48 protein-coding genes (2 of these 48 cut by a window edge) are annotated in these 57,671 nt (G+C 55.7%); 30 read left to right on the forward strand and 18 right to left on the reverse strand.

Annotation, left to right across the window (positions count from 1 at the left end):
* The 14 genes from ACR0BU_RS12725 to ACR0BU_RS12790 form a co-directional block, all read left to right on the forward strand.
* Window positions 1–570, forward strand: partial view of an ABC transporter substrate-binding protein gene (locus ACR0BU_RS12725; RefSeq protein WP_298935087.1) — the final stretch only. It extends 789 nt beyond the left edge of the window; the window shows 570 of its 1,359 coding nt (coding positions 790–1,359); the start codon falls outside the window, past its left edge; its stop codon occupies window positions 568–570.
* A 57-nt stretch (window positions 571–627) separates the two neighbouring features.
* On the forward strand, window positions 628–1,635 hold the full coding sequence (locus ACR0BU_RS12730; protein ID WP_300070040.1) for a carbohydrate ABC transporter permease: 1,008 nt from the start codon (window positions 628–630) through the stop codon (window positions 1,633–1,635).
* Window positions 1,636–1,639: 4 nt separating this feature from the next.
* The gene (locus tag ACR0BU_RS12735; RefSeq protein WP_480737678.1) at window positions 1,640–2,788 is read left to right on the forward strand and encodes a carbohydrate ABC transporter permease; all 1,149 of its coding nucleotides are present in this window, start codon (window positions 1,640–1,642) and stop codon (window positions 2,786–2,788) included.
* A gap of 9 nt (window positions 2,789–2,797) precedes the next feature.
* Complete coding sequence (locus tag ACR0BU_RS12740; RefSeq protein ID WP_480737679.1) at window positions 2,798–4,453, forward strand: alpha-glucosidase; 1,656 nt, start codon at window positions 2,798–2,800, stop codon at window positions 4,451–4,453.
* A gap of 3 nt (window positions 4,454–4,456) precedes the next feature.
* Window positions 4,457–5,539, forward strand: a complete 1,083-nt coding sequence (locus ACR0BU_RS12745; protein WP_299080290.1) for an ABC transporter ATP-binding protein — start codon at window positions 4,457–4,459, stop codon at window positions 5,537–5,539.
* 142 nt (window positions 5,540–5,681) lie between these two features.
* Window positions 5,682–6,365: a sugar phosphate isomerase/epimerase family protein gene (locus ACR0BU_RS12750; RefSeq protein WP_480737681.1), complete on the forward strand. Its 684-nt coding sequence runs from the start codon at window positions 5,682–5,684 to the stop codon at window positions 6,363–6,365.
* Window positions 6,365–7,411, forward strand: a complete 1,047-nt coding sequence (locus ACR0BU_RS12755; RefSeq protein ID WP_480737683.1) for a LacI family transcriptional regulator — start codon at window positions 6,365–6,367, stop codon at window positions 7,409–7,411. Before ACR0BU_RS12750 ends, ACR0BU_RS12755 begins: the two co-directional genes overlap by 1 nt.
* Window positions 7,412–7,433: 22 nt before the next feature.
* Entirely contained in the window at window positions 7,434–8,183 is a 750-nt protein-coding gene (locus tag ACR0BU_RS12760) for a basic amino acid ABC transporter substrate-binding protein (RefSeq protein WP_299080282.1), read from the forward strand.
* Window positions 8,184–8,249: 66 nt separating this feature from the next.
* The gene (locus ACR0BU_RS12765) at window positions 8,250–9,896 is read left to right on the forward strand and encodes an amino acid ABC transporter permease (RefSeq protein WP_480737684.1); all 1,647 of its coding nucleotides are present in this window, start codon (window positions 8,250–8,252) and stop codon (window positions 9,894–9,896) included.
* A complete protein-coding gene (locus ACR0BU_RS12770) occupies window positions 9,893–11,884 on the forward strand; it encodes a beta-galactosidase (RefSeq protein WP_480737685.1) in 1,992 nt (663 codons plus the stop codon). The genes ACR0BU_RS12765 and ACR0BU_RS12770 overlap by 4 nt, the downstream gene beginning before the upstream one ends.
* A 124-nt stretch (window positions 11,885–12,008) precedes the next feature.
* Window positions 12,009–13,133: an extracellular solute-binding protein gene (locus tag ACR0BU_RS12775; protein ID WP_298935077.1), complete on the forward strand. Its 1,125-nt coding sequence runs from the start codon at window positions 12,009–12,011 to the stop codon at window positions 13,131–13,133.
* A 117-nt stretch (window positions 13,134–13,250) separates the two neighbouring features.
* Window positions 13,251–14,363 carry an ABC transporter ATP-binding protein gene (locus ACR0BU_RS12780; protein WP_298935076.1) on the forward strand — a complete coding sequence of 371 codons (1,113 nt, stop codon included), beginning with the start codon at window positions 13,251–13,253 and terminating at the stop codon, window positions 14,361–14,363.
* Window positions 14,364–14,376: 13 nt separating this feature from the next.
* Entirely contained in the window at window positions 14,377–15,297 is a 921-nt protein-coding gene (locus tag ACR0BU_RS12785; protein WP_298935075.1) for an ABC transporter permease, read from the forward strand.
* On the forward strand, window positions 15,294–16,556 hold the full coding sequence (locus tag ACR0BU_RS12790) for an ABC transporter permease (RefSeq protein ID WP_480737687.1): 1,263 nt from the start codon (window positions 15,294–15,296) through the stop codon (window positions 16,554–16,556). Before ACR0BU_RS12785 ends, ACR0BU_RS12790 begins: the two co-directional genes overlap by 4 nt.
* A gap of 40 nt (window positions 16,557–16,596) precedes the next feature.
* On the opposite strand, the gene ACR0BU_RS12795 is transcribed toward ACR0BU_RS12790, so the two are convergent.
* The 10 genes from ACR0BU_RS12795 to ACR0BU_RS12840 all read right to left on the reverse strand — a co-directional run bounded on the left by ACR0BU_RS12795 (window position 16,597) and on the right by ACR0BU_RS12840 (window position 27,861).
* Complete coding sequence (locus tag ACR0BU_RS12795) at window positions 16,597–18,516, reverse strand: beta-galactosidase (protein WP_480737689.1); 1,920 nt, start codon at window positions 18,514–18,516, stop codon at window positions 16,597–16,599.
* Window positions 18,513–19,373 carry an SMP-30/gluconolactonase/LRE family protein gene (locus ACR0BU_RS12800; protein ID WP_480737691.1) on the reverse strand — a complete coding sequence of 287 codons (861 nt, stop codon included), beginning with the start codon at window positions 19,371–19,373 and terminating at the stop codon, window positions 18,513–18,515. Before ACR0BU_RS12800 ends, ACR0BU_RS12795 begins: the two co-directional genes overlap by 4 nt.
* Window positions 19,370–19,975, reverse strand: coding sequence for a 2-dehydro-3-deoxy-6-phosphogalactonate aldolase (locus ACR0BU_RS12805; RefSeq protein WP_480737692.1), 606 nt, complete (start codon window positions 19,973–19,975; stop codon window positions 19,370–19,372). The genes ACR0BU_RS12800 and ACR0BU_RS12805 overlap by 4 nt, the downstream gene beginning before the upstream one ends.
* Entirely contained in the window at window positions 19,972–20,865 is an 894-nt protein-coding gene (locus ACR0BU_RS12810) for a 2-dehydro-3-deoxygalactonokinase (protein ID WP_480737693.1), read from the reverse strand. The genes ACR0BU_RS12805 and ACR0BU_RS12810 overlap by 4 nt, the downstream gene beginning before the upstream one ends.
* A gap of 4 nt (window positions 20,866–20,869) precedes the next feature.
* The gene (locus ACR0BU_RS12815) at window positions 20,870–21,637 is read right to left on the reverse strand and encodes an SDR family NAD(P)-dependent oxidoreductase (protein WP_480737694.1); all 768 of its coding nucleotides are present in this window, start codon (window positions 21,635–21,637) and stop codon (window positions 20,870–20,872) included.
* On the reverse strand, window positions 21,637–23,346 hold the full coding sequence (locus ACR0BU_RS12820) for an IlvD/Edd family dehydratase (RefSeq protein ID WP_480737696.1): 1,710 nt from the start codon (window positions 23,344–23,346) through the stop codon (window positions 21,637–21,639). Before ACR0BU_RS12820 ends, ACR0BU_RS12815 begins: the two co-directional genes overlap by 1 nt.
* A 26-nt stretch (window positions 23,347–23,372) precedes the next feature.
* Complete coding sequence (gene melA / locus ACR0BU_RS12825) at window positions 23,373–24,713, reverse strand: alpha-galactosidase (protein WP_480737697.1); 1,341 nt, start codon at window positions 24,711–24,713, stop codon at window positions 23,373–23,375.
* Window positions 24,714–24,734: 21 nt separating this feature from the next.
* Window positions 24,735–25,583 (reverse strand): carbohydrate ABC transporter permease, encoded by an 849-nt coding sequence (locus ACR0BU_RS12830; RefSeq protein ID WP_298935060.1) that lies wholly within the window; start codon window positions 25,581–25,583, stop codon window positions 24,735–24,737.
* Window position 25,584: 1 nt separating this feature from the next.
* Complete coding sequence (locus ACR0BU_RS12835; protein WP_298935058.1) at window positions 25,585–26,511, reverse strand: carbohydrate ABC transporter permease; 927 nt, start codon at window positions 26,509–26,511, stop codon at window positions 25,585–25,587.
* Window positions 26,512–26,601: 90 nt separating this feature from the next.
* Window positions 26,602–27,861: an ABC transporter substrate-binding protein gene (locus ACR0BU_RS12840; protein ID WP_300070087.1), complete on the reverse strand. Its 1,260-nt coding sequence runs from the start codon at window positions 27,859–27,861 to the stop codon at window positions 26,602–26,604.
* A gap of 139 nt (window positions 27,862–28,000) precedes the next feature.
* Between ACR0BU_RS12840 and ACR0BU_RS12845 the strand changes: the two genes are divergently transcribed.
* The 4 genes from ACR0BU_RS12845 (at window position 28,001) to ACR0BU_RS12860 (ending at window position 33,218) form a co-directional block, all read left to right on the forward strand.
* Complete coding sequence (locus tag ACR0BU_RS12845) at window positions 28,001–28,807, forward strand: IclR family transcriptional regulator (RefSeq protein ID WP_298935054.1); 807 nt, start codon at window positions 28,001–28,003, stop codon at window positions 28,805–28,807.
* Window positions 28,804–29,862 carry an ABC transporter ATP-binding protein gene (locus tag ACR0BU_RS12850; protein WP_480737699.1) on the forward strand — a complete coding sequence of 353 codons (1,059 nt, stop codon included), beginning with the start codon at window positions 28,804–28,806 and terminating at the stop codon, window positions 29,860–29,862. Before ACR0BU_RS12845 ends, ACR0BU_RS12850 begins: the two co-directional genes overlap by 4 nt.
* Before the next feature lie 274 nt (window positions 29,863–30,136).
* On the forward strand, window positions 30,137–32,350 hold the full coding sequence (locus ACR0BU_RS12855) for an NADP-dependent isocitrate dehydrogenase (RefSeq protein WP_480737700.1): 2,214 nt from the start codon (window positions 30,137–30,139) through the stop codon (window positions 32,348–32,350).
* Between the two features lie 139 nt (window positions 32,351–32,489).
* Window positions 32,490–33,218, forward strand: coding sequence for a formyltransferase family protein (locus ACR0BU_RS12860; protein ID WP_480737702.1), 729 nt, complete (start codon window positions 32,490–32,492; stop codon window positions 33,216–33,218).
* A gap of 9 nt (window positions 33,219–33,227) precedes the next feature.
* Here the strand turns inward: ACR0BU_RS12860 and ACR0BU_RS12865 are convergent, their stop codons facing one another.
* Both ACR0BU_RS12865 and ACR0BU_RS12870 read right to left on the reverse strand, forming a co-directional pair.
* Window positions 33,228–34,361: a hypothetical protein gene (locus tag ACR0BU_RS12865; RefSeq protein WP_480737703.1), complete on the reverse strand. Its 1,134-nt coding sequence runs from the start codon at window positions 34,359–34,361 to the stop codon at window positions 33,228–33,230.
* Window positions 34,362–34,469: 108 nt separating this feature from the next.
* On the reverse strand, window positions 34,470–34,862 hold the full coding sequence (locus tag ACR0BU_RS12870; RefSeq protein WP_480737704.1) for a GtrA family protein: 393 nt from the start codon (window positions 34,860–34,862) through the stop codon (window positions 34,470–34,472).
* Between the two features lie 274 nt (window positions 34,863–35,136).
* Here ACR0BU_RS12870 and ACR0BU_RS12875 point away from each other — a divergent pair, with 274 nt between their 5' ends.
* Complete coding sequence (locus ACR0BU_RS12875; RefSeq protein ID WP_480737706.1) at window positions 35,137–36,564, forward strand: pectate lyase family protein; 1,428 nt, start codon at window positions 35,137–35,139, stop codon at window positions 36,562–36,564.
* 23 nt (window positions 36,565–36,587) lie between these two features.
* Here the strand turns inward: ACR0BU_RS12875 and asnB are convergent, their stop codons facing one another.
* From asnB to ACR0BU_RS12905, 6 genes are read right to left on the reverse strand one after another with little or no spacing between them, the layout of a single operon-like run.
* The gene (asnB, locus tag ACR0BU_RS12880) at window positions 36,588–38,522 is read right to left on the reverse strand and encodes an asparagine synthase (glutamine-hydrolyzing) (RefSeq protein ID WP_480737707.1); all 1,935 of its coding nucleotides are present in this window, start codon (window positions 38,520–38,522) and stop codon (window positions 36,588–36,590) included.
* Window positions 38,523–38,534: 12 nt separating this feature from the next.
* Window positions 38,535–39,656, reverse strand: coding sequence for a glycosyltransferase (locus tag ACR0BU_RS12885; RefSeq protein ID WP_480737708.1), 1,122 nt, complete (start codon window positions 39,654–39,656; stop codon window positions 38,535–38,537).
* Window positions 39,657–40,835, reverse strand: coding sequence for a DegT/DnrJ/EryC1/StrS family aminotransferase (locus ACR0BU_RS12890; protein WP_480737709.1), 1,179 nt, complete (start codon window positions 40,833–40,835; stop codon window positions 39,657–39,659).
* Window positions 40,836–40,849: 14 nt separating this feature from the next.
* Entirely contained in the window at window positions 40,850–41,545 is a 696-nt protein-coding gene (locus ACR0BU_RS12895) for a PIG-L deacetylase family protein (RefSeq protein ID WP_480737710.1), read from the reverse strand.
* On the reverse strand, window positions 41,542–42,456 hold the full coding sequence (locus ACR0BU_RS12900) for a methionyl-tRNA formyltransferase (protein ID WP_480737712.1): 915 nt from the start codon (window positions 42,454–42,456) through the stop codon (window positions 41,542–41,544). Before ACR0BU_RS12900 ends, ACR0BU_RS12895 begins: the two co-directional genes overlap by 4 nt.
* Window positions 42,453–43,070 carry a sugar transferase gene (locus ACR0BU_RS12905; protein WP_480737714.1) on the reverse strand — a complete coding sequence of 206 codons (618 nt, stop codon included), beginning with the start codon at window positions 43,068–43,070 and terminating at the stop codon, window positions 42,453–42,455. The genes ACR0BU_RS12900 and ACR0BU_RS12905 overlap by 4 nt, the downstream gene beginning before the upstream one ends.
* 540 nt (window positions 43,071–43,610) lie before the next feature.
* Between ACR0BU_RS12905 and ACR0BU_RS12910 the strand changes: the two genes are divergently transcribed.
* The 11 genes from ACR0BU_RS12910 to ACR0BU_RS12960 form a co-directional block, all read left to right on the forward strand.
* Window positions 43,611–45,476, forward strand: a complete 1,866-nt coding sequence (locus ACR0BU_RS12910; protein WP_480737715.1) for a GumC family protein — start codon at window positions 43,611–43,613, stop codon at window positions 45,474–45,476.
* Window positions 45,477–45,713: 237 nt separating this feature from the next.
* On the forward strand, window positions 45,714–46,880 hold the full coding sequence (locus ACR0BU_RS12915) for a polysaccharide biosynthesis/export family protein (RefSeq protein ID WP_480737716.1): 1,167 nt from the start codon (window positions 45,714–45,716) through the stop codon (window positions 46,878–46,880).
* Between the two features lie 55 nt (window positions 46,881–46,935).
* A complete protein-coding gene (locus ACR0BU_RS12920; protein ID WP_480737718.1) occupies window positions 46,936–47,793 on the forward strand; it encodes a sulfotransferase family protein in 858 nt (285 codons plus the stop codon).
* Window positions 47,794–48,273: 480 nt separating this feature from the next.
* Window positions 48,274–50,385, forward strand: a complete 2,112-nt coding sequence (locus tag ACR0BU_RS12925) for a polysaccharide biosynthesis protein (RefSeq protein ID WP_480737720.1) — start codon at window positions 48,274–48,276, stop codon at window positions 50,383–50,385.
* A gap of 91 nt (window positions 50,386–50,476) precedes the next feature.
* On the forward strand, window positions 50,477–50,899 hold the full coding sequence (locus tag ACR0BU_RS12930) for a GtrA family protein (protein WP_298935032.1): 423 nt from the start codon (window positions 50,477–50,479) through the stop codon (window positions 50,897–50,899).
* The gene (locus ACR0BU_RS12935) at window positions 50,896–52,539 is read left to right on the forward strand and encodes a hypothetical protein (protein ID WP_480737721.1); all 1,644 of its coding nucleotides are present in this window, start codon (window positions 50,896–50,898) and stop codon (window positions 52,537–52,539) included. Before ACR0BU_RS12930 ends, ACR0BU_RS12935 begins: the two co-directional genes overlap by 4 nt.
* 106 nt (window positions 52,540–52,645) lie before the next feature.
* The gene (rfbF, locus tag ACR0BU_RS12940) at window positions 52,646–53,452 is read left to right on the forward strand and encodes a glucose-1-phosphate cytidylyltransferase (protein WP_298935030.1); all 807 of its coding nucleotides are present in this window, start codon (window positions 52,646–52,648) and stop codon (window positions 53,450–53,452) included.
* 7 nt (window positions 53,453–53,459) lie between these two features.
* Complete coding sequence (rfbG, locus tag ACR0BU_RS12945; RefSeq protein ID WP_480737723.1) at window positions 53,460–54,587, forward strand: CDP-glucose 4,6-dehydratase; 1,128 nt, start codon at window positions 53,460–53,462, stop codon at window positions 54,585–54,587.
* Window positions 54,588–54,611: 24 nt separating this feature from the next.
* Window positions 54,612–55,826, forward strand: coding sequence for a DegT/DnrJ/EryC1/StrS family aminotransferase (locus ACR0BU_RS12950; protein WP_480737724.1), 1,215 nt, complete (start codon window positions 54,612–54,614; stop codon window positions 55,824–55,826).
* Window positions 55,826–56,722 (forward strand): class I SAM-dependent methyltransferase, encoded by an 897-nt coding sequence (locus tag ACR0BU_RS12955; RefSeq protein WP_480737726.1) that lies wholly within the window; start codon window positions 55,826–55,828, stop codon window positions 56,720–56,722. Before ACR0BU_RS12950 ends, ACR0BU_RS12955 begins: the two co-directional genes overlap by 1 nt.
* Window positions 56,723–56,797: 75 nt before the next feature.
* Window positions 56,798–57,671 carry the 5' portion of an NAD-dependent epimerase/dehydratase family protein gene (locus ACR0BU_RS12960; protein ID WP_480737728.1) on the forward strand. Its footprint extends 89 nt past the window's final position, so the window shows 874 of its 963 coding nt (coding positions 1–874); the start codon lies at window positions 56,798–56,800; its stop codon lies beyond the right edge, outside the window.

The following is a 57,671-nucleotide window of genomic DNA, read 5'->3' on the forward strand; positions in this document are numbered from 1 at the left end:
ACCTTCACACGCAACGATGACTACGTTGTTGGCGATGCGGATGATACTGCGGCCATCGACTTCCGTGACAGCCCCAAAGGTCTGTTCGACAGCCCGCCGGCATGTATGATGCACCGTCAGGCATCGTTCATTCCGGCATACTTCCCAGAAGGGACGGAATTGGGTGCGGATGCCGATTTCTTCTATTTCCCGGCATTTGCCGAAAAGGATCTGGGCACACCGGTGCTGGGGGCGGGGACGTTGTTTACGGTCACAAACCCCAATCCAGCGGCCGAGGCGTTCATGGAATTCCTGAAAACCCCCTTCGCGCATGAAATCATGATGGCGCAGGATGGTTTCCTGACACCACATCTCGGCGCAAATCCAGATAACTATTCGAACGACACGCAGCGCGGGCAGGGGGAAATCCTGACCAACGCGACGACGTTCCGGTTTGACGGCTCTGACCTGATGCCGGGCGCCGTGGGTGCAGGTACGTTCTGGACAGGAATGGTCGACTACTCCTCGGGTGCCAAAGATGCGGCAACCGTAGCCGGCGAAATCCAGTCTTCCTGGGACGCGGCGAAGTAAGCGCAGTTTGGGGGCAGCCGTTGGGCTGCCCTTCACCTCAAAACGGATGAGAGCGTCATGACACCGGCACTTCAGGGCCTGCTGACCATCGCCATTGGCGTGTCGGGTTGCGTGGGCTACTTCTACCTATCCAATCAGTTCATAGATAAAGTCTTGTTTCCGCCACGCGGTCCTAACGCAGGTCGCAATATCAATCGCGCGAACATTATCCGCCCCTGGCTGTTCCTGTTCCCCGCGATGGCGGCCCTTGGCCTCTATCTGGCCTACCCGGTGGTCGAGACATTGCGCTTGTCCCTGACCGAGCGTGTTCCGGGTGGCAGCTATCGCTGGGTCGGCCTGGACAACTATGTTCAAATGGCAGCTGAGCCGAAGTTTTGGGAAGCGATGCGCAACAATATGTTGTGGCTGATCGTGGTGCCCGCGATGTCGACAGCATTCGGATTGCTGGTGGCGCAGCTGACCGACCGGATCAGGTGGGGCAATTTTGCAAAATCGCTGATCTTTATGCCGATGGCGATCTCTTTTGTCGGAGCATCAGTAATATGGAAACTGGTTTATGACTCGCGACCTGCTGAGCAGGACCAGATTGGGATTTTGAATGCGCTCTACATCTTTTTCGGTGGAACCGACCCGCAGACGTGGTTGACCGTACCGTTCTGGAACAGCTTGTTTCTGATGGTTGTTTTGATCTGGATTCAAACTGGGTTTGCCATGGTTATCCTGTCGGCGGCATTGCGCGGTATCCCTGAGGAAACGATTGAAGCCGCGATCCTGGATGGCGCCAACCCGTTTCAGATCTTTTTCAAGATCAAGGTGCCGCAGATCAAGACGACCATTCTGGTGGTCTGGACGACGATCACAATCACCGTTCTCAAGGTTTTCGACATCGTTTTTGCCATGACCAATGGTCAGTGGGAGACGCAGGTGCTGGCCAACTACATGTATGACAAATTGTTCCGGGCCAACGATTGGGGTGTGGGTTCGGCCTCGGCCATGGTGATCATGTTGCTGGTGGCCCCAATCCTTGTCTGGAACGTGCGCAATGCGCGCAAGGAAATGGAGTAGGGGCATGAGCGATATTGCAGGAACCAAACCGGCGCTCAGGTGGGTTGTCCACGCCTCGGTCATCTTTTTGGTGGTGCTGTGGGTCGTGCCAACACTGGGGCTATTGATCTCATCCTTCCGAACAGCGGATCAGATCGCAACCAGTGGTTGGTGGCGCTCGCTATTTCCGTCCGAGCAAAACCTGACCCTACGCAGTGCCGCGCCGGAAACGCAGGTGCTGGAAAACGGGGTTTATGTGATTGAAGGCCAGTTGTTTGGAGACGACCAGCAGGCCACAATCTCGAAATGGGGTATCAGCTCGCGCGATGTTGACGCTTTTGAGCCAGGCCAAACGGCCGAGTTGCGCCGGGGTGGGACCATCACCGTGTCTGCCGACGGTGAATACCGCATGGAAAACACTGAGGAGTTCACGGGCAATCGCGGTCCGCGGATTTTTGTTACCGCTGAACTGCCACCCGAGTTTACCTTCGATAACTACCAAAAGGTTCTTTTGGATCAGAGCAGTACAGACAGTATGGGCAAGGCGTTCTTCAATACGCTGACGGTGACCATCCCGGCGACGATTATTCCAATCCTCGTCGCGGCGTTTGCCGCCTATGCGCTTGCCTGGATGGATTTCCCTGGCCGGGCCTTGCTGATCGCGGCGGTTGTCGGATTGTTGGTCGTCCCACTTCAACTGGCGCTTATCCCTTTGCTGAAATTCCACCTGAATATCGGCATTGGCAAAGGCTATCTTGGTGTCTGGCTTGCCCATACCGGGTTTGGAATGCCCTTGGCGATCTATCTGTTACGCAATTACATGGCTGGATTGCCGCGTGATCTGATCGAAAACGCCCGCGTCGACGGTGCAACCGAGTTTCAGATTTTCACCAAACTCATCCTGCCCCTTAGCTTTCCAGCGCTCGCTTCATTCGCGATCTTCCAGTTCCTGTGGACTTGGAATGACCTGCTGGTGGCCAAAGTGTTCCTGATCGATGCGACGGGCCAGACCACAGTTATGACGAACCGCATTGTCGAGCTGTTGGGCACACGAGGCGGGAACTGGGAAATTCTGGCGACGGCGGCCTTTGTGTCGATCTTTGTGCCGCTGGTGGTCTTTTTCGCAATGCAAAAATACCTGGTCCGAGGCCTGTTGGCCGGATCCGTAAAGTAGAGGCGTCTGATGAACGTGCAGAACAACCTGAGTCAAACCAAAGCGACCAAACTGTCCTCTGATTGGTGGCATGGCGGGGTGATCTATCAGATCTATCCGCGCAGCTTTCAGGACAGTAATGGGGATGGGATCGGAGACCTGAAAGGCATCACTGAAAGGCTGGGCTACATCGCGTCACTGGGCGTCGACGCGATCTGGATTTCACCCTTTTTCAAGTCTCCAATGAAGGATTTCGGATACGATGTCAGCGATTACCGCGATGTTGACCCGATGTTCGGAACCCTTGATGATTTTCGTGATCTTCTGGATAAGGCCCATGCGCAGGGCTTGAAGGTTATGACCGATCTGGTGCTGTCACACACGTCAGATCAACACCCTTGGTTCAGCGAAAGCCGCAGCAGTCGAGAGAATCCAAGATCTGACTGGTTTGTCTGGGCTGATCCCAAACCAGATGGTACGCCGCCGAACAACTGGCTGTCCATCTTTGGCGGTTCGGCCTGGCAATGGGATTCCCGCAGACTGCAGTATTACCTTCACAACTTTCTGGCCTCGCAGCCGGATCTGAATTTTCACTGCACAGACGTGCAGGATGCATTGCTGGATGTCGCTCGGTTTTGGCTTGATATGGGTGTGGATGGGTTCCGACTGGATACCATCAATTTCTATTTTCACGACAAGTCGTTGCGCGACAATCCAGCGCTGCCTTTGGATCAGCGCAATGCGTCGATTGCCCCCGCCGTGAACCCATACAACCATCAGGATCACTTGTTCTCAAAGAGCCAACCTGAGAATATTGCCTTTCTCGAGCGGTTGCGCGCATTGACGGATGAATACGAAGGCCGGGCCTGTCTGGGTGAGGTCGGAGACGCACAGCGTGGTCTTGAGATCATGGGGGAATACACCACCGGCGACAAGCGCATGCACATGTGCTATGCCTTTGAATTTCTTGAAAAACGCGCACTAACCGCAAGCTACGCAAAGCAGGTTTTTGATCAGCTTGAGGCCAAAGCTGGCGATGCATGGCCATGCTGGGCCTTCTCTAACCACGATGTGCAGCGCCACGCCTCGCGCTGGAACCTGGATGATGCGGCCACCCGTCAATACGCAGTTTTGATGATGTGCCTGCGCGGGTCCGCATGCCTCTATCAAGGTGAGGAGCTTGGGTTGGGCGAAGCAGACGTTCCCTTCGAAAGACTGCAGGATCCCTACGGAATAGAATTCTGGCCCGAGTATAAAGGCCGCGATGGTTGTCGTACTCCTATGGTTTGGGCTGCGCAAGACGAGCAATCCGGGTTCAGCGTCGCAGAGCCCTGGCTGCCAGTCAGCGCTGTACAAGCCGAGAATGCGGTGGATCGGTTGGAAACAAATCCACACTCGATGTTGCACCACTATCGGCGCGCGATTGCACTGCGCCACGCGCATTCGGCGTTGGCGTCCGGAGCGCAGAAGGAAATGGCCCAGAACGGGCCTGTTCTAACCTTCCTGCGCGAGGACGCATTCGAGCAGATCTTTTGCGCATTCAACCTGGGCGGTGATCCAACAAACGTGGAGCTGCCCGAGGGCAAATGGCGCGCCATAGGTCGGGATTTGGGTTCCGTCGAGGGCGCCAGCAACGTGATGCTGAATGCATCGCAGTTTTGCCTGATGGTCAGGGATAAGGGGTAAAGAATGTCTGAACTCAAACTCACAGATGTCGCCAAGTCCTATGGCCCGGTCGACGTTCTGAAACACATCAACCTCGATATTGATCAGGGCGAATTGATCGTCTTTGTGGGACCATCCGGCTGTGGCAAGTCCACATTGTTGCGGATGATCGCAGGATTGGAAAAGATTACCGGCGGATCGCTGGAAATCGAAGGTCAGGTCATGAACGATGTCCCGCCCGCACAGCGGGGCATCGCGATGGTGTTTCAAAGCTATGCCTTGTACCCGCACATGACCGTCCGGGAAAACATGGCGTTTGCACTGAAGATAGCCAACATGCCTACGTCCGAAATTGATGCAGGCGTTGATCGCGCCGCCCGCATTTTGCAACTTGAACCGTTTCTGGATCGCCTGCCCAAAGCACTGTCGGGCGGACAGCGGCAACGCGTTGCCATCGGACGCGCTATCGTGAGGGACCCGAAAGTTTACCTTTTTGACGAGCCGCTATCAAACCTCGACGCTGCCTTGCGCGTGGCAACGCGGATCGAGATTGCGCGCCTGAAGGAAGCAATGCCTGACAGCACCATGATCTACGTGACCCACGATCAGGTCGAGGCGATGACGCTGGCCAGCCGCATTGTCGTGCTCGCCAACAAGGGCATCGCTCAGGTGGGTACGCCGTTGGAACTGTACGAGACACCAGACAACGAATTTGTTGCGCAGTTCATCGGGTCGCCTTCCATGAACCTGTTGCCGGGTCAGATCACTGAGACAGGGCAATTGACAACGGTGGCGCTGGAGAGCGGTGGGGTTGCGGTTTCCGCGGTCCCGACTGAGGCGAATGATCAAGGTAAACATGTCAATATCGGTGTCCGGCCCGAAGATCTCGTTATGACAGACAACAGTGCGATTCTTTCTGGGATGGTAGATTTTACCGAAGCCCTGGGAGAGGTCACCTTGTTGTATTTCGACAAAACCGAAGGTGCAGAATCTGTCATCGCCAAGTTGCCAGGGGTGCAAAGGGACCTGCGCGGGCAGACTGTTTCGGTCACGGCTGCGCCAGAAAAAGTCCATCTGTTTCACGATGGCTTGTCGATGCGGAAGTAGGAATTCGCAGATTTCACGTGGTGCTTGACAGCGCCGCCCTTGGTGTTTCACCATATTTGAAACGTTTCAATGGTGAATAATGCGGGTTTCAGCGCAGCTTTATACAGTTCGGCAATGCGGTGATCTTGCGCAGCAGTTGAAAATGGTAGCCGATGCCGGGTTTACCGATGTCGAAACCACGGGACTGCATCGTTTGTCGCCACCTCAGATGGCTGACATTGTCCAAAAGTCTGGTCTTCGCGTCCGTTCCGCGCATTTTGATTGGGAAGAATTAGAAGACCGTTTCGACGATATCATCGAGGTAATGAACCTTCTGAATTGCGAGGTTGCCGTAATGCCCTGGCTTGCGCCTGAGGCGCGGCCCAGCACCGTCGAAGGATGGAGCGCGGTGTCCGGCCAGTTGTCCGAATGGGCGGATCAGTTGGCGGTTCACGACGTCAAGTTGGCCTACCACAATCACGATTTCGATCTGGTCGGGTGCCCCGGCCATTCTCCATTGGATCTGATTTTGGCGCAGGGAAACATTTATTTGCAGCCCGACATAGGCTGGCTTGTGGCGGCCGGGTTCGACCCTGTCAGTTTCATTCAATGCTATTCCGACCTTATTTTGTCGGTCCACGCCAAGGATGTTGATCCGACTCGTGTGGGTGATGAACGATGGCGTGACCTGGGCGATGGTGTCGTGGAATGGGCCGAGGTTCTGGCGGCGTTGGACGAGACAAGTTGTTCCGATTTATTCGTGGAACACGACGAAACCCCCGATCACAGGCGGACGCTGGAAACAGGCAAGTGGTTTCTGGAATCCCAATTGGTTAGGGCTGCCTGATGGCGCGGGCGACAATCAAATCGATTGCCGCCCGGACGGGTTATTCTGTTGGTACCGTTTCCAGCGCGCTGCGCGGGGCCAAATCCGTCAGGCGAGAGACTCGTGAGAAAATACAGAAAGTCGCCAACGAACTTGGATACCGGGTTAATCTGGACGGGTTGAAGCTCCGCACCAACAAATCTTATCACATCGCTGTTCTGGTTGGCGTTTCGATGGATGCGTCCGAAGAATGGGAAGGCGTGGAGTTTACCCGAATTCTGTCCGGGATCTCCATCGCACTGCAAGGGTCACGATACCAGCTAAGCGTGTTTTCTGTGTCGGATATAGAAAGCGCGATTGTGACCCTACAGAGCATTGTTCACGAAGGGTTGGCGGATGGTGTCATTTTTTCAGGTACTCGGCGAAACGATCCTCGGATCGCGTTTCTGCAGAAGCATGGTTTTCCCTTTGTGACTTACGGGATGAGCGATAGCCCCAAACCCCATCCCTTTGTGGATTTTGACAGTCAGGCAGCGGCATATGATGCCACCACACGACTGATCGATCTGGGGCACCGTCGTATTGCACTGATCAACCCGCCGGGCGATCTGATTTATGCAGCGCAACGAGAGAAAGGCTATTTAGATGCGCTGGCCGTAGGTGGCGTCAGCTTTGATTCTGAATTGATCTGCAATGGCCCGACCACTGCGCTTTTCGGGCGACAGGCTTTTCAAGCGCTGATGCAGGTACCAAACCGTGCAAGTGCCATCATTTGTGCGAACGAAGCAATGACATTGGGCGTGCTTTCAGCTGCAGCTGAAACAGGTGTTCAGGTCGGGCGTGATGTCGTTGTTATCTCGACCGACGACCTGCACCTCAGCCAGTATTTTGTGCCTCCGCCCAGCACGTACTACCTGCCGATTGTCGAAACCAGTCGTTTGCTGGGAGAGTTTATGTTGAAATCCTTGGACGGGGCGGATCCGTCCGAGACCCAGAAAAAGATCAGGGCCACCTTTATCGAGCGTCAACCTGACACGCCTGCGCCGCAAATGGCGCGAGCCAACTGATCCAACAAAGGAGAAACCGAATATGTTCAAGAAACTGTTAGCCGCCGCAACACTGGCCGCGATGACGGCTCCCGTGGCATATGCCGCCGATCTGGAAGGGCGCGTGCTGAAGATTGGCACGGACGCAACTTATCCCCCGATGGAAACTGTCGATGAAACCACTGGTGAGATCGTGGGCTTCGACGTGGATGTGATGAACGCCATCTGTGAGAAGGTGAATTGCGTTCCGAACTTCGTAAACACCGCCTGGGATGGGATATTTGCAGCCCTTCAGCAGGGCGAGTTTGATCTGGTGATCTCGGGCGTGTCAATCACGTCGGAACGCGAAGAGACCATGGATTTCTCGGAACCCTATATCATCGTCAGCCAGGCGATCCTGCTGCAGGTCGATAACGGCGACATGACGCTGGATGACTTCAAAGCTGGTGGCCAAAAGCTGGCTGCCCAAACTGGCACCACCAACGCGCAACTGGCCGAGGAAGTGGTCGGTCGTGAGAACGTAAGCCTGTACGACAACTTCTCGGCGGCCATTCTGGCGCTTCAGAACGCGGACGTACAGGGTGTGATCATCGATGGCACGTCCGCCGCTGCCTATGAACAGGAATTCGCAGGTGAGCTGACGGTCGGGATCACTGGTCTTCAATCCGATCCGCTTGGCATCGTTTTTCAGGAAGGTGACGCGACGGTTGATGCTATCAACGCTGGTCTGGCAGCGATCCAGGAAGACGGCACTCTGGATGCGCTGAAAGCCAAATACTGGGGCACCAACTGATCCTTTGATGCACTTACTGGCCTCGGCGGTAGATACTGCCGGGGTCTTGTCCCAGCGGAGATCCCCATGTCGCGCCTAAGCTCGATCCGCCCGAGCAACCTTGTGTTGCTCGCTGCTGCCCCGTTCATCATTTACCTGTTTGCCACGTCGTCCAAGTACTTGCGGTCTCTGATTGCAATACTCGGTATTGGCAACAACGCTGGGCCTATCTTTATCGGTTTCTTGTTGGTTCTGGCGGTCGCTATCCTGGGCTATCTCTGTGCCCGGCATGCACGGTTTCAAACACATGCGCCTGCTTGGTTACGCCTGTCTGCGCTGGCCGCATTTCCTGCAGCGGTTGCATTGTCGATATTGGGTTTTGTCCAACCGCAGGTGCTGATGCCCTTTTCAGAGTCAGTGTTTTTCCATTCACTCAGCGAGAACACGTCAACCTTGATTGATCGGTCCAATCAGACCTGGGTTCTGTTGCCTGACGTGGTCGCACAGGTGCAAACCGGTTTGCAGATTCTGTTGGCGGCGTATGCAGTGGTCATCGCACTTTGTCTGGTTTCGGCGCGCCTGATGGTCCCGTTTCGCGGATACATACGGCTAGGGTTCGAAGTGCTGACCGGCGGGCTTTTGTTCTATTTAATGTTCATGGCCCATTGGCAATTTGCCACTGGTGTCGCAATCACATTCCGCGCCGCGATTTTCGCCTACATCTTCGCGGCCATCATTGGTCTGATCTGGGTCGGGCTGCAATCCTTCAAGCCTACGGCACGGACAACCGTCGCTTATGGCTCGATCAGTCTGGTTTTGTTGGCGATCTCAGCGTTTTTTTTCATGCAGCCTCAGGTTAACTACGCGCTGGTCGGCAGCACTGATGCGCGTATTGCCATCGTGCGGGGCACACCGCAAGCGCAAGCGGATTTGATCCGCTTCGGCGAATTCGACGGCGGCGATCAACGACAATACAAAATCCGCAGCGCGACCGATGCGGCAAGCGCTCTAGAACAGATCGAGACCGTTGACAGCGTGTCGGGTGCCTTTGTCCCGGTCGAAGCCAATACCCAGGGGTATCCGGTTCTGTGGCAAACAAGCTTTCTGCCGGACAAGTATCGCAATCCTGCTTTAGCATTTGCTGTCTTTGGATTTCTCCTGCTCACTTTGACCATCGGGGGTGCTCAGCACAAATTGCACCCCTTGGCCGTTGGGGCCGAGTTTTTCGTGGACACGATACGCGGCATTCCGATGTTGGTGATTATCCTCTATATCGGTTTGCCGCTGGCGGGTGCGGTCAAGGATGCGACCGGTGGCGGCATCGACATGACCAACATGACCCGTGGGATCATCGCCATCTCCGTGGGCTATTCGGCCTATATGGCCGAGATCTTTCGATCCGGTATCGAGGCCATCCCAAAAGGCCAGCTTGAGGCGGGCAGTTCGCTGGGTCTATCCCGCTGGCAAACTGCGCGTCTGATTGTGCTGCCGCAAGCGCTGCGGATTGTTACGCCACCCTTGGGCAATGAATTCATTGCGATGATCAAAGACACCTCGCTGTTGTCCATCCTGTCGGTGCGCGACATGACCCAACGAATGCGCGAATTTCAGGCCGCTAGCTTTCTGCCTTTCGCGCCCTTCAATACCGCGGCGATCCTGTATGTCGTGATCACACTCGCCTGTGCCAGCTTTCTGAAATGGATCGAACGGCGCGCGGCAAAGGACGACCGATGAGCAAGCTTGAGCTGGGGGTTTGCTACTACCCCGAACAATGGGACCCATCGCGGTGGAGGGACGACGCTGCGCGGATGGTGGACATGGGTCTGGATTGGGTACGGATTGCCGAATTCACCTGGGGTCTGATCGAACCTGAACGCGGGCGTTTTGAATGGGGATGGCTGGATGAGGTGATCGGAATCCTGGGTGAGGCTGGTCTGCGGGTCATGATGTCGACCCCAACGGCCGCGCCGCCCAAATGGCTGGTCGATGAACATCCCGAAATTCTGCCCATTGGTCCGGACGGGCAGGTGCGGGGGTTTGGCTCTCGCCGGCATTATTGTTTTTCAAGTGACGTCTATCTGGCCGAGGCGTGCCGGATAGCTACTGAATATGCCCGTCGCTACGGTCAAAACCCATATGTGAAAGCTTGGCAGATCGACAACGAATACAACGATCACGACACGGTGCTCAGTTATTCCGATGTGGCAAGGCAGGGTTTTCGCCGCTGGCTGGCTGATCGCTACCGCTCGATCGATGTTCTGAACGAGACGTGGGGAACAGTGTTCTGGGGCTCGAGCTATTCAGGCTTCGATCAAATTGGGTTGCCCAATGGATTGGTTGCGTCGCCGAACCCGACCCAATCGCTCGATTTCAGGCGATATTCTTCGGACCGGGTCCGACTGTTCAATAAAGCGCAGGCTGATATCCTGCGTGACCACTCGCCGGGTCGCGATATCACTCATAACTTCATGGCGGGCAGTTTCGAGTTTGATCACCATGATGTCGCCACCGATTTGGATGTTGTGGGGTTTGATAGCTACCCGTTGGGAAATTTGCTGGGCTCTGGGTTGAGTGATCAGGAAAAACACCGCTATCTGCGAACAGGCGCACCGGATTATCAGGGGTTTCACTGTGATCTTTATCGGTCACAAGGGCGCGGGCGTATGTGGGTTCTGGAACAGCAGCCGGGGCCGGTGGATTGGGCCGAGAAAAACCCATCACCGGCAGAAGGTATGGTGCGGCTTTGGACCTGGGCGGCCTATGCGCATGGCGCAGAGGCGGTGATGTTCTTCCGCTGGCGGCAGGCGAAATCTGCGCAAGAGCAATTTCACACCGCATTGTTCCGCTCAGACGATAGCCCAGATCAGGCGGCCACAGAACTGAAGCAGATTGTGCAAGACCGGGCCGCTTTGCCGCCGACCAAGCGGGGCAACGCGACAGTCGCAATGCTGCTGGACTATGCTTCTATCTGGGCGGCGGACGTCCTGCCGCATGATGACAGTTTTCCAAACGCTCAGATCGTTCGTGACTGGTACGCGGCGCTGCGCGAGATGGGTGTCGATCTGGATTTTGTTGGTCCCGAGGATGATCTGAGCGGGTACGCTCTGATCGTTCTACCTCAAAGCATGATTGTCACGCAGAAACTCGCTTCTCGCTTGACTGCGACGCAGGCGAAACTTCTGATTGGTGCGCGATCCGGCAGTATGACATCCGACATGCACACGCCTCCCAATCTAGCACCGGGCACGTTAGCGGATCTGACCGGAGTTCGCGTGTTACGGGTCGAATCACTGCCCGAACTGGCGAATGAAACTGTGCTTTTTTTGGGGAACACGCCGCTTGGGTTCACAGGCTGGCGCGAAGTTGTAGACACGGATCAGGACGTAATCGGCCGTTTCATCAGTGATTATTGCGATGGCAGCTCTGCTGTGATCCGGTCCAAAAAGGCAACGTATCTGGCCATGGTGCCGGGGCAGGACCTGTTGCGACAGGTGCTACGAAATGCATTGGAATGGGCGGGTATCAGCCCTGCGGACCATGGGCCCGATCTGCGTATTACGCGGCGTGGTGGCTTAGGTTTTGCCTTCAATTTTGGGACAAGTGCCCTGCTCCTTCCGAGCAATGGCGGGCGCAAGATATTGGTTGGATCAGACCCTGTTATGCCCCGGGATGTAACGGTCTGGAAAGAAGATGTACTGCCGGATCAAACCGCTGCAAAATAAACGCAAAACAAAAACTGGACCTAAGAATTCTACAATCTGTCACTTTCGGGCTGACGAACTCGTGCAGAAAGTCCTACAATCGAAACATAACAAAAAACTTCAGTCCAATATCGGGAGAAAACAAATGGCTGACAGAAAAACACTTTCCAGACGATCTGTCCTAAAAAGTGCAGGTGCTGCCGCCTTGGCAGCACCGCTCTACAGCAAGAGCGCTTTGGCATCGTCGGGTGAAATCAACATCTTGATGTGGTCGGATTATCTTCCGCCCGCGTTCATCCAAGAGTTTGAAACCCTGACCGGAATCAAGGTGAACTACACCGGTATCGGTTCGAACGAAGAAATCATCAACAAGATGAAGGCCACCAAGGGCCAGGGCTTTGACATTGTCTCGCCCACCAACAACCGCTCGCTTCAGTGGGGGCCGTTGGAGCTGCTGCAGCCATTCGACATGAACAAGGTTCCGATCGATCTGGTGAACCCGGCGATGGCCAAAATCGGTACGGATGCGTGGAACTTTGGCGATAGCGGCGCACATTGGTTGCCGCATATCTGGGGGACCGAAGGCATCGCATACCGCACCGACCTGTGGCTGCCGGAAGGCGACGCGCCGTCGTATGGCGACGTTTGGGCCGAAGCGAACGCAGGAAAAACCATGGGTCGCGCGCATTCGATGATGCTGGGCGCGGGTCTGTACATGGAAAGCGCGGGCGAGATGGAGCCTGGTTCGGTCTGGGCGGCCTACGGTGACGAAGACACCATGCGTAAGGTCTGGGGTCAGATCACTGACTGGTGTGTTGAGCGCAAAAACCGGATCAAGTTGATCTGGAATGATGCCGACACACAGAAAAACGGCTTGCTGAACGAGGGCGTGATTGTCGGCCAGACATGGGATGGCCCACCGCTGGCTCTGAAATCTGCTGGTGAGCCGGTGCACTATCAGGCCCCGGTCGAAGGTGCGATGGCTTGGGTTGACGGTATTTCGATGCCCACCGGCGCGACCAATATCGATCAGGTCTATGCCTTTATCGACTTTGCCTATCAGGCCAAACCGGCCGGTGTCGCGATCGACAGCCACGGCTACAACTCACCTGTTCTGGGTGCCGATCAGTATTCCGGCGATACCTACAAGAAGAACTTTGCCGAAGCCTATCCGGGCGACTCGCTGGCGAACCTGAACCCATGGCCCGCCGAGGCGCCTTGGTACGCTGAAACCCGGACCGAGTTCGTCAACAAGTTCAAAAGCGCCTGATCGCTTAGAACCCAAGCCCCTCGCCATGGCGCGGGGGGCAATTCACCCGCACGCCGCCCAGGCGTGACGGCAAATGTTATGGTGCGGCCTAGAACCGTGCCTCAGGGGGATGCCAAAATGAGTGCAGGGGTCGGCGTAGATCTGGAAAACCTTTGGATCCGTTTCGGTGACTTTGTCGCTGTGCGCGATGCAAATGTGAACATAAACGGTGGCGAGTTCTTTTCGTTCCTTGGTCCTTCGGGCTGCGGTAAGACAACGATCCTGCGCGCAGTGTCCGGCTTTCTTGATCCCAGTGAGGGCAACGTCCTGATCGGTGGCAAGAACATGAAAGGGATTGGACCAAACAAACGTCCGACAGCGCTGATCTTCCAGAACCTTGCTTTGTTTCCGCTGATGAAAATCTGGGAAAACATTACCTTCTCGATGGAAATCAAGGGGGCCAGCGCCGCGCAACGTCGAAAACGTGCGGATGAGTTGTTGGATATGATTGCGCTGCCGGGGCAGGGTGACAAGTTGCCCAGCGAATTGTCAGGCGGTCAACGTCAGCGGGTCGCAATTGCGCGTGCGCTTTGCGCCGAACCTGATGTTTTGCTGCTGGATGAGCCGCTGTCGGCGCTGGATCTTAAGCTGCGTCAGCATATGCGGACCGAACTGCGCGAAATCCAACAGCGGGTCGGCATTACGTTCATTTACATCACGCACGATCAGGGTGAGGCCCTGACCATGTCCGACAGTATTGCGGTCATGCGGGCGGGGGTGATCGACCAGATTGCCGATGGAAAGACGATATACAACGACCCCAACACTGCATTTGCGGCTTCATTTGTGGGCGAAAACAACGTCTTCCGAGGTAAGGTCAAAAAGGTCATGGACAACGAGGTCCTGATTTCGACCAACCGCTCTGGCGATTTGGTGGCTCGGGTGTCCACCGCCAATCAGGGCAAGATGAGCGAAGGCGACGCCGCCATGATGTTTATCCGCCCCGAGGCGTTCACAATCGCGCCGACCGGAGCAGCCGGCGACCATTTCGTCACCGCCCGCGTCAACCATGAAGAATTTGAAGGCAACGCCTTCAATATTTTCACCGAAGGTGAAGGCGGCAAAGAGATCAAGGTCTCGATCCCGAACCACGGTCAATCCTTTGAAGATCACACCGGTCAGAACATCACGCTGGAATACGAAACCCGCAATGCGGTGGCCGTTCCTGCGGGTGAGCTGGCAGCAGAATAGGGAGGCCAAAGATATGCCCGGCTTCCTAAAGGAGTTTTTCAACCGCAACGGCATTGGTATGGGGGCGGCGATCCTGGGTTTCGTCCTGTTCTGGACGATTGGCCTGATCATCCTGCCACAGCTGTCGATGCTCGACTTTTCTTTCCGCCCAAACTTGCCGCCCCCTGAGATTGGCGGGCCGAAGGACGTCTATACGCTCGAAAACTACAAGTATCTGGTCTTTGGCCCTGAAGGCGGTAGTCAGGACTACAACACCGTCGATCTTCGAGTGTTCTTCCGCACATTGGTTGCTGCGGTCTGCGTCACGATCTTCAACCTGATCATCTGTTATCCGATCGCCTATTATCTTGGTCAGACCGAAGGCAGCCATATCCGCATTTTTGCGATCATGCTGATCATCCCGTATTGGATCAACGAGATCCTGCGTGCCTTTGCCTTGCGGATCATCTTTGGTGAAACAGGTGTTCTCAACACGCTGTTTGTGGGGCTTGGGGTCTGGGATGTGCCGTTTGACTTCATCCGCAACGACATCGCGCTATATGCGGGGTTGGGCTATGCCTACATCCTGCTGATGATTTTCCCGATGTATAACGTGATTGAAAGTCTGGATAGAAACCAGATCGAAGCCGCACGGGATTTGGGTGCACCATGGTGGCGGATCCACTGGCGCGTGGTCATTCCTTATGCCAAACCGGGCATCAGCTCGGGCTGTACGATGGTCTTCATGCTCAGCGCGGGTGCGCTTGCTGCCCCCCAAATTCTGGGCGGGCCCTCAAGTCTGTGGTTCACACAACTGATCTATCAACAGTTCAACGACAACAATGACTGGCCACAAGGCGCCGCCTACGCCATCGTGCTGCTGGTGACCTGTATCCTGTTCGTGCTGGCCGTCATGCGCCTGTTCAAGGTGAACATGGGGGATATCGGGAAATGAATACTTCCTTCCTCCGCATAAGCATATGGGTCTATCTGGCGATCTTCTTCGCCTACCTGCTGGGCCCGCTGGTCATAATGTCGGTCACGGCCTTCAACTCTTCGGGCTTCCCAAGGATGAGCCCCTGGGAATGTCTGACCTTCCAGTGGTTCGGAGAGTTGTTTCAGGATCAGCGTATTCTGAACGGCATCAAGAACTCGCTGATTATTGGGGCTGGTACGGTGGTTCTGTCCGTCGCGATGGGCCTGGCCGGGGCTCTGATGCTGACGCAGATATGGCCGAAGCTGCGTGCCACGTACTACACAATCATCATCGCGCCGATCCTGATCCCGGGTGTTGTTCTGGGTATCTCGACCCTGGTCTTTTGGGATCGGATCAATCGGATGCTCGGGCTGGGTGCTGACAGTTTCCTGTCGAACGGCATCTTTCTGACGGTGATTGGCCAGTCCACCTTTATCGCCAGCTATTGCATGCTGGTGTTGGTGGCCCGTTTGCAGCGGTATGACATGGCGCTGACCGAGGCCGCATTGGACCTTGGCGCAACCCATGCGCAAGCGTTCCGCAAGATCATGCTGCCGTTTATGCGCCCTGCCATCGCGTCAGCCGCAGTGCTGGCATTTCTCGCATCGTTTGAGAACTACAACACCACCACCTTCACCTTTGGGGAATACCCGACGCTGACGATCGAACTGGCGCAGAAGGTTCGCTATGGCATCACGCCTGCGATCTCAGCGCTGGCTTTCATCATCGTGGCATTGACGGTATTCTTTGCCTTGCTGAACGAAGCCAAGTTGAAACGTCAGGAACTGGTCGCCGCGGCGCGCAAAGAGGCTACGGTCGAAGAACTCGCTGGAAAGATCAAACTGCCCAGCTTCTTCGCTGGGAACATGGCCGCAGTTCTGTTGGTTGTGTTTGCTGTGGCGACGATCACAGTGGTTGGTACGGCAACCGCATACAACCCGGCGCAGTGTATAGCAGATGTGCGCGAGCAAAAGCAGCTTGAAGCCGAACAGCGCATTCAGGAGCTGCGCAAGCAGCGCGAAGAACGGCGCAAGCAGCAAGAGGCCCAGGAAGCTGAACAAGGCGAGGCGCAATCTGCTCCAAAACCATCCAACAATAGCGGCTTTGGCAACGTGTTTGCACCGAATTCGTTGGGTGGTGATGGCGACGACGGTGCATCCGATACTGAAAGCAAACCCTCTAACAACAGCGGTTTCGGAGGGGTCTTTGACCCCAACAGCCTGCAAAGTGATCAGTAGCTTTTAGCTACCCAAGCTTCTGCGTCTGCCCGGTAAGAACTCAGGTTTTACCGGGCAGATTGCGCTGTAAGATAGCGACATCACAGCCTTGGATCACGCGCCCGTTCCAATCGACGGGATGCGCATTGTAATTGATCAGAAAGTCATGGTCCGCAGTTTCGCGTCGACGCAGACCCGCTGGCATCGCATTAACGGTCAATCCGGTTGCCTTTGCGGCCATGGCAATAATACGATCCCAAAGCGCCTCGTTCGGGGACCCCGCCAGATACCAGATACCATCCGTGCCTTTCAGTGCGGCGGTTGAATCTGCAAAGGACAGCAGGTTTGGCGCATCGCCTGACAGTCGGTCAATCCAGTGCTCGGCCGCACCACCGCCATCGACTGGGCGCGTTACATTTGGCGGTAAAGTTTCTACCAGATCAACATGGCAATCCAACCCCGACAGGCCGGGGCGTCCCGGTTCGGGAATTTGAAAGTCATGGGTTATTGCTCCGGCTCTTGGCCCGAGAATTGCCAAGTCGCAGCCGTCCGTCAGCCTCTGCTCGAAATCGTGGTCCACCGTCGCCAGGCCGGGTGCAAAGATCACGGCGTAACCGCTTTTAGGAATGTCCGTGGTCGAAAGTAAGTCCACTGAGAACCCAGCGCGCCGCAGCGCTCGGTAGGTCGAGAGAACCAGTTCGAAATAGTCGAAGCCGGCCCCTTGCGGTTGGGTTGCCCAGGCCCAGTCCGAGGCATAGTCGAACACGATTGCCACCTTTGCCCGTGCCTGCTCGACGGTGCCAAGTTTCGCCAAGTCATCAGCGGTCTGGCGTGCTTCGGCCAGCGCCGGGGCAGGGCGGTTGTCTGGCGCCAACAGTCCCGCATGCATCTGCTCTTGTGCAAATAGCGCCTGCCGCCAGCGAAAATAGCTGATCACTTCAGCCCCGTGCGCAACCGCTTCAAGTGACCAAAGGCGTACCATCCCAGGCAGGGGCGCAGGGTTGTAAGGAGCCCAGTTAACCGGCCCGGGTTGCTGTTCCATCACCCACCAACGGCCACGCCCGACAGCGCGGTACAGATCATGGTGAAACGCCTGCATGTCCGGGTCACCCTGTTGTAGAAACGCTGTTTTATGCGCCTGATCTGCCTGCAGTCGATCAGACAGGAACCCGATCGGATAGCTGTCCCATGTGGCGATATCCAGATCGGCGCCAACCTCGAAATGGTCGAATTCCAGCGTACGACCCATGTAGTTGTGCAGTAGCGGGGCATCTGTCAAAGGGCGCAGAGCATCCACCTGCGCCTTGTTAAACGCCACCACCTGGTCCGAGCTAAAGCGGCGGAAGGCCAGCACATGTGCCGGGTTGGGATCGGTCACAGTGAAGTTGGGAAGTTCAATCTGATCGAAACTGTTGTACTCCATCGACCAGAAGACATTGCCCCATGCTTCGTTCAGGGCTGTAATGGTTTGGTATTGAGTTGCCAACCAGCTTTGAAACGCCTGCAGGGCGGAGGGGCTGTAACTGATGGTGGTGTCGTGGCAGCCATATTCGTTGTCAATCTGCCAGGCGGCAACATGCGGATTTCGCCCATAGCGTTCGCCCATGATCCGCGCAATCCGCGCGCATTCATCGATGTAACCCTGATGGCTAAAGCAATAGTGGCGTCGCGATCCAAATTTACGCGCGTTCCCCTGTTCATCCACCGCCAACATATCCGGATGCCTGCCCAGAACCCATCTGGGTGGCGTCGCCGTGGGTGTACCCAGCACAACCTTCAATCCAGCTGCGCCAAGCGTTTCGATGGCGCGGTCCAGCCAGTCAAATTGCAGATCACCGGGGCGCGGTTCCATCCGGCTCCAGCTGAATTCACCAATCCGGACCCACGACAGGCCGGTTTCGACCATGCGTGCGGCATCTTCCGACCACATCGACTCTGGCCAATGTTCGGGGTAGTAGCAAACGCCAAGTTCTGGCTTCATAAGATGACTCTGTGTTCTGCCCGACCCCGCCCTGCATTTTCGTGGGCAAAGGTCATTCCGTTGGTAGGTTGTGTTTCAATCTCATTTGCACTTAGCCCTTCACGCGCGGTCGTACAAAAGAGTGTTGTCAAATCTGCGCCACCAAATGCCGGGCACGACGTATGGGATGCTTCAAAGGTAACAGCGCGAAGGAAGTACCCTTCGGGGCTGTAGATCGCAACCCGCCCCACGCCCCATTGCGCGATCCAGATGTTGCCCTGTGCGTCGATCACAGCGCCATCGGGGTTCAGCCCTTCATCACGTAAGTCGAGAAAGATGGTGCTGTCCCCGTCAGGCCATCCTGTTTCCGCGTTCAAATCCCAGCGCATGACTAACCGGGTGCGCGTATCACAGAAATAGGCGCAAGAACGATCCGGAGCGAAGCAAATTGCATTTGAGATAGTCACTTCGGGTACCAGACGACGCAACTCACCCCGCCAGTACCGATAAACTGAGCCAGCGCCGGGTTCGGCCTGTTTGCCCATGGTTCCAATCCAGAACCCCCCCCAAGGATCAGCGCGCCCGTCATTGGACCGTGTCACCGGGTTGTCGGCCTCAAGCGGGGTAACCGATACTTTTTTTCCTGTTGGTAGTTCAAACCGCCAAAGCCCGGTTTCCGAGGCGACCAGAAGCGTGTCGCGATCAATCCAACCTGCGGCTGAGACATGTTCGGGAAAGTCCCAGCTTTGTTGCTCGTCGCTCGTGCGGGTCATCAGGCGTTTGCCAACAATGTCGAACCAGAACAGCTGCTGCCTTTCGGGGTGCCATAGCGGCCCTTCGCCCAACTGACAGGGGCGGTCGTCAAAGACCGTGCTCATTTTGCGGCCTCATCATAGGCCGCTACAATCTTGGCAGCCTGGTCTGCGATCTCAGCGACCTGCATGCCTGGTTTATAAAGCGCGGATCCAATACCAAAGCCATCGGCACCAGCCTTGATCCATTGACCAAAGTTCTCTGGTCCGGCGCCACCCACGGCAAACACAAGCGCACCAGTCGGCAATACCGGGCGCAGCGCCGCCAATCCCGAAGGGCCAGCCATAACACCAGGGAACAGTTTCAATCCTGTGGCACCAGCTTTCAGCGCGGCAAGCGCTTCGGTGGGTGTGTAGATACCCGGCCAACTTTGCATGTTCAGCGCGACGGTACGGCCAATCACATCCGCATCATAGTTTGGTGAGACGATCAGCTTGCCGCCAACACTCGAAACGGCCTCGACCTGTTCGGGTGTCAGCACAGTGCCCGCGCCGATCAGTGAACGATCTCCAAACGCCTCCGCCAGCAAACCAATACTTGTCAGCGGGTCGGGTGAGTTCAAGGGGACTTCGATCCGGTCGATTCCGGCGTCAATCACGGCGCGTCCAACAGCTTCGGCTTCGGATGGTTGCAATCCGCGCAGGATGGCGATGATAGGACGGCTCATGCGGTTTGCCTCGTCAGGTTCCGGGCCAGTGAGAGGCCTGCCAGAGTGGTTTGTGTGGCGTTCGCGGTTTCGACAACAGCGCCTTGTTGTTGCAGGGCCTTCGCATAGATGTGTGACACCTCGTCCGCGCCAATTGTGGCCAGTTGCTGCCCCAGCCAATAGGGTCGGGTGGCGGCCAGCTCCACACCGATCAACAGGCCAGACAGCTTTGCGCGTGCGACGCCTGCGTCCTGACCCTGCAACAGATCGGCGGCGCGTAAACCAAATAACCGGGCAGCCAGCTGCTCGGGCTTGGATAAGGTGTCCGCAACTGCATCTGCAAAAGCGTCCTCGTCCCAGCCTTCTGCGACCGAATGTTTCAGGACGGACTGACCGCGCAACAGTTCGAACAATTCACCTGTCATGAAGGTGCGGAAACTTATGACTTCTCCAGCGCTGATCTGCACCCATTTGGTATGCGTTCCCGGCAGGCAGAGAACGCCATCCCAGTTCGGCCGCGTGGTCAGAAAACCCGCAATCTGGGTTTCTTCACCACGCATGACATCGGGCGGGTTGTTCTGTTTGAGGCCAGGCACAACAAACGCACGAATGCGCGAGTCCGTATTGGGAACGCGGATGGGGACTGTTGGAACCGGGGTCGAAGGAACGGCAGAGTAGGGTGCTTCGACCCACCCCTGCCGCGCGCCAACCATCCCGCATGCCATCACGTCAACGGGGCCAGAACCCAACCAGCCACCTATGAGGTCCAACAGGGCCGTTTGGAAATCCCCTCCGGCCAATCGTGCCATACCGCGGTCTGATTTTGCCTGATCCAATACGGCGTCGCCCTGCATGGCCCAGACCCGTAGGTGTGACGTTCCCCAATCGGCGGCGATCCATTCTGTGTTCATGACATCATCCAGACACTACCACGCCGCCGTCAACCGCCATGCATTGACCTGTCATCGCGCGGCTGGCCTCGGAGGCCAAGAACAAGGTCGGGGCTATCATGTCCTCGGGAGTCAGGTGCTCTTTCAAGCATTGACGATCCAAATGTGCCGCCAGATCCTTAGGCGTGGCCCACATATCCAATTGTTTCTGCGTCAAAACCCATCCGGGTGCCAAGGCATTCACGCGGATTTTGTGTGGACCCAATTCCCGCGCCAACGAGCGGGTCATGCCCGTGATCCCGGCGTTCGAGGTCGTGTAGATCGGATAGCCGGAATTCCCCATCATATAACTGATCGAGCTGAAATTGATGATCGATCCGCCCTTGTCCTGCATCTGACGTGCGGCCTCCTGGCAAGCGAAGTAGTAGGCCTTGAGATTGACCTCGATCATCCAGTCCCAAAACTCAGGCGTGGTTTCGTCGAGCGAATGACGTTTGTCATTTGCGGCGTTGTTCACCAAAACACTCAGCGGCCCATGTGCCTCGGCGGCCTTGGTCATCGTGGCGTGCAGCAACTCGGTATCCGTCATGTCGCCCTGCATGAACAAGGGCGCACGGCCGTGCTTGTCGCGCATTTCATCCACAAAGGCAGTTGCATCTGAGCGACCAATAAAGGCGACGTTTGCACCCTGCGCAAGGAATCCATCCGTCAACGCGGCACCAACACCGGATCCGCCCCCGGTGATGTATACGGATGCACCATTGAGGTCGTGGAATGTGGTTGATTGATCCATTAGTGGCTCTCTCTCGTCACGAGACGGGTATCTTTGCCGACAAGGAAATCAAGGTCCGCGCCCTGATCCGCTTGTAAGACGTGATCTATATACAGTTTCGCATAGCCGCGTGTGTAATGCGGCGCGTCCGGTTGCCATGAGGCCCGTCGGGCGTCCAGTTCTTTTTCATCTACAAGCAACTCTAACTCGCCTTTGCTGGCAGAAACGCGAATGCGGTCGCCGGTTTTGACCAGCGCCAAAGGACCTCCGGCCTGCGCTTCGGGGCTGACATGCAGGATCACGGTACCGAATGCGGTGCCGGACATGCGCGCGTCCGAGATGCGGATCATGTCGCGTACACCCTCCTTCACCAGCTTGGCTGGGATCGGCATATTGCCGACCTCGGGCATGCCCGGATAGCCCTTGGGGCCGCAGCCTTTGAGAACCAGAATAGTCTCGGGCGTGACCGGCAGGTCGTCGCGGTCAATGTTGGCTTTCAGGTCTTCGATGCTTTCAAAAACATAAGCCTCGGCCTCGGTTTCGAGCAGTTCATCCGTTGCGGCCGAAGGTTTCACTATTGCTCCATTTGGCGCCAGATTACCACGCAGTACACGCAAGCCCGCGGCGGGTTTCACTGGATCATCAAAGGTTTGGATCACATCGCGGTTAAAGCATTCCGCGCCTTCGTAATGGGCAGAAATGTCTTTATTCAGAACCGTCCTGGCTGGGCGTAGAAAGGGTTTGAGTTCTGACAGAACCACCGGCACACCGCCAGCATAGCAGAAATCTTCCATAAGATATTTGCCCGAAGGCATGCAATTGACCAACAAGGGAATTTCGGACCCGAGTTCGAAGTCTTTCAGGGTCAGATCAATACCAACGCGACCGGCCAAAGCAAGCAGGTGCACAACCGCATTTGTTGAGCCACCAACAGCGGCATTGGCCAGAATGGCGTTTTCAAACGCCTCTTTGGTCAGGATGTCGGATGGCTTCAGATCTTCGTCCACCATCTCGACAATCCGCTTGCCGGTCAGATGTGCCAGTGCCATTCGACGGGCGTCAACGGCGGGCAGTGCGGCGTTGGTGGGTAGGCTCATGCCCATTGCCTCGACCAGCGACGCCATGGTTGAGGCGGTACCCATGGTCATGCAGACCCCGGCGCTGCGCGACATACCGGATTCGGCGTTCATGAAGTCTTTCAGGGTCATTTCTCCGGCGCGTACTGCCTCGGAGAATTTCCAGACATCTGTACCGGATCCAATGTCCTGTCCGCGATACTTACCATTCAGCATCGGTCCGGAGCTGACAACGATAGAGGGGAGATCTACAGACGCCGCGCCCATCAACTGACCTGGTGTGGTCTTGTCACATCCGCCGAGCAGGACAACGCCGTCGATGCCATAGGCGCGGATCGATTCCTCGACATCCATCGCCAGCAGGTTGCGGAACAGCATGGCCGTCGGCTTCATCTGGGTCTCGCCAAGCGACATCACCGGAAACTCGACCGGAAAACCACCGGCTTCCCATACGCCGCGTTTTACGCCTTCGGCCAGATCGCGCAGACCTGAGTTGCACGGGGTCAGCTCGGACCATGTGTTACAGATGCCGATGATAGGCCGCCCATCAAAGGCATGATCGGGAAAGCCTTGGTTCTTCATCCACGACCGGTGGATGAATCCATCCTTGTCCAGCTTGCCATACCAGTGCTGTGAACGGCGTTTTTTTGTCATTGTTTTTCAGCCTTGCGAAAATAGGGTCAGGCAGCCTTGGCGGGTTTGCACCACTCTGGCAGCCAATCGGCGTGCGCAGCGAGAAGATCACTCACCAGATTGCGAATCTGGCGCAAGTCCAGCTCAGCTGCGGTATGTGGGTCCAGCATGGCCGCGTGATAGATGTGTTCGGGGTTCTGCTCAACCAATGCCCGCACGGTCAGCTCCTGCACATTGATCTGCGTGCGCATCAGAGCAACCAACTGCGGTGGGATATCCGTGACGACTGAGGGCTGAACGCCATTTGCATCCACGAGGCACGGCGTTTCAACGACTGCACCCAAGGGCAGTTGCGGGATCTGGCCGGTATTGGGCAGGTTGCCATACGTGGCGTAAGCGGTGTTAGTGACGATTGCGTTCATCAGGTCTGCCGCAAATTCGTGACTGCGGGAGACTTCAATGTCGCGGCCATCCGTCAAGGTCTTGGCTTGTTCCTTCCAGTTGGCGACCTGCTCGACACAGCGCGTCGGGTACTCATCGAGTGGAATGCCGAACTGTTCGATCAGGTCCTTGCGACCATTTTTGATGAACCACGGAACATATTCCGCGAAATGCTCAGAGCTTTCGGTACAGAAATAGCCCAGATGATTCATCACCTCGTACCGAACCTTGTTCGGGCAGCGGGGCATCAACAGCGGCGGCTTCGGCAGGCGACCGCTTTGATAGCCCTGACGCAAGGTCGGGTAGAGATCGCGACCGTCATGTTCCAATTTCAAGAAAAAGGCGACGTGATTGATACCGGCAACCTTGTAACGAAACTCGTCCTTGGGCAGATCCAGATCGTGGGCCAGTTCTTCAACTGTGTTTTGCACCGAATGGCACAGGCCCACATGATTCAAGCTAGGGAAACGCTCGGCCAGCGCCCATGTGTTGATTGCCATCGGGTTTACGTATTGCAGCAACGTGGCATTCGGACAGAGCTGCATCATGTCCTGCGCGACGTCCCACAGAACGGGAACCGTGCGCAGACCCCGCATGATCCCGCCTACGCCCATCGTGTCGGCAATCGTCTGACGCAGGCCATACTGCTTGGGGATCTCGAAATCCGTCACCGTGCAGGGCTGGTATCCGCCGATCTGAAACGCGGTGATGACGAAATCCGCGCCGTCGAGCGCAGCACGTCGGTCGGTGTGCGTTGAGACGGTCGCGCCGGTCCCAACCGAGCGGATCATGGCCTGGGCCACGGTCTCGCTTTCGGCGAGGCGCACCGGATCAATATCCATCAGTGCAAAATGACTGTCAGCTAGCGCAGGGGTCAGCAGTGCGTCGCCCACGATGTTTTGCATGAAAATCGTGGAACCCGCACCAATAAAGGTGATTCTGGTCATGTAGCGAACTCCGGTTCGAAGCTATTTTACGGCACCGAGGGTCAAACCCGCGATGAAGTGTTTCTGCATCAGGAAGAACATGGCCACCGGCGGCAATGCCGCAACGATGGAACCGGCACTCATTAATTGATAGGCCGCCCTGAATTGCGCGTTAAAGCTGGTAATCCCTGCCGTTACTGGCTGGCTTTCAGCGCCCTGGGTCAGAACAACGGCCCAGAAATAATCGTTCCAGATGAAGGTAAAGATCAGTACGCTAAGTGCGGCAATCGCGGGCTTCATCAGTGGCAGGACCACGTACCAGAAGATACGCCATTCGCTGATCCCTTCGACCCGGGCGGCCTCGATCAGTTCAAACGGAAGCGCGCGGATGAAGTTTCGCATGAACAGCGTGCAGAACCCCGTTTGGAAAGCGATATGAAACAGGACCAGGCCGGTTTTGGTATTATAAAGGCCCAGCTCCAGCGTCAAATCGCGCACGGGCACCATCAGGATCTGGAAGGGCACGAAGTTACCCGCCACAAACATGAAAAAGATCCACAGGTTCGATTTGAACTTGTAAATACCCAACGCGAACCCGGTCATGCTGCTGAGTGCGACACATCCGATGACGGTGGGGACCGTGATCAGAAACGAGTTCATCAAATAGCGCGGCATGTCCGAGTTAAAGAACACCTGGCCGTAGTTGAACGCACCCTCAAAGCTGGACGGCATGCCCCAATAGTTGGCGTTGGTGAAATCCGCCTCGGGTTTGACCGAGAACAGGGCGACGGCCAACAGGGGTCCAAGCCAAAGCAGCAACGCCAGCGGCAACATTGCCTGATAGGTAATCTGCGTCGCGCGGGGTTGTTTTTCGATAGGTTTCGGAAACATCTCAGTACCCCTTTTCTTCGCGGTACATCGACCAAAGGAAATAGGCGATGAAACACAGCATGATAAGGAACAGGATCACCGCGATGGCGGCACCGTATCCCATACGGAATCCATATTCAGACAGGGCGACTTCGAACATGTAGTAGGCCAGCACGCGGGACGACCCAAACGGCCCGCCCTGCGTCATGATCGAGATCAGGTCAAAGGATCGCAGCGCGCCGATGATGGTAACGACAAAGGCGATGAACGTGGCAGGGCGCAGCTGTGGCAGAATGATGTGCCACAACATCTTTGCGCCTTTTGCCCCGTCCAGACGTCCGGCTTCGATCTGTTCCGGGTCCACAGCGTTCAGGCCAGTTAGATAAAGGATCATGCAATAGGCCGTCTGCGGCCAGAGACCCGCAAAGATGATGCCATACGTCACGAATCGTTCGTCGCCCAGCACGTTCAACGGACCCATACCGAACATGCCGAGGAATTCGTTCAGCAGGCCGAATGTCGGGTCGTAAAACCATGTGAAAACAAGGCCCACCACCACCTGAGAGATAACGAATGGAAAGAAAAACAGCGATTTATACAGGCGTATGCCCCAGACCGTCTGGTTAAGGAACAGTGCGATGAACAGTCCTGCGGGAATTGCCAGAAGATACAGTAGAAGCCAGATCAGGTTGTTCTTGAGCGAGATGTAGAAGGCATCTCGGTCGGACCACTCCCAATACAAGTCTTCATAATTGCGGAACCCCACATATTCAGCAGCCCCAAGCCCGTCCCATTCATACAGTGACAGGTTGAATGACTGGAACACCGGGATGATCACATAGACCATAAAAAACAGCAGGCCCGGGGCCAAAAACAGCCAGGGCGCGATACGCTGTTGATTCCTGTGGAACCAGCTTTCTTGTTCAGGGACGTCGGCTGCAGTGGTCATGGCGATTTTCCCGATTGTGGCGGTGGGCTGAAACCCACCCTAAATCTGGTGTCGGCATAGGCCGGGCTTGAGCCCGGCCTATCCAATTCCTTAGTTGTCGTAGATCCGCTGGCGTGCGCGTTCCAGCTTGGACAGGATCTTGTCTGCGTTGTCAGGCTTGACCATGAATTCCTGGAAACCTTCCATCGACGCTTTGGCCATTTCAGCCGGCGCATCACGGTCCCAGAACTGGGCTACGCCACCGGGGCTGTTTGCTGACAACATCTGGAATCCTTGCTGCAGGAACTTATCCTCATCAACTGACGATTGTGCATTGACCGGAAGCTGGCCGAGGTTTGCGCCATTGTTAATCTCGGTCTGTTCGTCAGGAGATACGGCAAAGCGCAGGAACTCGCGCGCGGCTTCCTTGTTGGCAGCGTTGGCCGGGATGTGGAACGTATCGGTTGGCGCGTCTTCGGCCAGTTCAACATCCGGATTGATGGCAACGAACTGATAGAAGTCCAGTTGATCATCGGTCAGACCCGCTTCGCGCAGCGGTGCCACAGCAAAGTTGCCCATCAGGTATGCGGTCGCATCGCCTTTGACCATGAAGGGCAGGGCTTCCTGCCAGCTGTAGGTCTGGTGGTTGTCGATGAACGCACCCATGTCGATCAGCTGTTTCCAGTTGGCAAAGGTCTGCTTGACCCGGTCGTCTTCCCAGCTGATTTCGCCATTGGCCAATTGCTGGTGGAAGTCGAACCCGTTGGTACGCATGTTCAGATAGTCGAACCAGCCCCCGGCGGTCCAAAGGAACTTGGTGCCGATTGTGTAACAGGCGCGGCCCGAGTCCACGATTTTCTGACAGTTGGCCAGTTCTTCTTCCCAAGTGGTTGGTTCGCTCAGACCCAGCTCATCAAAGATGTCTTTGCGATAGTAAACACCCCACTGGTAGTAGGTATAGGGCACGCCCCATTGCTTGCCATCAATGGTCATCGCGCCTTTGGTCGACGCCAGGTTGTCGGCAATTGCAGGTTCGGCCCACAAGTCTGACACGTCTTCAAAAAGTCCGGCCTCAACATAAGGCTTCATCCGGTTCGCCGCGTACCATGTGGCAACGTCCGGCGTGTCCGCCGTCAGGAAGTTGCGGATCTGAGTTTTATACGCCTCACGGTCGATGACCGTGGTTTCGATCTCCAGCCCGGGGTGTTGCGCCGCGAATCGCTCGATCATCGCTTCCATCGTCGCGCGGGGCGCGGGGTTCGATGTGTCCAAGAAGATTCGCAGCTCGCCTGTCAGTTCAGCTGATGCCGGAGCGGCTATTGCCACACTGGTCGCCAACGCCGCGGCCGTGCGCTTGAAAATGGAATGCATGGTTTCCTCCCTTAGCTTCCATCATGTTCCATATAGTGGAACTTAGTTTTATATATTGAAAACTACACATCAAATCGGTTAGTCTTGTCAAGACCCTCGTGCCAATGGCCCGCGGGTAAGTGGAGGAGATAAGGCACCCGTGGCTGGTGACGGAACAATAGGTAAAGCATGTGATGTGCTTGATCAGGTGGCGGCTTTTGAACGGCCGGTCCGATTCGCTGAATTGCTGGACAATAGTGATTTCCCAAAGGCGACTCTGTATCGGTTCCTGCAATCGCTGACCAATCAGGGCATGTTGTCTTACGATCCGGACCGTCAGACTTACACGCCGGGGATGCGGTTGGTCAGGCTGGCACACGCGGCGTGGACCCAAAGCTCACTGGCGCCAATCGCTCGGCCATTTCTGGATGCCCTCAGCCGGGAAACCGGCGAAACGGTGCATCTGGCGCAGCTCGATTCCAGCCAAGTTTTGTATGTCGATAAACGCAACGCGGCGAAGCCGGTTGAGATGTTTTCGCAGGCAGGCAAGGTGGGGCCAGCCTATTGCACGGGCGTCGGCAAGGCGATGATGGCATATCTTGACGATGATGCGCTGAACAAAGCGGTGTCTCAGCAAAGCTACCACCGGTTCACCGACAAGACCCTGACCTCAGAACAAGCGCTTCGGGCCGATCTCATCCGGATCCGTCAACGCGGTTACGCAATTGATGATGAAGAGCATGAGCCCGGCATCATCTGCATCGCCTGCCCAATTCTGACCTCGGGTGGACGGTTGCTGGGTGCAATCTCGGTAACAGGGTCAACAAACCGGATGGATTTCAATCAACTAGAGGCCTGGGTTCCCCGTGTTCGCCGTGTGGCCGACCAAATCGGAACCGAAGCTCAGGCGTGGCGGTTTCCCGACACGCGCCAGAACGTAAGCAATGACAGGATGCAAGCAACATGACCGGAGTAACTCTGAACGGAGCGATCAAGCGCTATGGCCAGACACAGGTCATTCACGGAATTGATCTGCAGATCGAAGACGGAGAGTTTTGCGTCTTTGTTGGCCCTTCGGGCTGTGGCAAATCCACTCTTCTCAGGATGATTGCAGGGCTTGAAGAGACCTCGGAGGGGGAAATTCACATCGGCGCGCGCGAGGTTACCCATGTCGACCCCGCCAAACGCGGGGTAGCGATGGTTTTTCAGACCTACGCGCTTTATCCGCACATGACGGTTGCCGAGAATATGGGGTTTGGCCTGCGTATGAACGGCGTCGACAAAGCCCAGATCGAACAGAAAGTTCAGGAAGCCTCGGGCATTCTGAAGCTGGATCAATATCTTAAACGCAAGCCCAAAGCACTGTCCGGCGGACAGCGGCAGCGCGTTGCCATCGGTCGGGCCATTGTTCGTGGTCCCGAAGTGTTTTTGTTCGATGAACCGCTCTCCAATCTGGACGCAGAACTGCGGGTCGAGATGCGTGTTGAAATCGCGCGCCTGCATCAGGAAATCGGCGCGACTATGATCTATGTGACCCATGATCAGGTCGAGGCGATGACCATGGCTGACAAGATCGTTGTGCTGCGCGATGGTCGCATCGAACAGGTGGGTGCGCCCATGGATCTGTATCGTGATCCGGACAATCGGTTTGTCGCCGGTTTCATCGGCTCCCCCGCGATGAACTTCCTGGAATGCGACTTTGCAGATGGCCAGGTGACTCACCCTGCGCTCAGCCAACCGCTGCCAATTTCGGCAAACGTGCCCGCGGGCCTGAACAAAGTGACGCTGGGCATGCGGCCTGAACATATCCACATCGACCGCTCGGCTGATTCCTGCACGGTGGACCTGACCGAAGCGCTCGGCGGCGTGTCTTATACATACCTGCTGACGCCGAATGGCGATAAGCTGATCATTGAGGAACGTGACGACCAACGCAGCGCAACCGGTGAGCGTATCGGCATTTCGGTCCAACCCGAACGCGCAATGGTGTTCGATCCTGAAACAGGGCAGCGTTTTAGGTAGGTTGTAGGCAAGGCAGTTGGCTAGCCAGCGGGCCGCAACTACATTCTGCTACCGGCAAACGTTCAATTTCATACCGGTGGTCTTTTTTAGACAACCCGTGGCAAAACGCGCGCCCAGTTGCGATTGATTCCAAGACAAACGTGATTTAAGGGAGGCCCTGTCAAAACAGAGTCACCCAGGGGCAGTACCATCAACGCGCCCCTCCCGCGCCGCGCAGATGTGGCACAAACTCTTGGATCGCACGCCCCTGAAAGGCTAAAAAAGGTAAAAGAATATGGCAGATAACTCACACTTCGACATATTGTATACCATTGTAGACGAAGCACCCGAACTGGCCAGCGCCTCGTTCCTGCCCATCATTCGCAAGTTCGCTTCGGCCGCGGGTGTCAGTGTTGGGACCAAGGACATTTCACTGGCCGGGCGTATCCTGGCCACGTTCCCGGAGAACCTGAGCGAACACCAGCGCATCACCGATGATCTGGCCGCCTTGGGCGAGCTGGTGAAAACGCCTGATGCCAACGTCATCAAACTGCCGAACATTTCGGCCTCGGTCCCGCAACTGGTTGCGGCTGTTGAAGAGCTGCAGGCGCAGGGCTACGACATCCCGACCTACCCTGAAGAGCCGTCGACCGACGAAGAAAAGGCAATTCGCGCGCGCTATGACGCCATCAAGGGGTCGGCTGTGAACCCGGTACTGCGTGAGGGCAACAGTGATCGTCGCGCGGCACGTGCGGTCAAGAATTATGCGCAGAAAAACCCGCATTCGATGGGGGAATGGGCGTCCGACAGCAAAACCAAAGTGTCTTCGATGCCCGGCAACGACTTCTATGCGAATGAAAAGTCGGCCACTATCACCGCCGCTCAGGCTGGTGATGCAAAGATTGAATTTGTTGGGAATGACGGCGGCGTAACCGTACTTAAGGACGGCTGGCCGCTGGCAGAAGGTACCGTTGCCGATGCGACCTTCATGTCGGTCAAAGCCTTGTCAGCATTTCTGGCGGGTGCCATCGAGGACACCAAGAAAGACGGCACCATGTTCTCACTGCACATGAAGGCCACGATGATGAAGGTCAGTGACCCGATCATCTTTGGCTATGCCGTTAAAGCCTGGCTGGCCCCGGTGTTCGACAAATTCAGCGCGGAACTGGACGCGCTGGGTGTGAATCCGAACTCGGGTCTGGGAGATTTATTGGAGCGGGTTCAAGGCAATGCCGACATCATGGCCACCATCGACGCGATCAAGGCTGACCGGCCGTCCATGTATATGGTCGACAGTGACAAAGGCATTACCAACCTGCACGTGCCGTCAGACGTAATCATCGACGCCTCGATGCCCGCTGTAATCCGCGCAGGCGGCAAAGGCTGGGATGAGGCAGGCGCAAAGGGCGACACAAATTGCGTGATCCCCGACCGCTGCTATGCCACCGTTTATGACGAGTCGATCAACTTCTTCAAAGCCAATGGTGCGCTGAACCCGGCCACTGCAGGCGCGGTCGCCAACGTGGGGTTGATGGCGCAGAAGGCAGAGGAATACGGTTCGCATCCAACGACGTTTGAAGCGCCTGTAAACGGTATCATTCGTATCGTTCTGGCCAGTGGCGAAACGCTGCATTCGCACAATGTGGAGAAGGGCGACATCTGGCGCGCCTGCACCGTTAAGAAAGCGCCGATTGAAAACTGGATCCAGCTGGCCCTAGACCGTCAGCGCCTGACCGGGTCCGAAGCGATCTTCTGGCTGGACGCAAACCGCGCCCACGACGCCGAGTTAATCAAGTACGTTAAGCCTGCACTTGAAGCCGCTGGTGTTGCTGACAAATTCATGATTATGGCGCCGCGCGAAGCAACGCGGCAATCGTTGGAGACGATAACCGCGGGCAAAGACTCGATTGCCATTACCGGCAACGTTCTGCGGGACTACCTGACTGATCTATTCCCAATCCTTGAATTGGGCACCTCGGCCAAGATGTTGTCCATCGTCAAACTGATGAATGGCGGGGGCCTGTTCGAAACAGGTGCGGGTGGTTCAGCACCGAAACACGTGCAGCAATTGGTCGAGGAAAACCACCTGCGTTGGGATTCGATGGGTGAGTTCTGTGCGCTGGGGGAGTCGTTGAATTTCCTCGCTGACAGCAAGGGTAACGCCAAGGCGGGTGTTCTTGGGGCCGCCGCCGAAACGGCCACGCAGGGCATTCTGGACAACAACAAGTCACCAAGCCGTAAAGTTGGTCAGCCCGATAACCGTGACAGCCACTATTGGTTTGCACGGTACTGGGCCGATGCGTTGGCAGCCCAGTCTGATGATGCTGATATGGCAGCCGAATTTGCACCTGTCGCGAAACAGCTGGCAGACCATGAAGACCAAATCTTGTCAGAGATGGCTGCAGCACAAGGCGCCGCCGCTGATCTGGGCGGGTACTATCACACCGATCCTTCCAAAGCAGCGGCGGTGATGCGCCCCAGCTCTACGCTAAACTCGATCATCGACTAAGTCCTCAGGGCCTGCGTTAAGGCGCAGGTCCTTTATGCCCCGATGGAAACGCTAGAGCACAAGTTTCTTGTGTGCCATAGTCTGTTGAATGCGCTTCAATCCTAAGTGCATGCACCTATGATTTGAACGAGTGATCTTGATGACAAATGGCATTGATCCGGCGAAACAGGAAGACCGTCCGACGGTACTATTTTTTGGTCGGGAAAACTGTGATGGAACACAAAAGGCGCTCCAGTTTCTGAATTTTGCGGGCTTTGATGTCAGTTACGTCGAGTCTCAGGGGCTGGGCCAGGCGCTGCCGGATTGGGTGCGCAATTGGCGCGGGGACTACATTTTTTGTTTTCGCAGCTACTTCATTTTGGATCAGGGCTTGATCGATGCGGCATCCATTGCGGCGATCAATTTTCACCCGGGCCCGCCAGAGTATCCAGGCAGCGGGTGCATTAACTTTGCGCTCTATGAAGGGGCCGAAACCTACGGCGTGACCGCGCATATCATAAATGCCAAGGTCGACAATGGCACCATCATCAAGGCGCTCCGCTTTCCAATCCTAAAACACGATGGTCTACGCTCGGTGCTCGCGCGAACGCATCTGTACTTGTTTCATCTGCTTCAGGAGGTTGTTGGCGGCATCGCAACCGGTGGCGAGAACTATCTGAACCATCAGGTTGCGACCTCATCCGCCGAAGCCTGGCGCGGCGAAGCACGCCGGATGAAAGAGCTGTCTGCCTTGCAGAAACTGCCGTTGGATATCGATGCCACCGAGTTTGACAAGCGCCTGCATTCGATGCATCTGCCAGAGTATCCGCTGCATATCTCATTGCACGGGCGCAAATTTGTTCTTTTGGGTGAAGCAGACGAGGACTGATTGCCAACCTTAGGGGCAGGCGACATTGGCGGGATCGAACCGCGTTCGATCAACAAATTGAACGTCCGGGTCGAAAACGGAAACACCTTCGTCTTGCAACAGCTGAGCGACAGTAGAAGCTACAGCGAAGTTGCCAAGCTCCTGCAGGTGATGGTCGGGGCTGCCGAAAAGACTGCTGGTGGGAATGCCCAAATCCTCTGAGAACTGCACGAGAACGGGTTTCAGGTTCACGTAGGTATATCCGTACTCGTCAGCCCCTTGCGCGATGAGGGCACGCGTCGCATCGGCGTAGCCAATCGGGTCGTCCCGAAATGTCACTGTATCTTCCCCAATGAATTCGGAGATATCAGGCAGGGACAACACGATCAGACGGGCACCCTGATCTTCGATCGATTGCGTCAGGTCGCGAAGCGATTCAAAGAACAGTACCTGTTCTGTTTCCGTGGGGACCGACGGATAGAGTTCTCGATCAAACAGCGCTTGTTTGAACTGCAGAATCAGCTTGCCAACATACAGTTTTCCGACCGCGCGCTTGACCCGTTGAACGAAGGTTGGGTTTTGTGATCGTGTGCTGGGGTTGTCCTGCCATTTGCGAAACCTGACATTGTCGACCAGATCGTTTCGGTTGAAGACGAACATCAGAACTATGTCGTGTGGAATCTGATCTTTGAATTCTTCATACGTAAGGGCGTGCTGAAGCGTCCCATGACCGCCGGTTCCCAGATTCACAAAATGGGAATCGTCAGACCACATGGACAAAAGGGCTGGAATGGTTTCGGTCTCATCCGCAAGCGTTCCGCGGGTGAACGAGTCGCCCAGAACGATAATCTGGGCTTTGTCGTCATCTGACGAAAAATCCCCACGGAATCCATGTTCGTTGATTTCAATAAATGTGACGGTCGCGTTGCGAAACTCGAAATAGGATTGGTTGGGGGTTTCCCGTGAATATACGATGTCATGGGGGGAGCGTCGGTTTGGTCCACCCACGCAGAAGAAATTTTCACTGTTAACCAAAGGCACATTTGCTTGTTTTCGGCTGATATGCGGCTCGAAATTCAGAGGGTCAAACAATCGTAGTCCAATCTCTACGACCCCCAAACTGACCAATGCACTGATGGCTATCAAAAAAAAGTTCTTAAACACGAAAGGGTTTTCCCCAACTAGTTAACATCGTCTTAAATCGAACAATGCTCTCAGAGTACTTACAGCACTTCTTTGAAGCAATAATTGAGTTTCGCTTAATAAGTATTCCTATTTCTTTAATATCCGTCGCGAAACCATAAAGTTGATGACCATCCCGGCAAGCGTTGCGATCGCCAAGGCGATAACAGGATAGGCTTTGGCAATATCTGATAGATAAAGCACAACAAAGAACGTGCTGAAATTGGTCAACAATCCGATCTGCATGCCACCCACGTAGCTGAGAAACTCAACGAAGCTCGCCGGTTTGGTGGTTCGAAAGGTGAAGGTGCGGTTCAGGTACCAAGTGAATGTGAACGAAGCCAAAATCGAAACGCACCGTGATGCCAACGTTCCCGCACCAAGTGTGTTCAACGTTGTAAAAACCCCGGCGTCCACGAAGAATGCTAGTGATCCGACGACAGCAAACGCCAGCACGTTCCGATATGTTTCATTTGAAATCACTCAAAGGCTCCTGCGTTTTCACGATTGCACCATGCAACGATCCCTCTCCGAAGGGGAAGCCCGGATATCGGCAAACGCGCTGTTGAAAGCCTGTTTGTGATCTGACAAAGGTCACCGGCGCCCAACTTTATGTGCGCAATCAAAACTTTGCCAGATTTTGACCCTGCTTATCGTTTGGGGTGTCAAACCTGATTGCATCAGCTAGGCTCTGTTCCGGGGATTGAGACAATCTCCGGAGTTTCGTTTTTTGGTTTCGGCAACACTTGGTTCCAACATGCGCTTTTCAAGTTCTCTTTGTCTGACTCTTATTCAATCCGCTGCATTGACGTTTTCGCTTGCAACAGGTGGTCTCACTGATGGCGCGAATAGCGCGAATGTCGCTTTTCCGGGCGCGGAGGGGTACGGCAAACACGCGACCGGGTGGCGTGGCGGCAGTGTGTTTTACGTTACCAACCTTGCGGACTCGGGGCGTGGCAGCTTGCGCGAATGCCTGCAGCACCCGGGTGTCGGTCGGGTGTGCCTGTTTGCTGTTTCGGGCACGATTGTCGTCGACAAGCAGCTTCGCGTATCTCCCAACACCTATATTGCGGGGCAAACCGCGCCGGGGCAGGGCATTCAGTTGCGGGTTGGGAATGTTCAGAAATCGCCGCTGATGATCTACGAATCTAATGACATTCTGTTGCGCTATCTCAAGTTCCGACCCGGCCCCAGCAAGGAAAAATCCCCGAGTGTCGATGGGTTGATTATCGAAAGCAGCTCGAACATTTATGTCGACCATGTTTCAATTGCATTTGGTGTCGACGAAAACCTCAGCATCGGTACTGAACGAAAAGCCAGCCACGACATCACCATCGCCAACACCATTGCGGCTTATGGTTTGGACAAATCTTCGCACAACGAACGGCGCCACTCGAAAGGCGCGTTGATCTGCGCCAAGGATGGGGCAGTTTCCGATTGTGGGCGGATCACGCTGCTTGGCAATCTGTTCGCGCATAACCGGGACAGAAACCCCGATATCTCATCATCCCCTTTGGGGCCGGTCGATATCGTCAATAACGTGTTCTACGACGCGACCTCGCAATTTGGTGAGTTCCGAAACCTCTATGGCGACACCTGGATCAACTATGTGGGCAATGTGATTCTGCCCGGACCTAGCACGCGGGACCGCAATCGCCCTGCAGCGATCGAGGTTTTCCCAGTCGAGCCCGACAACAAGCTGGAAGTGTTTGAGGAAGACAACCTGTACATGGACAACCGGCTGGATGTTTTATGTGACCGATCGAAACAGGGTCGGATCGTGGATGAGGCGGCTGTTCCAAATGTCGTGGAACAGCCCGCGTTCCCTCTGTCAGTCACGCCGCAACCGGTTGGCGGCGTCCTGGATCATGTCGCGGCGCATGTGGGCGCACGGTTCGGGCCCGATCGACAATTGGACAGTCTGGACGCGTCTATCGTCGAAAACATGCTTGGATGCGATGGGCATAGGATCGATCACCCGGACGAAGTGGGTGGTTGGCCGGATTTGCCCGAGGTCAATGTGCTGAACGACAGGGACCTGGACGGGTTGCCCGATGAATGGGAAGAAACGCATGAGGGGCTTGACCCGAATGATCGCGAAGACACCTGGAAAGACCGCGATGGCGACGGATGGTCGAACCTTGAGGAGTATCTGAGTTTTCTGGCAGGCGATTCAGGACCTTAAGTGGGGTTGGAGAGTTACCTGCTTCAGCGAAGCCACTCTTCCTGCCAGAAGTGGTACATCAGAACGACCCAAAGATGTGGGCCCCAGTTGCGGGCGCCGGACAAATGCTCGGTCCAGCGCTTGTTCAATTGTGTCCGATCAAATACATCTCCGACCAGATCGTCGGAGGCAAAAACCTCATTGGCGATGGATTTGAGTGGCCCTCGTAGCCAATCGTTCAAAGGAATGCCAAAGCCTTGTTTCGGGCGATCATACAGTGATTTGGGCACGCGCGTGTCCAGCAGCCGACGCAATGCAACCTTGCCGGACTTACCGTTGTAGCGGAGGGAATCCGGCGACCTCCAAGCGGCCTCAACAACGCGGTAGTCCAGCAGCGGTGCGCGAATTTCCAACCCTGTAGACATCGACGCTCGGTCCGCTTTGACCAGAATACTCTCTGGCAGGTACAATTCGGAATCCAGCAGCATCATCTTATCTACGGGGCTCAGCCCGTCCGGTATTTGGTGCGAATGAAACACACCCTGACAGCTGGCAGCAGGCGGGTTCCATAACGTGAACAGCGCGTCATATCGGCTGCGGAAATCAGGGTGACGTGCGATCGAGGCCACTTTGGACAGTCGATCCGGGGTAATCTGATCACGCATCGACGCTGGGGCGAGGGGTCGTAATACTTTTGCGGCAGCGCTTGTGACAAAAGCTGGGGACGCCGCCAGTGCAGAAACGGCAGGACCGGGTAACTTCGCCCCAATGCGCTCCATCGCCATCATGCGAACATAGCGTTCATAGCCCCCAAAAGACTCGTCCCCGCCATCACCAGACATGACGACCTTAAGCTGCGCGCGTGCCAACTCCGACACCAGCAATGTCGGAAAGGCTGACGGGTCGGCAAATGGTTCATCGTAGACCTGCGGAAGCTTTTGCAGCAAATCAAATGCCATTTCAGGCGTCGCCGTGACCTCGTGGTGATCTGTCCCCAAATGCTTGGCGATCGCGGCCGCGTGATCGGCCTCGTTTGTCGCATCGTGATCGAACCGGACGGTAAAGCTGATGACTTTTCCAGCAGCTTGTTCCTGCATCATCGCGGTGATCAGGCTGGAATCGATCCCGCCCGACAAAAAGGTGCCAACAGGGACATCCGCTACCATGCGCTCGCCAACTGCGGCGTGCAAAGCGTCTTCGATCCCACCAAGTGCCTGCGTTTCATCGCCGTAAGGATCAGCCCGGCACGCCTCAACCCTGTCCCGCAAATCCCAAAACGTTCGCAAGCTATCGACCAGATCATCTGACGACACAGGCGGGGCGTCCAACTGCACCTCAACCATCGTCCCCGCCGGGAGCTTCATCACACCCTGATAGATGGTCAGTGGTGCCGGGATAAACGCATAGCGCGCGTACTGCGCTTGCGCGCGCCTATCGACCTCGGGTGTGCCAAACGCGGGGTGGGCGCGCAGGGCTTTCAACTCCGATCCAAATAGCAGGTGACCGCCTTTGATGCCCAGATACAAAGGTTTTTTGCCTAGCCGGTCCCGGGCAAATACAACTCTGTTGCTTTGCCGATCGAATACCGCAAAGGCAAACATTCCGTGTACTAGGTCCAGGGTCTTGCGAATACCCCACAGATCCATCGACGCCAACAGAACCTCGGTATCGGATGTCCCGCGGAATGTGACCCCATGATCAATCAGCTGTTGGCGCAGCTCCAGAAAACCATAGATTTCGCCGTTGTAGACAATGCAATAGCGGCCACTGGGCGATGTCATCGGTTGTTCGCCAGTTTCCGTTAAATCCACAATCGCCAACCGTCGTTGCCCCAACGCAATGCCAGTGTCCTGATCGACAAACATGCCGTCAGCGTCCGGCCCGCGATGCTGGATACTGTCGCACATCGCCTTGAGGCTCGTGGTCCCGTTTTCAAGGCCGACGGGTTTGAATGCAAGATATCCGGCTATTCCGCACATGATCCCGTCTTCCTATCCGGCATGCGGGGCGGTGGATGCCCGCGCCTGCGTTCCAACACCGCGCAGCACTGAATCATAGGCTTCGGCGATCGCGGCCAATGAATAGCTGTCCGCAATGCAATCACGGGCGGCTTGGCTGCGCCCGCCATATTCCTCGGACGACCAATTTGCGGCGTCCGTCAGAGATTGCCCAAGCGCCTGTGCATCGCGCGCGGGTACAACATACCCGCTTTCGCCAACGATTTTGGCCGCATCACCAACGTCGGTTGTAACAACAGGTCGGCCATAGCTCATGGCTTCTGCAATGACATTTGGAAAACCTTCAGTGCGCGAGGACAAAACCAACATATCGATACTGTCGTAGAAGTTCGACATGTCATGCAAGTCGCCACACAGCACCACGCTGTCCTCCGAAAGGTTGTTTTCAGTCAGCAAATCGCGCAGCGCGGCGTTGTCGGCGGTAACACCGTCGCCTGCCAGTCGGGCCGTCAGGTCGGGTACCGAACGCCGCGCGATGGCAAAGGCTCGAAAGAAGGTCTCAAAGTCCTTTTGCGGATGAAACCGTGCGGCCAGCCCGAAAACCCGTGCCGGGCCTTTTCGCGATTGTACATTTTTGGGCAGCAGAAACCCGTTCGGCACGACGCTCGCGTTGGCTTCTGAAAACCCGTATTTGGCGTGCTGTTGCAGTGCCCGGGTCGAGTTGTAGATGATCCCATCACTGAACCGCGAGAGTTTCTGCGACAGACCAACCGCAACCCGGGTGCTGCGGGTAAAGGCGGCCGGATCATCCAATGCCTGACGTACGGTCCAGATCACAGGTACTCGTCGCATCGATATCAGCTTTGCAATCAATCCGACGACCATCGCGTGATACATCCAACACAAGACGACGTCAGGTTTGTGAACCCGGATCAGCCGTGCGATCCGCCATATGGCGTGCGGAAAAGACAGTGGGGATCTGGCTTGGAGAGAGATGTATTCAACGTTATCATTCCCGGCCATTGCACGGCAGCGGTCAGACACTTCCGTCAGGGCCACAACGACGGCACGCTCACCCGAGTGCGCAAGTAAGCGCGCCAACATGGCCTGCGCTCCGCCCTGTGTCGAGAAATCTGTGACCACGTGAAGGATCATCTAGCCAGCCTTCTGCACTGCCAATGCGCGATTGCCGATGTCTACAATGGACTGAGCAAGGCGTGCGACGTCGTCCTGAGACCAGGTCGGATCGACAAGGAAGGCCAAGCTTGTTTCGCCCAGCTCCCGCGCGACGGGCAGATAATCGGCTGGACCTAACCCGTTCTTAGTGAACGTTTCTTCCAGATAAATCTCGGAACAACTGCCCGAGAATGCAGGGAACCCAGCATCGCTAATCTCGGCAATTATCCGGTCGCGGGACCAACCTGTTGCCAATGCTTCCGGACGTACAAACGCATAGAAACGATAGTAAGCGTGGGTTAGCCCTTGGGGCGGAACTGGCACGCGGAATGCCGGGCACGAGGACAACGCGTCGGTCAACAGTTCAGCGTTTGCAGTCCGGTGGGTGCGCCAATCATTGAGCCGCTTCAACTGCACGCGACCCAGCGCTGCGGAGGGGCCGGTCATGCGCAGGTTTGTACCCGGACCTGAATCGTGCAACCAGCGAAAACCCGGCGGATGTGATGTGTTGAATACGGTGTCATATCCTTTTCCGTGGTCCTTGTAGCTCCAGACCTTCGACCAGAGAGCGTCGTTATTGGTCAGCAGCAAGCCACCCTCACCACCTGTTGTCATGATCTTGTCCTGACAGAACGAGTACGATCCAAAGGTTCCGATGGTACCAACATGCCGGTCATCAATCATCGCACCATGGGCCTGTGCACAATCCTCGATCACCCACAAATCATGAGCGCGCGCGAGATCCATGATTGCGTCCATGTCACATGGCCAACCGCCCAGATGCACTGGAATGATCCCGCGCGTGCGCGGTGTGATCAGCGGGGCAATCGTTTCAACTGTCAGGTTTTGTGTGACCGGGTCGACATCCGCAAAAATGGGCGTGCCTCCGGCTAGCATCACGGAACTGGCGGATGCGATGAAACTGCGCGGCGTCACAATCACCTCATCCCCAGGGTTCAGATTCAACACATGCATCGCGGCGTCCAGTGTCAGGGTGCCGTTGGCCATCGCGATTGCATGAGAAGACCCGGTATAGGCGCGGTATTCTTCTTCGAACGCGAGCACATCAGGACCGGTCCACGCATTGACCTTACCCGAGGCCAGAACCTGGCTGACCGCGTCTATCTGTTCCTGATCGTAGATGGGCCATGAAGGCATGTTCAATCCTCCTGTTAGACGACGGTCCGCACTAGCACGAACCCTTCGGCTGCATGTCGATGCACGGTCGCGCCGCGCAAGGTTGCAAGCGCTCTTATGCTTTCGACCGAGCGTTCATGCGGTGGAAGCTTCGCTTGGCTTTCAAACATGGCAAACGCCTTTAGCTTGCGTTCCAGCGTATCCGAGATGTCGACAAAGACATTGGGTATGAAGGGCGGCGTCAGATATGGGGCGTTCCAGTTTGTTTCCGATAATGTTTCGTAGGCGGCAATGGTCGCTGGATAATCATCCTGGTGTGGACGACTGGCCACAAGGCTGGACAGGAATGTCAGCTGGTGATCCATATGAATATCGCCAGGGTGCGGAGCCAGGATCAGATCGGCGCCAAGGTCGCGCACCAATGTGCCAAGGGCTGCGTTCAGGTCGGAATGCGGCTGCTCGGACAGCTCGGCGGCCGTGAAATCCAACCAATGCGTTTTGGTCACGCCCAGAAACTCATGCGACCGGCGTGCTTCAGCTCGTGTGATTTCGGTCTGAGCGTCATCAAATTTTGGTGGTTTTGCGCGGGTGACGACAACCACGTGTACCTCACGGCCCGCATCGACCAGCCGCGCTATCGTGCCGCCTGCGCCCAGCACCTCATCATCGGGATGAGGGGCGATGACCAGCGCGGGGCCGGCTCCAGCACTGAGTAAGTCAGTGGTAATCATGTTGTTTTTCCCAATTTCGAATGTATGGCTGGCGGAATGTCGGCCCCGGACCATTCCAGAATGTCCAGACACCGGCCGTCGCCGCAGGCTACGGTAAAGCCTTGGCCATTGATGGCCTGCACCTGACCAGGCAGCCCGATGTAATAGCCATGGGGTTCGGTAGGTGCGGATTGCGTTATCACCAGTTGGCGGCCATCAGGCCCATGAGTGAAGGCACCTGGGTAAGGTGGGCCAGACGCACGGATCAACCGGTCAATTTCGGTCGCGGGGCGGGACCAGTCGATCAGCCCGTCTTCGGGGCGGCGGCGCGCGCATACGCTGATGCCAGTCTGCGGCTGTGGCTCACGCGGGATATCGCCGACGGCGATCTGTTCCAGCAAGGGTGGCAATAGGCCGGAGATCGCGCGCAGCGACCGATCATATAAATCTCGGGCGGTGACTTTGTCCGGATCAACCGCATAGCGGGCCTGGGCCGCGATTGGCCCGTCATCTGCCCCTTCGCCCAGCCAGAACAGCGATGATCCGACATTGCGTTCTTGCATAAGAACGGTCCAGGGGATCACACCGCGACCCCTCAGGCGCGGCAAGGCCGAAGGGTGAAAGCCAATACAACCTATCCGAGGAATGGCGCGAAAGGCTGCATCGCAAATTTGCGACCATCCAATGACCAGAACCAGGTCAGGCTGCACCGTCTCGATTTTTTCAAGCGTTTCAGGGGCGTTGGTTTTCTCGATGTATTCAATCGGCACCCCATAACGATTGGCCACACCGCTTAGATCTACAAAATCGGAATGACGATGCGAAAGATGAGGGGGCAGCGTCATAACCAGATCCGGCGCATGGCCCGCGGCGCAGATCGACACCAGAGCGGCATGCGACGTTTCAACGGCACCAACTAGAATGGTTTTCATGCAGGTGACCCCTGTAGATTGGTCTTTGCGGGGGGGTGGTCCTGCAGCCATCGGGCGGCTGCCTCAATGCGATCGATCCGTCGGTGTTCGCCCCATATGGCAACACCAATTGTTTCAGCCATGATCCGCAGATCCAAAATGGTTGACCGATGCGCCACATACCAAAGATCCAAACCCAGTTTTTCTGTATTGCTGAGGTTGGTGTTTCCACTGACCTGTGCCCATCCTGTCAGGCCGGGCCGAACGGAACAGCGATACTGGCCTTCGGTTCCAAAGCTTTCGATGGTTTCGGGCAATAAGGGGCGGGGTCCGACCAGAGCCATATGACCACGCAAAATCAGCAGCAGCTGTGGGATTTCGTCCAGCCGTAGGCGCCGGATAAGCGCCGTCGCCTTGGTTTGGCGCTGATCATCGGGCAGCAATGCGCCGTCGGGCCCACGGGCCGCGGACATACTGCGTAGTTTGAACAACCGGAAGATTTGTCCTCCGCGCCCGCAGCGCGGCTGGGAAAACATCAGCGGCGTGCCCACAGAAACAACCACGATCAGGCAAGCGATCAGGAAAAAGGGCAGGGCCACCACACCCAAGACTACGCACAGCAGAATTTCGGGCACTCTATTCACACTTCAATCCAACTCAGTACCACGCGGCGGGCCACAACACATCAAAATCAAAAAAAATTCGTCAAGCTTTGCTGACGATAAAACTGCACGCAGGGGTGAAGAAAAAGATACGCGCACCCCACTGTGTTCGAATTGGATATGATTTGCAAGAAGTGCTGAACCGGGTCCGGCGAATCAAGTGATACAGGGCGTCGTTCCCCGAGAGAGACGCTTTGACCTGCAAGAAATCATAAACGATTCGACTGGTTTTAATGAAATTGTTTCCGACATCAGCATCTGAGGGTAAGAGAGTGGAAACCGGGACCAAATTGCCCAGTTTTGTGCGAATGCCCTCTGTTTTCTAGGATTGTCCCGACAAATACACTAAGAGCACCAACAGTGTCTTGCGATTGTCACCAGATACCGGTTCAATCGCAAGAGGCGAGGTGGGTTAACTCCCGGATGACACGAAACCGATTCTTTGGGCCAAGGTCGCGTAAATGTGCCGCCCAGATCAAGGTCGGAACAACGTTTTACTAACTGGAAAGAGCAGTGCCAGATAATCTTGAACGACCCTATCAGGCCAATCAATTCGAACGATTTGCGCGGCCGATGATCTGGACCGTGTTGCGGCGGCATGCGGTGCTCATGATCGGGATTTGCATCCTGTTTTTTGTGGTGGCTTATTACGTGCTGAAACGGTTGGAGCCGAGCTATAGCGCTCAATCCACCGTTGTGATGGCTCAGCTGGATACCCGCGTTCGCACAACCGACGTTCAGCTGGAAACGTTCGAGTTGTCGCGCGTGGCGATCGAAACCCAACTTGATATCCTCAGATCCCGCGAGTTTGCCGCAGATGTAGCGCAGAACATGGATCTATACACCAATACCGAGTTCATGCCGGCCCCGCCGCCGGATCAACCGGTGCCGCCAGAATTGCGGCGCGAGCAGGTCGTGGACAAGTTGTTGGGGTCCTACAGTATCGCACGGCAGGGAGAGAGCTTGGCGATCAAGATCGATGCGGAATCCCATGATGCACGACTGGCCGCGGATATCGCCAACACTGTCGCCGAAACCTACATTGCCGAAAGCGACCGGGATCGTCAGGCTGGCATCACCCGGTCCATCGACTTCCTGCGCACCCGTGTCACACAGCTGAATGAAGAGCTATCCGCTGACGAAATTGCGTTGGCGGCGTTTGTTCGGGAAAACAGTCTTGATGACGAGACACTGCCCGACCGCCAACGCGCTGATATTGAAAGGCTACAGGCGATATATGATGTGGTGTCAGGTGACGATCCCACATCGACCGAAGCAGGGGAGTTAAAGGGCGAACTGGATCTTGCACGTTCGGATCTTCTGATCCGTTCCCGGGCCGAGCTGCGGCTGATCGGCATGGAACGATCGCTCGAGCTTCTGCGGTCGCGGTACCAAAGTTCAATTGAACGATTGAATGAACTTGAAACCCAGCTGCAGTTTGTTTCGGAAGGCGCGCGTCAAGTCACAATTGCCCGTATCCCGTCCCGACCTTTCTGGCCTAACCCGGTCGTGATTTTGGGCGGCGGCATTTTTGCCGGTGCATTTTTGTCCGTGCTTCTTGTCGCTCTGCTTGAAGCGATGAACACCCGGATCTGGAGCGACGGGCAAATCAGTGCGTCTGTGGGCGCTGTGAACTACGGCTTTTTGCCTAAAATCAAGAGACGCAAACTATGGGATAAAAAACAGGAACTTGTCCCGTTTTTTGTGGATAACCCGCGCTCACCGTATGCCGAAGCATTGCGAAACTTTTTGACGCTTTGGTTCAATCGCGAAGGTCTGGGGCGGGTTGTCTTGGTGACGTCTGGCCTTCCGAGCGAAGGAAAATCAACCGTCGCCGTCTCTATTGCGTTGGCGGCTGCCCGTGAAGGTTTGAAAGTTCTGGTTCTCGATCTGGATTCCTACAGGTTAGGCGCCAGCCGCACGCTCGGCGCCGTGCATTCGATAAATTCGCTAGAGGACGCGGCGTCTGGGAAAGTAAGACCAAAGGCGTTGGAAATAGAAGGACTGCCAAAAGACTCTATTTCGCTTCTCAACGTTGCCGTCCGCTCGGACGCATCAGTCAAAGACGAAAGCGCGCTCCTGAGTGAGCTTAAGTCACGCATTGACCCCAGCTATGATCTGGTTCTGGTGGATACGCCACCAATCCTTGTGGTCAACGATGCCTGCAGGGTCGGGTCGCTGATCGATGGGACACTGTTTGTCGTTCGTTGGGGGCGTACACGGCTTGAAGAATTGCAGGACGCATTCGAAAAGTTGGATATGCACGGGATCGAGGCCACGGCGACCCTTATCAATGATGTGGATTTAGACAAGCAGCGCAAATATGGCTACGGGACTTATTCGTATTATAGTGACTACAGCAAGGCGGGTTACTCGTGACGAGAAAGCTTGTTGCCCTTGTCAGTCAGGTCGGCAGACACTAGCTTTCTTGACATAGGCGATGACCCAGAGTTTTTTCAGCGCGTGATTGGTCGATCGGTTGTGATCATTGTGTAAGAATTGGTACCGCAGAGTTTTGTCTGATCATCTGGAAATGGTCGCACGCCCTGCAGCGTTAGTGAGTTGGGAGACAAGATTTTGAACAGCTGTTTCAGAATATTCCTTTTGATTTTTGCGATGGCGGCCAGCTCGGTCTTGGCCGAAGGCTATCGCTTGTTGCCGCAGGACCGGGTGTCTCTCAAGGCGATGCGCTGGGATTCAGCCTCTACGACATATGTGACTTGGGATGGTGTGACTGGCGAGTACTCGATCACCGGAGACGGGACTTTGATGGTCCCGCTTGTGGGTCAGGTTGAAGCCGAAGGGCACACCCCGGCGGAACTGGCCGCACTGCTGGAACTGAAGTTCCGCCGTCAGATCGGCATGGCAGAGCCGCCCAGGATCGCGTTGGAAGTTGTGGGCCACCTGCCCATTTACGTACTTGGCGACGTAAATTCGCCGGGCGCGTATGAATTTCATTTCGGGATTACCGCGCAGCAGGTGCTGGCCTTGGCAGGCGGCACTATCCGGCCACCGATTGAATTTTCGTCAAGCAATGATTTCCAGATTCTGCGCATGGGTGGCGAAATTCGCTTGCTGTCGACGCAGATCGGAGAGCTGGAGCAGGAAAAGCAACGGTTGGTTGCGGATCTGGCAATTTTGGAAAGCGACGAGAATAGTGGAGAGCTGCCTGAACCTCCGACGGGGCTTGAAGGCGAGATACTGAAGGCAACCATGTCCGCACGCGAAGGTGTAGGCGAACGCATACAAGATCTACAAAACCTTCTGAAAGAGCAGATTTCCAGCCTGACGACCCAGCTGGAACTACGCAACATCCAAATCGCAAATGTCAGCAAAGAACTCGAAAACCTGAACTCGCTTAAGGAAAAGGGTTTGACAGTTTCAAACAGGGTCACAACGATGACCAATCAGCTGAATGATCTTGAATCGAAAAGACTGGATCAGGAAGTTGCGCTGTTGGTCGCTCGGCAGGATTTGAACCGTGCGGAACGAGACGCGCTGGAGCTGGACGATAACGCGCGCTCGGACACGCTGGTTCAGTTGAACAGCGTGGAAAGCGAACTGGCGTCACTGAAGACAAGGTTAGAGACAGCAACAACCCTGCACAGTGAGCTGGCGGCGGCGGGCTTGCTCAGTGAAGATGATGTAGCCAGCGAAACGATCATAGAATTTGTTGTGACACGTGGCGTTGATGGCCAAACACAACGCGTGACGGGCACTGATCTTGTCCAGCCTGGTGATACAATCGAAGTTGTCAGACGAACTGTTCTGACCTCAAATTGATGACTTTAGTTTGCCGGGGGATGGCCCCCAAAGTTCTAGTTTACGAGTTTTTATCATGACGTTGCCCGATGACCGCCCTGTCGATTTTCTGATTATTGGTGCCGCAAAATGCGCCACGACTTGGTTGCAGCAGTCGCTGACGCAAACGCCGGCCATTTACATGCCGGGTCCTGAGTTGCACTTTTTTTCCCGCGAATATGATAGGGGGGTCGGCTGGTATCGGAAGCAGTTTGAAGGGTGTGATACTTCGGGCTTGATCGGCGAGAAATCAAACTCCTACCTGACTGTGCCCGAGGCCGCTCAGCGCATCCGTGATTTTGCCCCCAATGCCCGATTGGTCCTGCAGATGCGTGACCCGGTGCAAAGGGCCTATTCCGACTATTGCATGCTGTTTCGTCGTGGCGAAGTCACTGGCCGAATTGAAGAATACCTTGATCCGGCCCGGGCTGCGGATGGTCGGTTTCTATCGGACGGTCGCTATGCCCATCACCTCGACCGTTTCTATGATCTGTTCCCGGCCGATCAGGTTTTGTTGCTGGCGTTCGAAGACGTCCGCGCAAACCCAACGGGTAACCTAGAGAAAGTCAGGGCGCACCTAAACCTCAAGGACATGTTGGAGCCGCCTGTAAAAAAGAAGGTGAAAGACAAGAACGAAGCGATGGTTCCGCTGCCTCTGCGCAAAGCGTTAGCGCCTGTTCGCTTCGTGTTCGACCCTGTGCGCAACACTTGGCCGGTTCGATCCTTGCGCAACGCCATTGCTCGGCAAGTGGAATATCCTGCTCTGACTGACGATTTAGCTAAGCGCATGGGCGACTTTTATGCCGAAGACATTGCCCGGATCGAAAAGCATGATCCGGGTGTCAGCCATGCGTGGGCTGGGGCTCAAAACCACCAGCCGGAGCGAATCAACTGAGTGCTTATCATGATCATCTGTCCGCTAAGTTTCCGAAGTGGAAACAAAAGCCCAGTGTTGGCACTCTCGTATCTGACTAGCGAGCTTTGGTTCCGGTGTTCATAAACAGAGTGAACAGCAAGCGAACACTGGGAAATTGGACATTTCTTTGGTCAAATGATGTCCAGAATGTTAAAAAAGCGTTTTGATCCGGCTATCGCTGTGATACGTTAACGCTATATTTAGACGATATTGGCCGATGTATTCGGTTGGTTTGAATATTAGTTTGGTTTGTATGAGTGAGAAGGGGGTCTTGGTTTCGGGTACTGTTATTTCTTGTACTTGGACCGTTGTGGGGGACTTTTACCGAAATAAGTCAAACTTGCTGGCGCCATGTGGGTGTTGGCGAATGAGTGCGGCTTTGAGGCGGAACGGCTGTTTATCGGTCCGTCAATTTGAGTCGATTGGTAGTTGGGCAATTTGTACGCCGGAGTTCAGAGTATGTATGAGCGTGAGTTGGTTAAGCTCAAAAATGGATCCGCTAGTGATAGCGCGGCCGAGGCCGAGCTGAAGCTGGGTGACCTGGGGTCCATAATAAAGCAAAAACTTAATGAGCTGAGAGCGAACCGCCGTCTGGTGATTGGCGATGTGCTTGCTTCGGCGATTTCCGTTGTCGTGGCGGTGGTGCTCGCAAATGGCGGCGTGCTGCCTGCCCAGCCAGCGGCCGTATTGGTGCCCTTGGTGCTTATGTCGTGCCTTGTCGCGTTGGCGATTTTGCCACTGTCCGGGATTTACAAGCGCCACACACGCTCGACGTCTTTGCGCGATGTTTCCTTGATTGTTCGTGCATCCGCACTGTGTGTTGGGACGCTGGCCTTGCTGGGTCTGGCGGTTCAGATTACGGCTCAGGTGCCACTGGCTGTGTATGTCATCCAATTTTTCTTGATCGTTCCGGCCTTGGGAAGCCTGCGCATTCTGGCGCGTAGCACCGAGTTCAAGCGCAAAGTGCAAGGGTGTTCGACACGTGCAGATGGCAAAATCCCGGTGATCCTTGTGGGTACCGGTGCCAGCTGCGATCTGTTTGTTCGCTCGCTGAGCAATACGGACTCGAAGTACGAACCTGTTGGCATCATCGATGACGCCCGCAACACCCAGGGCCTTTACTTCCATGATGTGAAGATCATCGGTTCGTTGCTGGATGCGGATGTCGTCATCGAGCGTCTAAAGTTCAGCGAAACATTGCCCCAGCGCCTGCTGCTGACGGAGCCCGTGACTCACTTTGAGAGTGATGGCATCCGCAAGCTGACCCGCTGGGCCGAAGCCAACAGCATCACTGTGTCTCGTCTGACCGGTTTGGAAGAGTTGGGTACCGAAAGCTCGGGCATCCGTACCGTAAACCCTGAAGATATTCTGGATCGCCCGCAAAAGGCGGTTGAACGCTCGATGCTGCGTGAGATGTTCGAGGGACGTCGGGTTCTGATCACCGGTGCAGGTGGCTCGATTGGAAGCGAGCTGACCCGTCAGATCGCCTCGTTTGAACCGGCTGAAATCGTCATGATCGAGAATTGCGAATACAATGCCTACTCGATCGATATGGATCTGGGCCAGAACTTCCCTGAAGTGAAGCGCCGTATCTATGTTGCCGATATTCGCAGCGCCGACCGTGTAAACTCGATCTTTGGACGTCATCGTCCCGAGCTGGTGTTCAACGCGGCTGCTCTAAAGCACGTGCCGATGGTGGAACTGAACCCGTGTGAGGGTGTTTTGACCAATGTGATTGGCACACGGAATGTCGCCGATGCCGCACGCAACGTGGGCGCAATTGCGATGGTTCAGGTTTCGACCGACAAGGCCGTGAACAGCACCAGTGTTATGGGCGCAACCAAGCGTGTTGCCGAGTTCTACTCGCAAGCACAGGACCGCGTGACCAACGAGACTGACGAGGAAACCCGCTTCTTCTCGGTTCGGTTTGGTAACGTACTGGGTTCTTCTGGTTCGCTTATCCCGTTGTTCCAGCGTCAGATCTCCGAAGGTGGTCCGCTGACAGTTACCGATCCGAAAATGGAACGGTACTTCATGACGATCCGTGAAGCTGTCCAGTTGACCCTGGTTGCTGCGGCCAAAGGTCTGAATCTTGAAGACAGCCATGGTGAGATCTTTGTTCTGGATATGGGACGCCCTGTGAAGATCGTCGATCTGGCAGAGCGTATGATACGCCTTGCTGGTCTGGTCCCGTACAAAGATGTCGACATCAAGTTCATCGGCATCCGTAAGGGCGAAAAGCTTTATGAAGAGTTGTTCGACGTCACCGAAGAACACCGTGACAGTGGTATTCCAGGCGTGTCTTCGGCAATTCCCGAAGGTGTGTCAGCTGCGCGCCTGCGCGCCATGATCCTCAAGTTGGAACAGGCCGCGCATGAAGGAAACGACCTTGCCGTCAAGAAATTGCTGAAAGAGCTGGTGCCGGGTTATGGTGCCAACGGATTGCGCCCAATCGAAGCGAAGGATCTGACGAACCGTCCGGCAAAGCCTGCAGTTCCAGCGATCTCGTCCAAGAATGTGGTGAACGGCTTTCAAACCCGAGAGTCGTTGGAAACCGTCGGCAATTGCTAAAATTATAGTCTAATGCATTTTTTCTGGCGGCCCGACCCCGCCGCTGTGTGTAGTACGAGTGAATAAGGGCTCTTTTGAGCGAGTTATTGGAATGTCAGGACTAAGTCACTCTGGCGCATATCGCCCCACCCAGCAGAGGTGGCACCAAATCCTGCGATTCTTGGGTGCCGGTGTCGTAAATACGATGTTTGGCTACACCGTATTTGCGGGCCTTGTATGGTCTGGTGCGCACCCTCAGTTGGCATTGGTGATACAGTTTGTTGTTGGCGTGCTTTGGAATTTTCAGGTGCATGGTCGCTATGTGTTCTATGTGCAAGGCTATGGTCGTCTGCCACATTATGCCGTGTCTTATGTTGTGATTTACGCCTTTAACGCCTTTCTTTTATGGGCTCTGTTGCAAGTGGGCCTTGATCCCTATCTGGCTCAGGCCATTGCATTGGGGCCAACGGTTGTCTTGTCATACATACTGATCTCCCGCGCTCTGCGCCCAAGCCTGCAGGAGATAACGCAATGACGCAGTCTGCAGATTCCATGCTGGATGCCGATCACCACAACGACACATCAGGCACTTCAGCCCGAGCGGTTTTTGGCAGCGTATTCACGCGCGTTCTGATTGCGGGTGTTCTGGTCATTTTGTTTGCAGCACTTTATGGGCGCATCATGGGGTATGGCTTGCGCCGAGACGAGTTGATGTTTGTGCCGCCAGCGGAATTACTGGGGTACTCAAGCCTTTACGGAGATTTCTTCTATAATCACGTCCCAAACTCAGCTTGGTTCTATCGGGGTTTTTATCTGATATTCGGAGGTGAGGGCCTTTTGGCATCCGCGCGTTTTGGCCAGTTCTGCGCCTGGCTCTTGCTGGCCTCGGGCGTAAGCTGGGCAACGTGGCGGATATCAGGTTCAGCGCTGTTGTCAGTGTTCTTTGTCGTGGTTTTGGTCGTCAACGAAACACTTCAAACCCAGGCCGGTATGGCCGCCAGTAACAACCTGTTGCCTTTGCCATTTGCGGCATGGGGCCTAGGGCTGTTTATTGTCGAAACACTACGGGACCGACCCCGCTTTGCTCAGTTGCTGATATCTGGTCTGCTCTTGTCTATTGCAGCAGGCCTGAAAGTCAGCGCGGTGATTTTCATCCCACCTGTCGCGGTCGCCGCTTTCCTGCTGCCGTGGCATCTGCCTTTTTCTGACCGGTTGCGTTCCGTCGTTCTGCCGGTGCTGATCGGTGGTTTGGTCGGCGCTTTGCCGTTGTTTTGGTATCTTGCCGCGGACCCTTCCGGGTTTTTGGCACATGTTTTGAAGTTTCATACCGGGCCACATATTGCTTATTGGCAGGCCAATGCAGCCTCAGAACCCGGTCTGGCCATGGGCTTGGGCAAAAAGATCCAGCTTGCGTATGCGACATGGTTCAGCGGTGCAGCCTTGATCGGCCTGATGATCTTGTTCTTTCTTGGCGTGCTCAGCGCAGCCAAATCGACACAAAAGCGTAACGGACTGGGTCAGATCCTTGTGGTTTTGGCGGTGCTTGGCATGACCGCACTGTTCAGCTTTGTGCCGACACCGGGCTTCCCACAGTATTACATCCAGCCTTTGATCGCGGTGCCTTTGCTTGCCGCTTTGATCTATCGCCTCTTGCCTCACGAAAAACGAGCGCAGGTTGTTCCGCTTTGTCTTGCAGGATTTGCATTGTTGTTCCTGCTGGGTGCCCCCCGGCTTGCCCCCGGGCTCCTTAGTCTGGCGAAGCCGGATAGCTTTACGTCGGCTCGGATCGCAAAAGGCGGGGCCGCCCTGCGCGACGCTGTCGCCGAAAGCGCAACTCCTGACGGGCCGGTCGCAACATTTATGCCGCTTTACCCGCTGGAAGCACACCTGCCTGTCTACGCTGAATTGGCGACCGGGCCATTTGCCTATCGCATCGCGCCTTACACCGACCCTGAATTGGCTCAGCAATACGTTATGGCCGGTGAAAAAGACCTGCCGGCACTGTTTGATTCCAATCCACCTTCAGCATTCCTATTAGGATATGATTCTGATCTTGAGGCCCCATTGTTGCGATATGCGAACGAAAATGGCTACGCTGCAGTGCAAAAAGACGGGTTAAACAACCGCTATGGCGAAGGTGTGATATACTTAAGTCGCGCAGATGCGGCAGAATGACGACGGAGCAGCACCAAACCCGCTCATGACTCGTTGGCGGAAACACCCCGAGCTCCAACGTGAAAGTGTAGATTTTTGAAAAGGTTTATTTGAGGGAGTAGCACGAATGAAAACAATTCTTCTGGCAGGAGGGCTGGGTTCACGGCTCGCCGAAGAAACAGTCGCGATTCCAAAACCAATGGTCGAGGTTGGCGGCAGACCCATCATCGCGCGCGTTATGGATATTTACAGCCATTTCGGGCATCGCGACTTCGTCGTGGCCGCCGGATACAAGGCGCTGCTGCTGAAGCAGTTCTTTGCCAATTACCACCTGATTGCGAACAACATCTCAGTGGCTCTCGATACCGGAGAGTTGAAGCTGGTGCCATCTGCACCGGGTGGCTGGAATGTGTCCGTGGTCGACACCGGGGCCCATACCATGACCAGCGGGCGCATCAGACGTTTGAAAGAGTGGATGAACCCGGGCGAGACTTTCATGTGCACCTATTCTGACGGTTTGGGTAACATCGACATCAACGCGCTGCTCGATTTCCACAAATCCCACGGCAAACTGGCAACGGTGACCGCCGTACAACCGCCTGCTCGGTTCGGGAATATCGAATTGAAGGGCGATCGTGTGGATGCGTTTACTGAAAAAGTACGCCGGCGCGAGACCTGGATTAACGGCGGGTACTTCGTGTTTGAACCGGGCGTCATGGACTACATGGTTGATGATACAGAACCATTGGAACAGTCGCCGCTGTCTCAGATGGCCCGCGACGGAGAGCTGATGGCATACCGCCATGACGGGTTCTGGCATCCGATGGACACAATCCGTGACCGCAACGCCCTGAACGCACTGAGCGAGGAAGAAACGCCTCCCTGGATGCAATTTGGTGAGCAAGCCTCGGCTGAATACCCGGTTGCAATTTGAGGGCAAAATGACGGCTCATGAGACTCAGATGTTCGGCGGCCAGTTTAATGGCCGCCGCGTCCTTGTGACGGGGCATAGTGGCTTTAAAGGCGGCTGGATGTCGCTTTGGCTGCAGCGCCTAGGGGCCAGTGTTACCGGTCTGTCGCTGCCGCCAGAGCCGGGACCGTCCTTGTACGAAGCCTGCGACATCAGCGCAGCGACCGATAGTCGTTTCGCCGATATCCGGGACCCCGCCCAACTATCGGAAACACTGGCAGGGGTGGATGCCGAAATCCTGTTTCACATGGCAGCCCAACCGCTTGTTCGGAAATCATATCGTGAGCCGGCTGAGACATTTGCAACGAATGTTCAAGGCACGGCCAACGTCCTGGAAATCGCCCGTAAGATGCCGTCGCTAAAGGCAGTGATCGTGATCACCAGCGACAAATGTTATGACAATCGCGAATGGGTTTGGGGCTATCGCGAAAGCGATCCTTTGGGTGGCAAAGACCCCTATAGCGCCTCGAAAGCTGCAACCGAACTTGTTGCACAGTCGTATGCGCATTCGTTCTTTTCCGACCCCAACGGCCCCAGGCTGGCAACTGTGCGTGCCGGGAACGTGTTTGGCGGCGGTGATTGGGGTGAAGACCGTTTGGTTCCGGATATCATTCGGGCATGGTCTAAGGGCGACCCGGTTGTGATCCGCAACCCGGCCAGCGTTCGACCTTGGCAACATGTGCTGGAGCCGGTCTCTGGCTATCTGCAGGTTGCCGAGAAAATGCTGACGGGTGGGGAAAACTATGCCGGGGCTTGGAATTTTGGCCCCGATGTCTCCAGCACCGTTGATGTGAGGCAGTTGGCGGACATGATCCAGCGTGCCTGGGGGGCAGGCGCGCCGGTGTTCGACTTCGCAGACCAGGTCTCCGACGCGCCGCACGAGGCCGGCATTCTTCGGCTGGACAGCACAAAGGCGCAGACCCGGTTGGGCTGGCGTCCGCGTTTGACACTACAGGACGCAATCAATCTGACCGCAGATTGGTACAAGGCACATGCTACAGGTGGGAACATGGCGCAGATCACAAATGCGCAGATCGACCATTTTGAACGCCTGATATCATCAGTAGAACCAGACCGCCCGACGGTCGCAGCGCAGTAAGCGGCATTTTTAGGAGTAAGATTAATGAGAGTGAATTACGGGCAGACTGTACACGGCCAGGAAGAGATTGATGCCGTTGTTGAGGTTTTGAAGACATCTACCCAAATGGGCCCCAAAGTGCGCGAAATGCAGGAGAAAGTATCTACTCTGTTCGCCAAATCGCACGGGATTATGACCAATTCGGGTTCATCAGCAAACTATTTGGCGGTCGAAATTCTGGACCTGCCCAAAGGCAGTGAGGTTATCACGCCCGCGCTGACCTTTGCCACAACCGTTGCGCCTTTGGTGCGTCAGGGTCTGGTGCCCGCTTTTGTGGATGCCGCAGAAGGCACCTACAACATCGACGTGGATCAAATCGAACGGATGATCACGTCGAATACGTCTGCCGTTATGATCCCATCGCTGATCGGTAACCTGCCTGATTGGCGCAAGATACGCGAGTTGGCGGATGCTCATGGATTGAAAGTGATCGAGGACAGCGCCGATACGCTGGGCGCCACGATGGAAGGCGTCAGTACCGGCAAATACTCTCACATTTCGACCACCAGCTTTTATGGCAGCCACGTCATCAACGGCGCAGGCAACGGCGGTATGCTTTGTGTGAATGATGACGAGCTTGCTCGCAAAGCGCTGCTAATGCGGTCCTGGGGGCGCAGCTCATCGCTGTTCGTGGAATCCGAGGCTATTGAAAACCGCTTTAACGTACAGTTGGATGGCATTGAATATGATGCGAAATTCCTGTTCGAAGCGCTAGGATATAACCTGGAACCCTCGGAAGTGAGTGCGGCGTTCGGGTTGGTGCAACTGGGCAAGCTGGACAACAACATCAAGGTTCGCGAAGAGGCATATGATGCCCACCGTGCGTTCTTTGCGCAGTACGAAGAGTGGTTCATTCTGCCGGAACAACTGCCGGGCTCTCGTACAGGTTGGTTGGCCTTCCCGTTGACCATCCGCGAGAACGCACCATTCACGCGGCGCCAGTTGCAGATTTTCCTGGAAACATCCGACATCCAGACCCGCCCGGTCTTTACCGGCAACATTCTGCGCCAACCGGCTATGAAAGGTTTGGAGTATCGCAGCGATCCAGCGGGCTACCCGGTATCGGATTCGGTTATGCGAGGCGGTATCCTGTTGGCGTGTCACCATGGCCTGACCCAGCCTCAGATCGACTATATGCATGAAAAGGTGACTGAATTCCTGACACCTCATGCTGCCGGTCTCTCGCGGGAGGCATCCTGATGCCACTGGCCCCGACCGAGGCGATCAAGGATCTGATCCGGGACGACTTCAAGCAAGGGTCTGGCCCTTGCGCCGTCAACGGCGGGGTGCCGGTTTTTGTACGCTATGAAGACTCGGTCATTGAGCCGCCTAAACCAACGGATATCGAGGTTGAATCCCAGATCCACCGACCAGCGTATCGTGGCCCGATCAAGTTCCTGAAACGATTGGCTTCGCCGATCAAGCAGGTCACTTTGCGTAACGTGGATCGGTTTGTGTCCGAGATGAAGGCACTAAACCCAAACCCTCGTGTTTTGATCGTGGGCGGCGGCAGCGTTGGGCAGGGGATGGGAAAACTGTATGACGATCCCAAAGTCCAGATCTTTGCCTTTGACATCTATCAGTCGCCGAATATTCAGTTCGTGGCGGATGCTCATGACATTCCGATGCAGGATGATGTCTTTGACGGTGTGGTCGTTCAGGCTGTGCTGGAACATGTGCTTGACCCGCGCCAGGTGGCGTCCGAGATTCACCGGGTGCTGAAACCAGGTGGTCTGATCTATGCGGAAACGCCTTTTCTCCAGCAGGTACACGAAGGCCCCTATGATTTCACGCGGTTCACCGAAAGCGGTCACCGCTATCTCTTCCGCGCGTTCGAACGCATCGACTCGGGGGCCAGTGCCGGGCCGGGCGTGCAATTCATGTGGTCCGTGGACTATCTGTTTCGGGGGTTGTTCCGGTCGCGCACGGCAGGAAAAGTGGCCAAGCTTTGCGTTTTCTGGGCGCAGTACCTCGACCGTCTGATCCCAGAACCTTATCGGGTTGATGGCGCCAGTGGGGTGTTTTTCCTGGGCCGGAAGTCCGACATTGTGTTGAAACCAAAAGAGGCCGTTACGCACTATCAAGGCGCACAATAGGATTGCGACGATAGCGTAGTCAGAGATGGGTATGTTTAGACATTTGGGACATTATTGGCGCCCGGACAAGACGTTATGATGCGTGTTCTGGTTACTGGCGCAAACGGTTTCATCGGCTCTCATCTGGTTCGCGCATGCGCTGCCCGTGGGGATCATGTGACAGCACTTGTGCGGCCGACAGCGTCTACGGACCGACTGGGTGAAATGTCGTCAGCCGTTGATTTGCGTCGAGTAGACCTGACCACCAGTACAGACATCCGGAACGTGTTCGATGATTGTCGGCCCGATTTGGTGTTTCACGCTGCAGCCAGAACCCGCATTCCGGCTGTCGCAGATTTGTCTGACGCTGCCGACAGCTTACATGAAAACGTCCAGAGCCTTTTGAACGTTTTGCACGCGTCGGCGAGTTGCGCAACACCTCCGGGTGCGTTTGTCCGGCTGGGAACGATTGCGGAATACGGTGAAAACCCTGTTCCATACGTCGAAACGCAGTGTGAAAAGCCGCGAGACAGCTATGGTACGTCAATGCTGACTGGCACCAAGTACCTTGAGATGCTCCGACCTCGGTTGCCGTTCCCGGCAGTCACCGCGCGCCTGTCCTTGACCTATGGGCCGGGACAGACGGGGCAGCAGCTTGTTCCCTATCTCATCGACAACCTGCTGAACCATCGCACCGCGCAAATTGGCAGACCGGAAGATGCACGGGATCTGATCCATGTGGATGACGTTGTGCGTGGTTTGCTTCTGCTGGGTTCTGATCCATTGGCAGCAGGACCAGTCGTAAACATCAGCACTGGCATCCCAACCAAGGTCCGCGAAGTTGCATTGATCTTGCAGCGATTGACCGAAACACCCGCAGCACTGCTGCAATTTGGCACGGCAAGCGGCCCGGCAATCGACTTGATAAACCATCCGGGATTGATGAAATCCTGCTATGACTGGGCGCCAA

The sequence above is a fragment of the Ruegeria sp. CK2 genome, from assembly GCF_056536585.1.

Excerpts from the sequence above, each read along its gene's own strand:
- rfbG (WP_480737723.1), top strand. The coding sequence starts at position 53,460 with ATGACGGCTCATGAGACTCAGATGTTCGGCGGCCAGTTTAATGGCCGC.
- ACR0BU_RS12770 (WP_480737685.1), top strand. The coding sequence starts at position 9,893 with ATGAGCAAGCTTGAGCTGGGGGTTTGCTACTACCCCGAACAATGGGAC.
- ACR0BU_RS12745 (WP_299080290.1), top strand. The coding sequence starts at position 4,457 with ATGTCTGAACTCAAACTCACAGATGTCGCCAAGTCCTATGGCCCGGTC.
- ACR0BU_RS12840 (WP_300070087.1), bottom strand. The coding sequence starts at position 27,861 with ATGCATTCCATTTTCAAGCGCACGGCCGCGGCGTTGGCGACCAGTGTG.
- ACR0BU_RS12800 (WP_480737691.1), bottom strand. The coding sequence starts at position 19,373 with ATGAGCACGGTCTTTGACGACCGCCCCTGTCAGTTGGGCGAAGGGCCG.
- ACR0BU_RS12900 (WP_480737712.1), bottom strand. The coding sequence starts at position 42,456 with ATGAAAACCATTCTAGTTGGTGCCGTTGAAACGTCGCATGCCGCTCTG.
- ACR0BU_RS12795 (WP_480737689.1), bottom strand. The coding sequence starts at position 18,516 with ATGAAGCCAGAACTTGGCGTTTGCTACTACCCCGAACATTGGCCAGAG.
- ACR0BU_RS12755 (WP_480737683.1), top strand. The coding sequence starts at position 6,365 with ATGGCGCGGGCGACAATCAAATCGATTGCCGCCCGGACGGGTTATTCT.
- ACR0BU_RS12835 (WP_298935058.1), bottom strand. The coding sequence starts at position 26,511 with ATGACCACTGCAGCCGACGTCCCTGAACAAGAAAGCTGGTTCCACAGG.
- ACR0BU_RS12815 (WP_480737694.1), bottom strand. The coding sequence starts at position 21,637 with ATGGATCAATCAACCACATTCCACGACCTCAATGGTGCATCCGTATAC.
- ACR0BU_RS12920 (WP_480737718.1), top strand. The coding sequence starts at position 46,936 with ATGACGTTGCCCGATGACCGCCCTGTCGATTTTCTGATTATTGGTGCC.
- melA (WP_480737697.1), bottom strand. The coding sequence starts at position 24,713 with ATGACCAGAATCACCTTTATTGGTGCGGGTTCCACGATTTTCATGCAA.
- asnB (WP_480737707.1), bottom strand. The coding sequence starts at position 38,522 with ATGTGCGGAATAGCCGGATATCTTGCATTCAAACCCGTCGGCCTTGAA.
- ACR0BU_RS12780 (WP_298935076.1), top strand. The coding sequence starts at position 13,251 with ATGAGTGCAGGGGTCGGCGTAGATCTGGAAAACCTTTGGATCCGTTTC.
- rfbF (WP_298935030.1), top strand. The coding sequence starts at position 52,646 with ATGAAAACAATTCTTCTGGCAGGAGGGCTGGGTTCACGGCTCGCCGAA.
- ACR0BU_RS12810 (WP_480737693.1), bottom strand. The coding sequence starts at position 20,865 with ATGAACACAGAATGGATCGCCGCCGATTGGGGAACGTCACACCTACGG.
- ACR0BU_RS12890 (WP_480737709.1), bottom strand. The coding sequence starts at position 40,835 with ATGCCTTCATGGCCCATCTACGATCAGGAACAGATAGACGCGGTCAGC.
- ACR0BU_RS12885 (WP_480737708.1), bottom strand. The coding sequence starts at position 39,656 with ATGATCCTTCACGTGGTCACAGATTTCTCGACACAGGGCGGAGCGCAG.
- ACR0BU_RS12805 (WP_480737692.1), bottom strand. The coding sequence starts at position 19,975 with ATGAGCCGTCCTATCATCGCCATCCTGCGCGGATTGCAACCATCCGAA.
- ACR0BU_RS12785 (WP_298935075.1), top strand. The coding sequence starts at position 14,377 with ATGCCCGGCTTCCTAAAGGAGTTTTTCAACCGCAACGGCATTGGTATG.
- ACR0BU_RS12820 (WP_480737696.1), bottom strand. The coding sequence starts at position 23,346 with ATGACAAAAAAACGCCGTTCACAGCACTGGTATGGCAAGCTGGACAAG.
- ACR0BU_RS12850 (WP_480737699.1), top strand. The coding sequence starts at position 28,804 with ATGACCGGAGTAACTCTGAACGGAGCGATCAAGCGCTATGGCCAGACA.
- ACR0BU_RS12925 (WP_480737720.1), top strand. The coding sequence starts at position 48,274 with ATGTATGAGCGTGAGTTGGTTAAGCTCAAAAATGGATCCGCTAGTGAT.
- ACR0BU_RS12735 (WP_480737678.1), top strand. The coding sequence starts at position 1,640 with ATGAGCGATATTGCAGGAACCAAACCGGCGCTCAGGTGGGTTGTCCAC.
- ACR0BU_RS12895 (WP_480737710.1), bottom strand. The coding sequence starts at position 41,545 with ATGATTACCACTGACTTACTCAGTGCTGGAGCCGGCCCCGCGCTGGTC.
- ACR0BU_RS12765 (WP_480737684.1), top strand. The coding sequence starts at position 8,250 with ATGTCGCGCCTAAGCTCGATCCGCCCGAGCAACCTTGTGTTGCTCGCT.
- ACR0BU_RS12775 (WP_298935077.1), top strand. The coding sequence starts at position 12,009 with ATGGCTGACAGAAAAACACTTTCCAGACGATCTGTCCTAAAAAGTGCA.
- ACR0BU_RS12875 (WP_480737706.1), top strand. The coding sequence starts at position 35,137 with ATGCGCTTTTCAAGTTCTCTTTGTCTGACTCTTATTCAATCCGCTGCA.
- ACR0BU_RS12915 (WP_480737716.1), top strand. The coding sequence starts at position 45,714 with ATGGCGGCCAGCTCGGTCTTGGCCGAAGGCTATCGCTTGTTGCCGCAG.
- ACR0BU_RS12930 (WP_298935032.1), top strand. The coding sequence starts at position 50,477 with ATGTCAGGACTAAGTCACTCTGGCGCATATCGCCCCACCCAGCAGAGG.
- ACR0BU_RS12855 (WP_480737700.1), top strand. The coding sequence starts at position 30,137 with ATGGCAGATAACTCACACTTCGACATATTGTATACCATTGTAGACGAA.
- ACR0BU_RS12750 (WP_480737681.1), top strand. The coding sequence starts at position 5,682 with ATGGTAGCCGATGCCGGGTTTACCGATGTCGAAACCACGGGACTGCAT.
- ACR0BU_RS12730 (WP_300070040.1), top strand. The coding sequence starts at position 628 with ATGACACCGGCACTTCAGGGCCTGCTGACCATCGCCATTGGCGTGTCG.
- ACR0BU_RS12740 (WP_480737679.1), top strand. The coding sequence starts at position 2,798 with ATGAACGTGCAGAACAACCTGAGTCAAACCAAAGCGACCAAACTGTCC.
- ACR0BU_RS12950 (WP_480737724.1), top strand. The coding sequence starts at position 54,612 with ATGAGAGTGAATTACGGGCAGACTGTACACGGCCAGGAAGAGATTGAT.
- ACR0BU_RS12830 (WP_298935060.1), bottom strand. The coding sequence starts at position 25,583 with ATGTTTCCGAAACCTATCGAAAAACAACCCCGCGCGACGCAGATTACC.
- ACR0BU_RS12760 (WP_299080282.1), top strand. The coding sequence starts at position 7,434 with ATGTTCAAGAAACTGTTAGCCGCCGCAACACTGGCCGCGATGACGGCT.
- ACR0BU_RS12955 (WP_480737726.1), top strand. The coding sequence starts at position 55,826 with ATGCCACTGGCCCCGACCGAGGCGATCAAGGATCTGATCCGGGACGAC.
- ACR0BU_RS12935 (WP_480737721.1), top strand. The coding sequence starts at position 50,896 with ATGACGCAGTCTGCAGATTCCATGCTGGATGCCGATCACCACAACGAC.
- ACR0BU_RS12790 (WP_480737687.1), top strand. The coding sequence starts at position 15,294 with ATGAATACTTCCTTCCTCCGCATAAGCATATGGGTCTATCTGGCGATC.
- ACR0BU_RS12860 (WP_480737702.1), top strand. The coding sequence starts at position 32,490 with ATGACAAATGGCATTGATCCGGCGAAACAGGAAGACCGTCCGACGGTA.